The sequence below is a fragment of the Acinetobacter sp. FDAARGOS_559 genome (assembly GCF_003940475.1).
Lineage (GTDB): Bacteria > Pseudomonadota > Gammaproteobacteria > Pseudomonadales > Moraxellaceae > Acinetobacter > Acinetobacter baumannii.
The window spans coordinates 4,146,208-4,203,686 of record NZ_RKJG01000005.1; the positions used below are offsets into that span (position 1 = coordinate 4,146,208).

Here is a 57,479-nt window from a genome sequence, read left to right on the forward strand (position 1 = left end):
GAAGTAGGGCACGACCTTGGTTCACCGGATCATTTGGAATGACTACGCGTGCGTTTTGTGGCAATTCATCAAGACTTTTATATTTCTTTGAATACAGTCCCACATGTGAGGCTGCACCTACTGCAAATGCCTTTAACTTAAAGCCAGTTTCTTTAATTGCATTATCTAAGAAAGGTTGATGCTGGAAAAAGTTCGCATCAATATCCCCATGATTTAAGGTAATGTTTGGGGTATTCCAGTCAGAAAATTCAACAAGTTTTACATTTAAACCTTGTTTCTTTGCTTCATCGGCAGCAGCTTGTAAAGGTTTTGCAAATGGTGGACTAATGCCAATCACAAGTTCATTTGAGCCACTTTGACGATGTTTATTCCATAAGAACAAAGCAACAAAAAGGACTACAACGACTAAGCCTATGCCTAGCCATTTTTTAGAGGCTGTTTGAGCCATGTCTATCTCCAAATTTAAGCGGTTATTTCTTCAATTTTTGTTAAGTTTTTGCTGTTGTTATAGGGACTACATCGGAACGCTTGAACAGGGTGCTGTTCTGGTAAGTGATCACCCCGATTAAAAATTTTGTTCCGTAGTGAACCCGTTTTATATGCAGTTTTATAGCGACCACGTTGTTGTAGCTCTGGAATGACCAAGCGTATAAAGTCATGGTGAGACTCAGGGGCAACGGTACGTGTCAAATTAAAGCCATCAATATCAGTCTCATCTAAAAGATGAATTAAGTATTCAGCAACCTCTTCGCCACTACCCACAATAAGGGGATAACGACCACCTAAAACATGCTGAGCTTTTAAGTCATTTTTTGTGATTTGCTGTTCTTTAAACTTTTCGGTAATCGAAACAATGCTGTTACTTTTTTGGTAAGGAATTGCTTCATCATCGGCAAACTTACTTAAGTCAATGCCTGTTGAACTCGCATAATGCGCTAAGCCTGCTTCAGGGCTCGCATACTGACGATATTCATTAAGTTTTTGTACAGCCAGATCATGTGTTTCGGCCACAACAACAGTTATGCCGACAAACACTTTAATATCGTTAGCTGAGCGTCCTTGCTGTTCGGCAAGAGTACGAATCTTTTTCACTTGTTCGCGAATTTTTTCGGGTTTGTCACCGCCAATAAATACACATTCAGCATGACGTGTTGCAAACTGCATACCTTTAGGTGAAGCACCTGCTTGAAATAGGGTTGGAGTGCGTTGCACAGAAGGAGATACCTGAAACACACCTTCACTCTGGTAATACTTTCCATGGTGGTGAATGGTATGCACCTTAGAAGGATCTGTAAAAACACGCCGTGCTTTATCTTTTTTAACTGCGTCGTTTTCCCAAGAACCTTCCCAATATTTGTAGCAAAGTTCTAAAAACTCTTCGGCTTGTTCATAGCGGGCATCGTGGTCTTTTAAACCTTTTTGACCAATTAAGCGTTCGGCACTATCTAGATAACCTGTCACGATATTCCAGCCAATACGACCTTGAGTTAAATGGTCAAGACTCGCAAAGCGGCGAGCAAATTGATATGGATGCTCATAGCTTAAGTTCACAGTGACCCCAAAACTTAAGTTTTGAGTGACTGCCGCCATTGCTGAAATGAGTGTAGACGGGTCATGGCTCGGAAGCTGAATGGACTCTTTTAAAGTGAGATCTATACCGTTTTGATAGACGTCATACACACCGGTAATATCAGCTATAAACAAACCATCAAATAAACCATTTTCTAAAGTTTTGGCCTGTTCTGTCCAATAGCTCAGTTCATTAAAGCGGTGTGATTCATCACGTGGATGTGTCCATAAGCCATGATTGATATGCCCAACACAGTTCATGTCAAAGGCGTTTAATAAAATCTCTTTCGCTTTGAAATCTGCCATTACAATGTCCCCCGACGAGGTGGAAGCACACCGTTAAGAACGTAGTTCCCAATAAAGTAATATTTCCATCGTGCAGCATCATGTAAGGTATGTACACGCGCATTACGCCAGAAACGGTCTAGGCCATCTTGAGACTGACTACCACGGCTACCAGCAAGTTCAATCAGCTTAGACGATGCTTTGAGTGCGATATCGGTACTATGAGCACGTACTTTAGCCACATCAATGGATGCTTTAGCAATGCTTTCAGGTGTGGTTTCAATTTTTGCGGCATCAATTGATTGAGCTGCCTGTTTTAATAGGACTTCACTAGCTCGTACATCTACCGCAATACGTCCTAATTCATAAATCGTTAAAGGATCTTGGTTGGCTGTTTCTACATTTGAATCAATCCATGGGCGAGCTTGATGCACTCTTTGCAAGCTTTCTTCAAAGGCTGCACGTGCAATGCCTACCTCAATCGATGCATGCATGATTTGGGCAAAAGGTCCGACTAAGGTTGGTTGTAAAAATGCTGTATCAAAAGGAATAACATCATCTGCATCGACAAAAACCTGATCAAACTTAACTGTGCCGCTGCCTGTAGTTTTTTGTCCAAATCCAGACCAGTCATCAACAAGTTTTAATCCTTGTGAACCACTTTTTACAAAGGCTAAATACTCTCGACCTGCATCATCTAAAACTAAGGTTGGAATACGGTGAGCAAATAAACTTCCTGTGCAGTAAAACTTTTCACCCTGAATGAGATATCCATTTTCATGCGGACGAATGTTAGTTTGTTTATGGGTTGAAGTTTTAGTTTTAAACTCAGCAAGTGCATTACCAAAGCGGGTGCCATTTAACACTTCGCCGTATAAACGTTGTTTCTGAGTTTCTGTACCTGTATTGCGTAACACTTCTAATGCATAGAAGTGGTTTTGTGGAATTTGCCCGATTGAACCATCTGCACCGCTTAAAAGTGCAATCACTTTAGCAACAGTATGACTTGAAACTTCGGCACCGCCATATTGCTTTGGTACTGTAATTGCCCAAAGTCCAGACTGGCTCAAAGCATCAATTTCGGTATACGGTAAAATTCGCTTAGCGTCTCGCTCAACTGCGGTTTTTTTAAATTGCTCAGCAAACTGTTTGGCAATTTCTAATGCTTCAGCATCATTTTGAATAATGTGCGCTTGGCCAGATGCCGATGTTTGTTTAGTTTGAACCGATTGATATGAAGTCATGACAATTGCTCCTTAAATCCAGGCATGGCGGGCAGGGAAATGACCATTAAGGTAATAATTGCCAATGGCATGTAATTTCCAGCGAACAGGGTCGTGTAAGGTATGTACACGGGCATTTCGCCAATGTTGATCTAAATTATGTTGGCTTAAACTTGAACGGCTACCGCCTAGCTCTAGTAGTTTTTCTGAGATTTGTAGGGCAGCATCATTGGCATAGACTTTTGCTTCTGCGACCAAAATTGAAGCTTTTGCTACTTGTTCGTCAGTCACCGTTTGAAGTTGATCAAGTTCATCTAAATATTCAGCAGCTTCATCAAGCAGTAAAATTGCTGCGTCGAGTAAAATATTTAACTTACCCACCTCTTGTAGGGTGTAATGTTCAAAGCTGGCTTTTTCAACATTTGCATCAATAATGGGGCGCGCTTTGTGTATGGTCGATAAAGTATCTTCAAAAGCAGCTTCCGCAATACCGACATCAATTGCCACTTGTAATAACTGCGAATACGCACCGCGATAGGTTGGAACTTGTGTTAATAATCGCTCATCAAAAATAAGTTCAGGATTAATTTCAACTTGATTTAATTTAACCGTACCACTGGCTGTAGTACGCTGACCAAACCCATTCCAGTCATTAATAACTTCAATGCCTTGAGCATCTCGGTTAACAATCACTAAAACGACATGACCTTCAGGATGAACCGCTTTAATTGCAAGCCAATGCGCAAAACTTGTTCCCGTCGAATAAAACTTTTCGCCGTTTAAAAAATATTTGCCGTTTTCAATAGTAAGCGTGGTTTTTAAGGTTTTTGAGTCATGGGTATTTCGTTCGGGACCGCCGTTGGCAAGACGTTTACCGGCTAATATTTCTGAAAAGATAAATTGTTTTTGTTGTTCTGTACCCATGATTTCAATCAGGTTTAACAGACTAATCTGATTTTGTGGAATCTGACCAACATTTGCATCACCTTTACTTAAAATACGGAAAACTTGTGCCAGTGTTTTATTGGAAACGAAAGCACCGCCGTATTTTTTTGCAATACGAATTCCGCCTAAGCCTTTTTGGCTAAAGCTTTCGATTTGCTCATGCGGTAATAAGCGTTGTTGATCACGTGTATTACGACCCTCTAAAGCAAAATCAGCCACTTGATAAGCAGCATTAATTGCTTGTTGATCATTTTGAATGACTTGGACGTATGCCGTCGTTTTAGATAGAGAATTAGACATAATGACACCTTGTATTGCTGTCATTACCTTACAAAAGAAATATTTTTCCACTAAACGAGGACTTATGCTCAGCTTATGAATAAAAATGCAAAGCACTTTTTTTGATTTTTAATAGATAAATAGAGATATAGAAATATATTAAAAATCAATAAATTATAATTTTTATTTGTAAAATGAATAACAAAAGGACTTTAATATGAAAAACAACTATAAGTACGGTAAAAAAAGATATAAAAAATATAGACCTAACTGTCAGTGAAAAATGAGCACAATATCCATTGTTTTCATTAAAAATAGCTTCTAAAGTATCTACTTACCGAAGACGATTTTTGTACGAATAGTCAAATAAAAATAAACGTGGAGATTTTATGCGGGTTTTGTATCAGTTTCCTTTGTCTCATTATTGTGAAAAAGCTCGCTGGTTGTTAGACCATAAAGAACTTGATTACGTTGCACATAATTTGATTCCTGGATTTCACCGTGCTTTTGCACAACTTAAAACAGGTCAAAATTTGTTGCCGATTTTAAAAGATGACCATCGCTGGATTGCTGAGTCGACTAAAATTGCGCTTTATCTGGATGATACTTATCCGGAACATGCACTTTTACGCCGTGATGAACAACTTAGACAGCAAACTCTTAAAATTGATAGTTTGGCAGATGAACTTGGGGTGCATGTACGTCGTTGGGCACTTGCTCATACTTTAGCTCAAGGTGATCATGCTCTAGAGATTATGATGGGCGAACAAGGCTACTTACGACAGTTTGAGAAAATATCAAAACCGTTTCTCAAGACTCTAGTCAAGAAGAATTATAAGCTTGAAGAAGAGCTCGTAAGTCAGTCAAAAGGACGCATGGATGAACTCATTAATGAGTTAAACCATTATTTAATTGAAAACCAAGCACGTTATATGGTTGGTGACCGCTTAAGCCTCGCTGATATTTCAGTATGTTCTATGCTTGCACCTTTATTAGAAATAAAAGGTACACCATGGGAAAGGGAAGAAGATGGGGAAGTATCGCCTGATTGGAGTAATTATCAGAAATATTTACTTGATTTGCCGCTTGGACAGTACGTTTTAAGAATATATCAAACTGAACGTAATGCACGGGTTGACTGGCGAGGAATTTAAATTTTAGTTTTTAAAAAGCTCCGATAAAATCGGGGCTTTTTTATTTTTTAACTTTAAAGATACTTAAAAAATATTACTATCAATTTTATAAATGATTTTTAATAAAACATTTATGTATATTATTTTGATGCTTAATTTAATATTTATTACTGTTTATTCAACTTAAGTATAAGCTACTAATAAATTTGATCTTTTATTTTTGGGATAAAAGTTACTTTTGCTAAAAACAGTTTTTAGAAAAATTTAAGCCACTTTATTGTGCATGTGTTTACATTGTAATCAATAATTGCCACATTTAAGTGTAAATAGATGAGCTTAATAATAGACAGAAGATTAAAACATAGATTAAAGTAGAAACATGTGAGCAGTTTTAAAGGTATTAATTCTGCGAAACAGATAAATAATAAGTGAAGCAAATGGACGTGTCCTACTTGGAAAAGTTGGCTCGATAATTGCAATTTAATAATAAATCACTCTATTTCTCTATATGAATGATTCTGTAGACAAATAGAGGGAATGATCATCAAGGAGTTCTTATGAAACGTTCTGCAACCTCTCTCATTGTTTCAACAGTTATGCTTTGTACGGTTGGTGCTACTTCTCAAATTCAGGCAGCAGATACATTAGCTAAAATTAAAAGTACTGGGAAAATCGTTATTGGCCACCGAGAATCGTCTGACCCGATTTCATATGTTGTTGCAGGTAAACCAGTAGGTTATGCAGTCGACATTTGTAACCAGTTTGCAAATGATATTAAAAAAGAATTGAAAATGCCTGGTTTAAAAGTTGAATACAAGGCAGTAACCTCATCAACACGTATTCCTGAGCTTTTAGCGGGCAATATTGATATGGAATGTGGTACCACCACAAATTCTAAACAGCGTCAGCAACAAGTAGGTTTCTCAACTAACTACTATGCAACAGAAGTACGCATGGCTGTTAAAGCAAACTCTGGTATTAAAAGTTTGGCAGACTTAAATGGTAAAGCAGTTGTTACTACTCAAGGTACTACATCTGACAAGTACATTAAGATGAATGAAAAAGGCCAAGCAATTAATGTACAAAATATTTATGGTAAAGACCATGCTGACTCTTTTGCCATGATGGCATCTGGACGCGCTGCTGCATTTGTAATGGATGATAATATTTTAGCAGGCTTAATTGCTAAGTCTTCTACACCTAAAGCATTTGCAATTGTTGGTCCAGTACTTTCATCAGAACCTTATGGCATTATGATTGCAAAAGATGATCCAAAATTTAAAGCAATTGCTGACCGTACTGTAAATAACTTATGGAAAACTGGTCAAATGGATGCTTTATATAAAAAATGGTTCTTATCGCCAATTCCACCGAAAAATACTAATTTGAACATGCAACAAAGTTCATCTTATAAAAAACTCAAAGCTCACCCAACAGATGCAGGAATCTAACTGGATCTTTTTGTCCTAAATTTACTTGTGCAGGTGTAAAAATTCATTTGCACAAGTGGTCTATTTTCTAAAGATATTAATTTAAGGGGCAAACATGTCAGTCGGCTCACTAAACTGGACTATATTCTGTGCGGAGTCTAATGAATATGGTGTCGATAAAGCCGCATGGGCAGAATCAGTTTGTAAGGTTATTGGTAGTTCTAGCTACAATGCCTATGCTGAGGCGCCCACATGGTTACAAATGTTAGGTTCTGGTGTCTTTACTATGGTTTGGACTGCCATTGTAGCCTTTCTTATCGCATTTTTATTAGGTTCTCTCCTCGGGGTAATTCGTACTTTACCCAATAAACCACTTGCTTTTATCGGCAACTGCTATGTCGAAATATTCCGTAATATTCCATTAATTGTACAGTTATTCTTCTGGGCTTTTGTTTTTCCGGAGTTCTTACCGGACAGTTTAAGTGCAGGAAGTGGAGATGTTGTAGCAGGGGGATGGTGGAAAAACATTTTAAATCAACAACCCGCTGTTATCGGTGTTTTTGCTTTAGGCCTTTATACTGCGGCACGTGTTTCGGAGCATGTCAGAGCCGGAATTAACACGGTTTCTCGTGGTCAAAAGTTTGCGGCATCGGCTATGGGATTTACCACCGCTCAAAGTTATCGTTATGTGATTTTGCCAGTTGCGTACCGTACGGTATGGCCAACGATTACGTCAGAAGCAATGAACGTCTTTAAAAACTCGGCAGTTTTATATGCCTTAAGTGTTTTAAATTTCTTTGCTTATACCAAAACCATGCGTGAAGAGACTTCACAGGACATTATCATTCTTATTCTGTCTACACCTGTCTATTTAATCATTACATACACCATTAAATTTATAATGGCATGGATTGAAAAACGCATGGCTGTACCAGGTTTAGGCTCGGGAGGAAAATAATTATGGATTTTTCTCTATTGCATAATCCTGATGTTATTGCGGCATTAAAAGAAGGATTTATTTTTACACTTACCGTAACCGTGCTTGCAATGATGGGGGGCATCCTCATTGGAACTCCTTTGGCAATGATGCGTTTATCCAACAACGCCCTTGCAAGTAACTTTGCCAAGTTCTATGTCGATTTATTCCGTGGTATCCCATTAATTCAGGTTATTTTTATTTTTTATTTCTTGTTGCCAAAGATATTTGAGTTTCAATCAGATACGTATTGGGGGCCATTATTTTCCAGCGTTGTGACCTTTGCCATTTTTGAAGCTGCGTTTTTCTCGGAAATTGTACGTTCGGGTATTCAGTCTATTTCAAAAGGGCAAGTCAATGCAGGCTATGCTTTAGGTTTTACCTACGGACAATCCATGCGTTATGTGGTGTTACCGCAGGCCTTTCGCAATATGCTTCCGGTATTACTTACTCAAACCATCATTCTATTTCAGGATGTGTCATTAGTTTATGTCATTAGTGCACCAGACTTCTTGGGGCGTGCAGATACTTTGGCTAATACCTATGGTCCTGAAACGAAAGCAACATTCTATTTAATCGTCGCTGTGGTGTATTTCTGTAGCTCGTTTGTGCTATCGCAATTAGTCAAACGTTTGCAGAAAAAAATTGCCATCATTCGCTAATTGGAGATTTTAAATGCCAATGATAGACATCCAACATATCTCTAAATGGTATGGTGATTTTCAGGTTTTAACAGATTGCACGACGAGTATTGAAAAAGGTGATGTCGTTGTTGTTTGTGGGCCATCCGGTTCAGGCAAATCAACGCTCATCAAAACTGTAAATGCTTTAGAGCCGTTTCAGCAAGGCGACATTATTGTTGATGGGGTTTCATTAAAAGATCCGAAAACTGATCTTGCAAAATTCCGTTCTCGGGTAGGAATGGTGTTCCAGCATTTTGAACTTTTTCCTCACATGACTGTTTTGGAAAATTTAACTATTGCTCAAGTAAAAGTTTTAAAACGTTCAGTTGCTGAAGCGCGTGAAAAAGGTCTTAAATATTTAGAACGCGTAGGTCTGCTTGCCCATAAGGATAAATTTCCAGGGCAACTTTCTGGTGGTCAGCAACAGCGTGTTGCTATTGCCCGTGGCTTATCAATGGACCCAATCTGTATGTTGTTTGATGAACCTACTTCGGCACTCGACCCAGAAATGGTAGGCGAGGTTCTTGAAGTGATGGTGCAACTTGCTCATGAAGGTATGACCATGATGTGTGTAACACATGAAATGGGCTTTGCAAAACGCGTATCTAACCGTTTAATTTTTATGGATGAAGGTAAAATTCTTGAAGATTGCCCAACCCATGAATTCTTTGATAATTTAGAGGCACGTCATGAGCGCGCTAAAATTTTCTTGGAAAAAATTCAGGCAATGCACTAATTGTGACAATAAAAAAGAGCCATGAGTGGCTCTTTTTTTTTACATCTAAATTTTAGAAATTATATTTTGCCAATAAATTTATGCGTGAGTAATCACCTTTATCACCTGCAAAAGTTTCACGCTGACCGTAAGTATATTCTGCACCTAAATCAATATTTTTAACCGGATTCCAGATTAAGTTGACCAAAGCGTTATAAATTTCTTTGTTATAGCTAGTATTGGTTAAATTGCTATTTGCATAGACGCTATCATCTTTATATTGAATACCGCCTATTGCGAAAGTAGAGCGGAGAATAGGGCTCCATTTCCGTTGGTAGCCGATCACCGCACTATCAAATTCACCTAAGTTGATATCTTGAGTAGTTGTATCGTATGCATATGCAGAGTTGCTATAAGATAAATAGCGGCCATCACCTTTAACATGATAATAGTTGGCAACGACACTATCCTGAGGCGTGATATCGTACTTGCCACCGATGCCTACACCCCAGCCAAATTTTTCTTCAGATGAACTATCTTTAGGCGCTAATCGATTTTCATGGGCAAGACCATGAAGCTGTAATAAGCCTTTATTATCTGCGGTTTTGAAATCATAACGAGTTGTTAGAGCAGGGAAACGGCTTCCTCCAGCAGCATTACTCACTTTTTCAACATCACCACCTTCTAAGGCAACTAATATTTTTTGTTGAGCATTAATTGGTTGAGTATAGCGAACCTGTACAGTACGTGTGGTTCCTGTACCTACTGCACCAGTAAAGTCTAGTGTTTCTGGAGAAGTATCTGTATTGACGAAAGGTGAAGTGGTTTGACCAGCTAACCATTTACCTAAAGACATATAGGCATGGCGTACACGGAAAGTTCCACTGCCATTATCGCCATTGCCACCCATAAAATCGGCTTCAATTTTGCCTGTTAAATCGCCATATTGTGTAGGTCGAGTAAGATCTAACCCAATGCGTGTAGTCGCTGCAGATACATTTAAGGAGTCCTGTCTTGGGTCATCTTTATTTAAAGGGTAGTTAGCACCATTTGAAATGCTGCCATTTGACCCCTTAAAGTCATAGGTTGCATCTACACGTACATTCCCATAAAGCTTGACTTGCGTTTGACCATCAGGCATTTGCATCCAACCCGGTTTGCTCTGAGGAACGGGTGAGCTTGCTGTAATTGTAGTTGGTGGCACTGTTGGAGTATTTACTACAGTTACCGCTTTTTGCTGATTTGATAATTGCTGGACCAGTTGCTTTAACTCACTAACTTCTTTGCGTAAAGCATCTACTTCTGCATCAGTAGCAGCATGAGCTGGCATAACTACACCAGTTAAGCTGATAGTGCTCATTGCAAGAATTAATGTTTTGATATTTTTCACAGGCATTCCCCACATTGGATATAAAAGATTTCCAATATGTGCATAACAAAAAGAGTGCCAACTTTTTAAAATTATTTAAACTCATTGATTTTAATTAAGAAATTATAAAATTTTTAAAAATTAAATATGCTGTTATTCATATATTAATTAAATCATTGAAGAGTTATAGGCTATAAGTAATTGAAAATGCGCTATGAACGTTATACTACTGCACAGTTAACAAGCAAAAGTTAAGTTAAGAGGGGGGTAAAGCTTAATTCTCTCTTTTAATGATATTTGATTTCCAAAGTAGGCTTAGCTTTAGGATATACTGTAATTTATAAAGCGTGTTAATTGGAGCAAAGAATGGAGTTAGACCGTTTTGATAAACAAATTCTGGAAATTTTGTCTCATGAAGACCTGAATTTGAATGAGCTTTCAGAACGGATTAATCTTTCAGTTAGTTCTGTTCATCGCCGAATTAAACACTTGATTGAAGCTAATATCATGGGGCAACTCAAAAGAGAAATTAACTTTAGCAAATTGGGTTTTACCGTAAGCATCCGGCTAACACAGCCTTACCAAGCGGTCCTATAAGCCTTAATTTAGTTCCCACCTAAAAACAAGTGGGGACTTAATCCATGAACATGGATATATATTCAGCAACACCTCCTGTTGCTAAAAAACGCAGAACATACAGCAAAGAATTCAAACTCAGTATTGTCAATGCCTGTAAAAATCCTAATACCTCGATCGCTTCGGTCGCACTGCAACATAGTATTAATGCCAACCTTGTCAGTCGTTGGATCAGGATCTTCAGCCATCATGAGGGTGCCGTGCAGGATCCTACTCATGTGAATCCAGCATTTATTGCTTTGCCTTACACTGCTGCAATCAGCCAACCTATTGATGAGAGGATCACGTTGTGTATCACCGTGCCTCATACGAATAATGATATTCAGCTAAAATGGCAGACATCAGAAATACCTGCCTTGGCAGAATTACTCAAGGCACTGGCAACATGATCCGTATCAATGAAATTTGGCTCTCTACCCAGCCCATGGATATGCGAGCAGGAATGGATACTGTCATGGCTCAGGTGGTGAGAGCCTTTGGCTACATCAAACCGCATTGCGCCTACCTGTTCTGTAATAAACGTGGTCATCGTATGAAAGTGTTGGTACATGATGGACTGGGCATCTGGCTGTGTGCCCGGCGTTTGGAACAGGGTAAATTTCACTGGGCTCAAGTTCACCAAGGTGAAACCGTGGCCCTCAGCCCGGAACAGTTACAGGCATTAATCCAAGGTTTGCCCTGGCAGAGAATTGGATTGCAGCAAGTGGTGAATATGCTCTAAACCAAGCTCGACCATTCTGCCATCCTCCAAACGTTCTATTTCATTCTCTTCATGACCTCAGGCATACTGCGGTCATGAATACGCTGCCTGACTTAAGCCAACTGACCCATGAACAACTGCTGGAATTCACCAGACAGTTGGCGATGCAGCATCAGTCTCTAGCACAATCAAACCAACAATTGGATGCCAAAGTTCAACATCTTTCTATTCTCAATCAAAATACGAGCATGAACTGGCGCTGTTTAAAAAGCACAAATTCGCCCAAAAGAATGAACACTTAACGGCAAAACAAATCCACCTATGGGATGAAGCGGTTGAAGAAGATATTGCTGCTGTTGATCTGGAATTAGAACGATTAAATGCAGATAAAACCGATGCAGCGACACAGAAAGCCAAAACCAATAAACCTAAACGTCGACCACTGCCAGATCATCTACACACCATCCGTATTGAGCATGAACCTGCATCAACCCAATGCACTTGTGGATGCCAACTCCGTCGTATCGGCGAAGATGTCAGTGAGAAACTGCATTTCAGACCGGCACAGTTCTATAAGGAACAGCATGTGCGTGGTAAATGGGTCTGTGATCAGTGTGACACTCTGACTCAGCAAGCGATGCCCGCCTATGTGATTGATAAAGGCATTGCTTCACCTGAATTGCTCAGCCATGTGCTGGTATCGAAGTATGCCGATCATTTGCCGCTGTACCGTCAACGTCTGATCTATCAGCGGGCGGGAATCGAACTTTCTAGATCAACTTTATCTGACTGGATAGGTCGCTGCGGTGTAGAACTGGAACCTCTGGCCAATGCCTTAAAAGAGGTGGTGCTGCAACAGCGGGTGCTGCATGCAGATGAAACACCGGTCACCATCATGCGGATGGGTGAGAATGAGAAAAAACCGAAGAAAGGTTATGTCTGGGCCTATGCCACCACACAGTACAATCCAGTTCAGGCGGTGATCTATGACTTTCAGGATAGTCGTTCAGGCCAGCATGCTGCAGAGTTCTTGAAAGGCTGGCAGGGCAATCTAGTCTGTGATGATTACAGTGGTTATAAAGCACGCTTTAAATCAGGCCAGGTCATAGAGGTCGGCTGCATGGCCCATGCACGTCGTAAATTCCATGAACTGCATGTGACCGGGAAAAGTCAGGTCGCTGAACAGGCATTGGTGCTGATTCAGAAACTGTATGCGATAGAAGCAGAACTCAGGAAAAAGACCGATGGTACAGCGGAAGACCGCCGCGAATACCGACAACAGCATAGTCAACCAGTGATGCAACAACTATATGAATGGCTCAACCAACATCATCTGACAGTGCCATCGAGTTCTCCCACCGCCAAGGCCATCAATTACACTCTGAAGCGTTGGCCAGCCTTAAGCCGCTATCTGGATGATGGCAATCTACCGATATGCAACAATTGGGTAGAGAATCAGATGCGTCCCTGGGCGTTGGGGCGCAAGAACTGGCTGTTTGCAGGTTCGCTGCGCAGTGGTCAGCGAGCGGCAAACATCATGACTTTAATCCAGTCAGCAAAGCTGAATGGGCTGGATCCGTATGCCTATTTAAGTGATGTGCTGAAAAGGTTACCGACACATAAAGTGACCCAGATTGAAGAGTTACTGCCGCACTGCTGGAAACCTAAATCGAATTAAAAAATAGGTATGGGATTCAGCGGACGCTTACGTTTTACCTTGCATATTTTGCTACAGGTCTCTTTAAGCAAGCATGATAGTGAGACATTTGATAAATTTCTTTCTGAAATTGAAGCCATTCCTGAAGTAACAAATGCTTTTTTGGTGACTGGTCAAAGCGCAGATTTTATTCTTGAATTAGTTGCACGTAATATGGACGACTACAGCGAAATTTTATTAAGACGGATTGGTAAAATTGATAATGTCGTTGCTCTGCATTCGAGCTTTGTCATTAAAGAATACAATGTATTTAACTGTTATAACTTATTAAATAAAGTATAAAAAACGCACCATTTGGTGCGTTTTCTCGTCTTAGGCATCAAGTTGCGCTAAAACTTCATCACTAAACTCAACGTTTGTATAAACGTTTTGTACATCGTCTAGATCTTCAAGCATATCAATGAGTTTCATCACTTGTTTAGCTTGATCAATATCAGTGATTTCTGCTTTAGTAGAAGGGCTCATCACTACTTCAGCATTGTCTGATTTTAAACCAGCAGCTGCTAGAGCATCTTGAACCTCACCAAAAGTCTCTGGAGAAGTGATTACTAAAATTTCATCTTCTGAAACTTCAATATCTTCTGCACCAGCTTCTAAAGCAACGTCCATGATCTTATCTTCTAAAGAAACATCGTCAAAAGTAATCTCACCACGTTTGGTAAATAAGTAAGCAACAGAACCTGCGGTACCTAAGTTACCATTAGTTTTGCTGAAACAATGGCGAACGTCTGGAACTGTACGGTTCAGGTTGTCTGTCATTGTCTCAACAAGAACAGCAACACCACCTACACCGTAACCTTCGTAGGTTACTTCTTTTAAATCATCATTATCTTCACCACCCACACCGCGTTGAATTGCACGGTTAATGGTATCTCGTGTCATGTTGACAGAAAGCGCTTTTTCGACAACAGCACGAAGGCGAGGGTTACTGGCAGGATCTGCACCACCAAGTTTTGCAGCAGTGACAATTTCACGAATATATTTAGTAAAAACTTTACCGCGACTGGCATCTTGTTTCGCTTTACGATGCTTAATATTGGCCCATTTAGAATGACCCGCCATGGAAGTGAACTCCAAAAATTAAAAAATGCAAAAGTGACAGAATATTAGCATAGGCATGGTTTTCTTGAAAACTGTTGCCTTATGTTTTGTTAGCCAATTAAATAAGCTTAGAGAGCCTAAATTTACATAAAAATATAGGCTCAAACTTCACGAGAGAGTTAGCTAGTTAATTTTCACATCAATATCATATTGCGCATAAAGTTCTTTAATCGTTTCAAGATCTTTCTGTAAATCGGTAGGATAAATCTTACCTAAAATACCGCCTTTTTTGGTTCTTGCATTTGCATACATCAGCACAATCGGAACATTTGCTGCCTTAGCAATATGCCAAAAACCGGTTCGAATAGGTTTGCGTTCCGATCCATCTTTGGCACGCGTTGCTTCAGGTGCAATCACTAGGTTAAATGTATCACTACTTTGGAATTTTTCGACCATTTGAGAGACGATATCTTTGCTTGCTTTTCGGTCAACGGGAATGCCACCTAGCTTTTCAAGGATAGGCTTCATTGGACCTTTGAAAAGTTCTTTTTTTATTAGTGTATGAATTTTTAAATCTAATATTTGAAACAAAGCAATTGATAAGATCGCATCAAGGTTAGAAGTATGTTCAAAACCGATAATAACTTGTTTTTTCTCAAGAATTGTAGGATCTGCATCATAGGTCCAACCAACTGCTTTGAAGATAGAATTGCCTAAAAACTTTTTCATAGAGATGTGGGAGACAATAAGGTTGCAGAATTCTAATATGAGTTTGTCTAAAAAGGTAGAAAATTATCTTCCAAACAAATTTTATTTATTTTAATTTAAAAATATTTTTAAATATTATATTCTAATTTAATAATAGAAAAATATATAATTGAATTTTTAAAGTATTATTTTATACATAAAAAATATTAAGGATTTTCAGTTTTAATTAAATACTCAATATATTGCCATTTCTTAGAAGGATCAATCAGATCTTTATCAATTGTCCCATCAATAATAATACCATCAATAATTGAAATGATGATATGAGTAAGTGGAGTAGGGTCTTTAATATCTAGCTCTACTAATAAACTATTTAATAAATTTATAAGCCAGTTTGTATATTCTTGAAATGGTTCACGAATTGAGGTGTATTGTTTAGACACTTCAATAAAAGCCTTTTTGAATAGGCAACCATTAAAATTCTCACTATTAACCCAGTCAATATACCAATTAAAAATTAGATGTATTTTCTCAATTGGACTCACATCTGGATGTAAGCTTAATTTTTCATAAATTGAATTTTGTATATTAATATTTCGATGATGTAGGCACTCCATGATTAAACTTTCTTTCGATGGAAAATATTTGTAGAAAGTCATCTTGGCTACATTTGATTCAGCAATAATTTTGTCTACCCCTGTAGCATTGTAACCAATTTGGTTAAAAAGTTCTAAAGCAGTATTTATAATATCTTCTTTTTTTGACATTACATTTCCATATAATTGAAACTAATTATTACTTGATATAGATTATAAAATTTTAATCAAATTAATCATAATCAAAAACATAATTTTATTCAAGCGAATATTATAAAAGCTACTCAAGATTATTTTTAAATTTTTTAAATATTCTATTTGATTTAGTAGAATTTTAATTCTAATATGAATTTTCGACAAAAGGAGTCTTATTTTCATCTTAACTATTTGTTTTTAAAATAGAATATGGAAATTTAAAAAATTAATAAGTTTAATGAGAGTGGATTATGCCTAAAAAATTTGAGGACTTTAATAATCCTAGGAAAAAAGCACTTGCAGGAATGAAACAAAGCATTTCAGCTGAACTTTGGGACAAAAATCTTAATTTTTTAAATCAATTAAGAGCCAAGATCGCGAAACATCCAGTATCTCATCATCCTGCAATAGAAACTTTAAATAACGGTGAAATTAATAAAGAAAACTTAAAGCGTATTCATTTAGAGTATCGCCATGCAATCGTACAAACTTTTACAGATGCTTTATTAATGGCTCAATACCAGACAAAGCAGTTAGAACCTAGGTTGCATGCAGGTGCAAAGATGTTTCCGCGCTGTCTTTTGAGTCTTAACATATTTGATGAGTTTGGGTTTCGGCCTGGGACCGACAAAGACGGTTATTATCAAGGTAACCCAGAATATGCACATTATCCTTTATTTGAAGATGTGCTTGATGATTTTGGAGTAACGGAGAACGAGCGCCTGAGTTATCAACCAACAGAAATTGCACATCAGGTGAGAGAGTTTCTAGAAAATTCCTATAAAGACTATAAAGCCGTTTCTGCTTTATTAGCTGTAGCTGAAGAAGAAGTTATTTTGTACAGTCCACCTTTACGAAAAGCAACCAGTACTGTAGGTATAGCGGTGGAGGGTGGTGGCTATTACCATGTGCATGGAGTATCTGAAGATGAAACTGCTGAGGCAGCAGATGACGATCATGAAGAAGATCTATGGTTTATTTTAATGCAAGCTTGTACAGAAGAAGACTACACTTATTTAGAAAACCTATGCCTCGAATACTGTGATTTATGGGAAAAGTTTTGGGATATTCAAATAGAAAGCTCAAAATCAATCCTGAAACAAAATTTAGCTTAAGAACAGGTCAAATAATCAACTCAAACATTTATAACAGTCCTAAAGGTTGAAAAGGAATGTTCAATAATACGGAAATTGGAAAAGGCTTTTAATGTTTAATTGAACAATTTTTGAATAATGAAGTGATATTTGGCTATATTTTAAAAATATCTAAAGTTAAAAAACCCCAAAAACTTAAAGTTTTTGGGGTTTGTATTTGGTGGGCCCACACAGACTCGAACTGTGGACCAACGGATTATGAGTCCGCTGCTCTAACCGACTGAGCTATAGGCCCTATAATCAGAAAAGCTTTTAATCTCAAGGCTTTTCAGTGCCTGCAATACTAATCAATTTTTTTATTAAACACAAGTATTTTTCAAAAGTAGCAGCAGTAGACCTGAAAAATATTTTGCTATATTGTTAATTATCACAAGCGATAGGGATTCTAGCTTATGAGCACTTCACGAGTAAAGCTAACTAAGTCATTTATCGATCAACTTGAACTCACACCGGCTATTTATCGTGACAGTGAGATTATTGGCTTTGCTATTCGTGTAAATAACTCTTATAAAACTTACATTGTGGAGAAGAAAGTAAAAGGGAAATCAATTCGTTGTAAATTAGGGGATTATGAAAAAATTACTGTTGAAGACGCCCGTATACTTGCACAGCAGAAGTTAAAAGAGTTAACTGACTCAAACCCTTTAAGCATTAAAAATAATAAAATATTAAAAAATAGTTTAAATGAGAAAATTGATCAGCCTTATCTCAAAGAAGCTTTCCAAGTATATATAAATCACCACGAGTTAAAAGAAAGGACATTAGCTGACTATAGAGAAGTTATAGAAAAATATTTAATAGACTTAAGTGAACTTAAACTGATTAATATTACTGAACAGAGGATTGAAGAAAAGTATATTCAGCTATCTCAGTATAGTTATGCAAAAGCTAATTTATCTATGCGTGTACTTAGAGCGGTCTATCGTTTTTCAATTATGTATTATCAAAATAAAAATTGTGAAGTAATTATACCAAGGATAAACCCGGTTAATTTGTTAAAGAAGAAACAGCTCTGGGAAGAAATTCTACCTCGAAGAAACTATATCGATGTGGATAATCTAACCAAGTGGGTGCAAGCAATTATTGAATATAAAGGTAGGGGACAGGAAAATGAAACAAATAAGGATTTTTTATTAACACTTATATTAACAGGGCTTTTTAGGAATGAGTGTGAATCTTTACATTGGAAAAATATAGATTTAGAGGAAGGAACTCTTTCTTTTATAAATCCATATAATAATGTGTACTATAAAATTTATATGGGAAACTTTCTTTGGCATCTGATGAAAAAACGAAGAATACAAAATAAAGGAGAGTGGGTTTTTCCATCTGTAAAATCTGAATCTGGTCATATTATTAATATTTCGAAATTTAGAAAAAAAATTAATGAGCAATGTAATCTTTCTTTTACTTTTCAAGATCTACGTAGAACATTTTATTTTGTGTTAAATCATTTAACTAATAAACCATTAGCTAGCAAAAGAACAGATCAGTATGAAGAAAAGCTAGACGTTAAGAATATTGCTCATGCTCAGGATATGCGTAATAGAATGAACAAGGTTGAGCAAATTATTCTTGGTCCCTATCGAGATGAACTTATTAAATCTATCAATATTAATCTATAAAATTTTGTACTTTCAAAGCTAGAAATAGAAGCCGTACAGGGTCAAAAATAGTATAAATTTAAAGTAAGTTTTATGGATAAAACCTAGAATAAAGATTGTTTCTCATTTTCTACAACCTTTTGTAATTGATCAATTTTATACTTGACTAAAACACTTGGAATTTATACAGTAGTAGAGTATTTTTGATAATTATTATTATTGCTTAGTCCTGAAATACAGTAAGAAGCCTATTCATCATGAATAGGCTTTTTGCTTTCTTTAATTTAATCATAGAGTTCTCGTTTTTTATAAAAATTAATATAATAAAATCAATAAAATAAGTGTTTTTAATAAATTGAAAAAGATTGTCACGTAATTTTTCATTATGAACAAAACTGATTTAAATAGTACTCAAAGTGAAACATGGCTAAATGCTAAGTTTAACTTTCAATCAATAAGGCATAGGAGTGTCATCATGTTTAAAGCAATGTTTTTCTTCAGTGCAGGTGCGATGTTTGGCTATTGTTATAAGCATTATGATGAAAAAGTTATAGAGTCTAATAAATCTAAATAGCTCCTAAAAAAACCGTCTAAATGGCGGTTTTTTAATGACAATTTTGAGATAAGTTTGCTTGAACAATCTGGACAAGCTCTCTGGCTGCTTTCGATAACGGTTTATCTTGAAGCCAAATGAGATAAATAGATAAAGGCAAATGATTTTTCGTATTTTTAAAATCTAATTGAACTAAGTGGCCTTGTTCAATCTTTTCTTTTACCAAAGATAAGGGAAAATTTCCCCATCCTAAGCCAGCTTCGACCATATTAATTGCTGTTTGTAAGCTATTCGTTTTCCAGTACATTGCTCCAATGATTGAACGTGAATCTTCCATATCCAAATCACTACTTGCGACCACAATTTGCCGAATATTAATTAACTCTTCAATCGTGTTTAACTTGTTCTGTTCTTTTAAAAACGGATGATGAGCAGAGATCGTAGCAACAACTGTTTCTGTCATTACTAATTGTAAGCTTTCACGCATTTTTATATTGAGGTTTGAACCTGCAAGGCAAAGGCTAATATTTTCTGTATAAAGTAAATTTAGAATATCATCTTGAGGAGCTGTAATAATTTCTAGGTTAAGAAGAGGAAACTTCTCTGCTAGTTGCTTTATGGCTTTAAAAAGTAATTCAGTATTCGCATCTGAAACCACACCTATTTTTAATTTACTTTCAAGGCCGAGTGAAAGTTCATAAGCATGCGTAGCTAATAGCCTAAGCTGTTCAGCAATAATGCGGGCTTGAGGTTCCAATGCTAAAGCCGCCGCGGTAGGAATAACTTTGCGGTGTGTACGTTCAAATAAGTGATAACCAAGTTCTGCTTCAATATTGGCAATTGCCATACTTACTGCTGATGGCACTCGATTTAACTTTCGTGCCGCGGCCGAGAAAGATCCAGTATCTAATACAGTTAAGAAAAGTTCGATATTTTCACTATTAAAATTCATTTTGATATCAGTAGAACTGAAAGCTGTTAACTTTATATGTGATTTTAACTGAAACTAAAATAAAAAGAAGTGATAAAAGTTGAAAGATTATGCAAGGCTTAAAACGTCGTATTGTTTATGTTTCTTCATATGAAATTATTGGAATGATGATTTCAGCAGTAGGTTTGGCTCTTTTGGCCGGAGATAGTGTAGAGCACACTGGGCCACTTTCAGTGATGATTACTACTATTGCGGTAACGTGGAACTTTATCTACAACATTCTTTATGAAAAATGGGAGGCTCGCCAAGAAAGTAAGTCGCGTACGGTTAAACGAAGAATTGCGCATGCGATCGGATTTCAAATTACTTTAGTAATGTTCTTAATTCCGCTTATTGCGTGGTGGATGAATATTTCTCTTGTTGCCGCATTTTGGTTAGATGTTGCATTTATTATTATCATTCCAATTTATACATTCATATTTAATTGGACATTCGATAAGTTATTTGGATTGCCTGCCTCTGCACAACCAAACACTGCTCAACAGTAGAAAAATATTAATGAGATATCAAAGTGTTATTTTAGACTTTGATATCTCGTCTTAACATTATTTTACTCGTTCAAGTTCAAGAGCTTTTGAAATTTTTATTTGAGCTCTTTTGGCAAGTACATAATATAAAACTGCAGTGGATAACAATCCCACTAACCAGGATAAATCGACTCCACCCAACATTTCGGCAATTTGTCCTTTATAGAATTTACTATCAATAAAGGGCAACTGAAGTAAGATACCAATACAATAACAAGCGATTCCAATCGTGTTCCAGCGGCCATATTTACCATTTGGGTCATATAAGGCATTTACATCGCATTCTTCTTTAGAAATAAAATAGTAATCAACTAAATTAATTGCACTCCAAGGAATGAAAAATGTAAGAAGAAACAAAATAAAAGATTTGAATGCGCTTAAAAAAGTATGTTCACCTACAACTGCAATAAATGTTGAGATAATTACCATCGCAAGAACAATTGTAAGTCGCGTTAATTTTGAAATTTGAGCACTTGGCTTAAAACTGTTCCAAATGGTCGCAATACACATAAAACTGCCATAAGCATTAAGTGTAGATAAAGTGACCTTTCCGAATGCAATACTAAAATATAAAAAAGTAATCACAAGAGCGATTGGATTCATGCCTACAACGTACTGAACTTCATTGCCAACAAAACCACCATTCGAGACTTGAGCAATAAATACACCGAGCATCATTGAAATTTGGGAGCCTATTAAAGACCCAAGCCCAACTGCCCAAAATACGCGTGTTGAAGATGTTTTTGTAGGAAGATAACGAGAATAATCTGCTACATAAGGTCCAAATGAAATTTGCCAAGAAGCAGAAAGAGAAACTGCTAATAAAAATGATGACCAGCTAAAATGCCGTACAGCAAGCAATTCTGAAATATTAGAGAGAGCTAAAATTTGAGTTAAAATAATAACAAAAGCAATTAAACCAATAACACTTGCAACTTTGCCTACCCAATGAATTAAACGATAGCCAATTGTCGCAAATATAATAATAAAACAAGCATAGATTAAAATACCTGTTGTATTACTCATCTGTGCTAGATGAGCAATTGCTTTACCAGCGAGTACCTCACCAGTGGCCGTAAAGCCAATATACATAAGACAAACAAGAATGATGGGGATACAGGCACCATATACCCCAAATTGGACTCGACTCGAAATCATTTGTGGGAGGCCGAGTTTTGGACCTTGAGCTGCGTGTAAAGCCATGACGGCAGCACCAAAGCATTGTCCAATAAAGAGGCCAATGATTGACCAAAATACATCACCACCTAATACGACGGCTAATGCACCTGTAACAATAGCTGTAATCTGTAAATTGGCCCCAAACCAAAGCGTAAATTGGGCAAATATACTGCCATGCCTTTCATTTTCAGGAATAAAGTCAATACTTCGGTTTTCAACAAATCCGCTTTTCGATTTCCCAGCTGATGAGTCCATAACACTCTCCTTATCCTTTAAGAGCTTTTCTATTATTAGATCCATTTTTGTATAAACAAATACAAACATGTATATACAAGTTATTTGAAAAAGAAGCAAATGGTTTTTTGAGCCGATACCTTAAAATTTTTTTGTTTGTAAATTAAAACGAGTTGAGAAAACGAAACTGATGTTATGACTATTTTTATAAAGATGAGTCTGTTTGATGCGTAAATTCAGTTTATAAAAAAGCCCTCCATTGAGGGCAGATAATCAGACTTCTGCATCAAGGATTGCTTGAAAAAATACAGGTAACTCCGAAAATTGAACTAATTGTGTTTTATCAGCGTGTTTGTAATAGTATTGATAGTGGGGTGTTTCAAAACCACTATCAAGATATTGGGTTGCATCAGAAAATTGGGCTTTTGCAACGGGCTTATCCTTTTTAAATTTAACAATAATTGGATTAACGGAATTTAATTTAACAGGAACACCGTTCTCGAATTTGGCTGTTTCAATGAGTAGAGATATTTTAAAATCACCAAATACTACACAAAACTGTCCTCCATTTTCTGTTTTAATTTCTCGATCATGAAAAAGTTCTTTAAATAAATTTTTTAATGATTCTCTATGCTTGTCTAAAGCTAACTGAAAATCATGATCTTGCTGTTCTAGTTTCTCTTGCTCTTCTTTTAGCAATTTGGCCTGTTTTTCGATAGTTGTAAAATCCAAATTCATCTTAATTCTCCTTGTTGTGTTTTAAAACTATATATGGCAACCATTTGTTAAGTTTTAAAGAAACATACATTCTTTGTTACAACGCAATAATTAAGATGAATTTGTGTGATCATTACTTTGTGCAAGGCTTAGCTATAAGTGCAGGACGTTTAATCTGAATAAATCCTCCACTACTCATCACGCCAAGCATGACTAAAGCTGTGCCTATAAGTTGCCAGATATTAAGTGATTGACCAGCTAACAAGGCAACTAACATACTAAAAACCGGAACAAAGTTAAAAAAGATTGATGCTCGGCCTGCACCTAGTTTTTGAATACCATTAAACCAAAATAAATAAGCAATCATGGTAGAACAAATAATGACGTATCCCATAGCTAAGTGTGCAGTGATAGGCGCTATAGCAATTGCTTGAGAAGGGTGCTCAAAAATTACACTTAATATGATTAAAGTCAAAGCACCGAACATCATAGAAAATGTTGTGGTCTCTAAAGGTGTAGCATTTTTTACATAACGGCGTGATAGCACATTCGCTAAACAAAAACTGACACCACCTAGTAAGATGAATAAGTCACCGATTGCTATTTTTAAATGTAGTAGCGTTGAAATATGGCCATGACTAATAACAAAAAGTACACCACTTAAGCCAAATACAACACCAATAGACTTATTAAGTGTTAGTTTTTCTCCATCAAGTAAAATTGTTAACAATAAAGTAATTAAAGGTGTTGTGGCCATGATTAAAGCGCCATTGACTGCTGAGGTGGTTTGTAAACCATAGAAACAGCCTAGGTTAAAACCGGCAATACCTATAATTCCAATAATAAGATAGATAGCTAAATTTTGCCGTAATGCGGCCCAACGTAGCTTTCCTATAGCTGCAAAAAGAATAAATAGACCAAGGCTTGCAATTGTAAAACGTTCAGCTGCTGCTGAAAGAGGTGGCATATATTGAATCACATAAGACATCGCATTAAATGCCGAGCCCCAAAACAGCATTGTGATTACAACACCAGTATAGGCATACACCATTGATTTATTCATGATTGGGCTCCGAAAAAGAATGTCTTTATTCTGAGTAATCACATAAAGGTGTACAATTCCATATTAATTCATCTCTGATGTGAAAATTTGCACAATGATTGATTGGGAAAATTTACATTACTTTTCAGTTTTTTCTGAAGAGAAGACACTTTCAGCTGCTGCAAGAAAGTTAGGTGTTGACCATGCTACTGTTGCAAGAAGAATTGCCCAGTTAGAAGATAATTTAAAACTAAAATTAGTGGACCGTAGACCTCGTACTTATATTTTAACTTCAGAGGGGGAGCGTCTGGCCAAAATCGTGACACGTATGATGGAAGAAACATTTTCTATTGAACGTCTGGCTCAGGCAGGACAACAGGAAATTAGTGGAGTAGTTTCGGTAAGTCTACCGCCAGCTACGGCTGCACATTTGGTAATGCCTCATCTTGGTAAGTTTTATCGTCAATATCCTGAGCTACAATTGAGAATACTCGGTGATGTTCATTATGCCTCCTTACAGCATCGTGAAGCAGATATCGCAGTTCGCTTTGGACGCCCTAAAGATGATTATCTAATTGCGCGTAAAGCTGGTGAAGTTCCTTTTGGTATATATGCAGCCCAAGAATATTTGGATGCTATACAAGAAGAAAACTATGGATGGATTAGCGTTGAAGTTGGTGGAGTTCAAGGACAAAAACAGCAAAAGCTAAAACAACGGTTAAATTATAAAGAGCCTGTTATGGTTACGAATCATCCTGAGCTTCAATGGCGGGCTACTTGTGGAGCAGTTGGCTTAGCTGTACTACCTGATTTTTTAGGCCAGCAAGGTCATTTAGTAAAATTACCTGATGATGACCCAATGAGTGCTGAAATTTGGTTAGTAATTCATGAAGATCTGCGGAGTAGTCCTGCAGTAAGGGTAGTGATGGATTTTCTTTTAGATTGTTTTGAACCTTTTCGTGTTTAATATTGCTTAAGCCTTGACTTCAATTAGCTTAATTAATTTTTATTCATCAGGAAAACTTCCTGCATCTTCTCTTGCTTGCTTCAAGGCTAGAAAAAAACACAGCAGGAAAAGTAATCCAATAAAAAATAAGAAAAAATCTAAATAACTAATACCTAAACCAACTCCGAAAGCCCCTAAACTTAATAATAAAATACAAAATATTTTCCAAATAATGAGCATGTGGTTTTGTAATAAAAACTTGAAGTTAGGCTGTAATTGAAAAATATTTCCAGATATGTGTTTGTTTTTTTTCTTATAGGTTATGTAAAGCTTTATAATTTATCGAATTACATAATATTTACTTTTAACTAAACCCTCCTATTTGAGCACTTTTTAATTTTACTATACATTCGTATATATAAAATTTATGTTTTTTGAATTAATAGAATGATAATTCTTTAGAAAGCCTGTAAAATGAAAATCGTAAACTTTATTTTTAACTTATTTTCATTTAAAATTAATGAGTTAAATAAATTTATCAAACTTTTGTTAAAAAAAAGACTTGATATTTAAGCTAAATTTTGAAATTATAGTCATGCAAATTGTGATCTATTTCCCACAATTTGTATTTCGGGTTAAGTGGTTATCACTAATGCTCATTAGCTTTTTTCGCTTATGAGCATTTTTTTAATTTATTTATTAGTAAAATTTAAAAAATAATGTGTATGATCATTTGACTTTTTTAGTATTAATTAAAAATTATTCATTCTATAAAGCCTACTACTTACTACTAAGATCTAGTGTTTAGAAGAAATACTAATCATATTGGATCGTTACCGTTGCATTAGCTTTGACTTCACCAGCTGTTACATTCGAAGCAGTTTGATAATAACGCGCCGTTAAAGGAATATCGTACTGTACTGTCTGGTTAGAACTTACTGTACCAATATCTAGTTTGTTTCCTTTTCGAATAGGATTGTTCGCGCCATTCATATTCCATAACAATTCCACACCAACTCCGTTCGCTTTAGTTGAGTCAGCAGCACTGTTATTAATAACCTGACTATTTGAAGTATCAGAATTGTAGTCAAAGCTTAAACTCAGTGTATTACTCGTTGGTACACCCGAGTTATTTTCCCCACCATTACAAAGAATCGATAAATTAAAGTTTTTCTCACCTTGAGTTGATCCAATGGCTCTAAAACCTGACTTCATCACAGTGGGAAGCTGAACAACCGTATCTATACCGTTTTGAATTTCACAAGAAGATGATGCAATAAGAATAGGGGAGCTGCTCAATACTGTAGTTGTTAAGAAAGGACGATTTTGTTGTCCTGTTACATAATAGGTACTGTAACGACCAGCAACTAATGCACCTGAACCTGTAGTTGCAGCAGTTTTAATCACTTCCATAACAAAATATCCTGGTGAAAGCGTATATGTTGTATTAGGAGTCAAGCTGCGTTTATAAGGGTAATATCCAGAAAAATCTGTAGAGTCGAATGCCTCTCTATAAAGTCGAATACCTATACCCGGAATATTGGTTGCATACACATTATTTCCAATCGAGCTAACAGGATAGTTTAATGGAAGTGCCGCTGTAATTTGGTCACTGGCACGGTTGCAAGTTGCAGTCGAATTATTGGGTGAAATAGTAAAAGTATTCTTTTGGAGAACTGTTCCGATTGGATCGGTCGGGCGTACTACAATAGTTCCAATCGTCATTGGAATATCGACTGTGGTAAAGCCCTTGCTTAAAGTACAGTTGGCATAGGTTTGGTTATAAATAAAAAAACTAGTAATGAGTAAACCGCTCTTTATAAGCATTTTTTTCATTTGCAGACTGCCTCTGTCATAATAATTAATTGTTTTTCCTGTAAGATTTTTGATTGAATGTCATAATCAAGTTGACATTCTTCACTATTACTTTGTCCCCATTTCACATAAAGATGATCTTGAGTTAGGGGAGTACGTAAATAAATCCGGCTACCTTGGGCTACCATTCCGACTATTTCATTGTTTTGATTAAAAACTTGTGCTGCAAATGGCAAATGGCCGCCATTAGGTGTTTGGGTGCTAATAAAAACTGCATATCCCGTTTTTGTTGAAAAGTTAACTTTAGTGATTGATCCTGCATACGGGGCAATACGATGACTTGTTTCCGTAAGTTCAACAGTTGATGGCATCCCTTGAGGGTCAAGGCTAATGTCATTTAAGCGATAGGGGGTTACATAAGGAATGACAGCATAACCTTGTTTATTAATGCTTAGACCAGAGGTATTGCCGACTCGAGCACCAGTCGCTTGAGGCGCATATACCAATACCATGGTCTGTACTTGGTCTGGGCCAAATAAAATACCTTGTGAGTGAGCGACCAAGCTTCCATTTAAATTGATCATTTCTTGTTGGTATGTATCGGACTGACCAAAAGAAGCGCCTATAGTTGTATAGTTAGTACGGTAGGTGCCATTGATATTTAGGCTTGTCTGTCCTGCATCTTGATATGAAATTGATGAGCCATAATCAAAGCGGTTTCCGATATAACCATTCATTCCTAAAGTTCGGCTATCTTCTGAAATAGAACTATTAAAATTAACGGTATTTTTTTTAAATTGAAGTGGAAAAGATAAAGACAACAAATATTGCGTTTCATGACCAGAATTTTGATTTTCTTGGTCAAGCTTATGAGTAATTGCAGAAATACTGTAAGTCAGATCTTTAAATTGATTGCTATATCCAAATTGGAATTGTTGATTACGATTAGGCTGGTTCCAATAATTAATCCACGAGCCTACTAAATAAAAATTACCCCATTGATTTGGAAGGCCTTGGTTTAATGTGATCTGAAATTCACTTTTTTGTTTCCCCACGGAAAAGCTATCAATATCTTGTTGTTGCAAGTCTCGAATTAAAATTGAATCGCGTAATTTCAAATAATTTTCTGTGGAATATCTATACGTAGCTAAAGTTAAATTGGTGTTGGTTGGAGTAAATAGTCGGTTATAACTTAAGCGATAACTTCGTCCTTTAAGGGTGGGCTTTTGCTCGAACTCAGCTGACGACTGAGTTGCATCAAATGAAATTGCACCAATTGGGGTTGCAAATGCGCTACCTATTAAAAAAGACTGGTAGTTTTCAGTTGCCTGAAAGCCTGTATAGCTTGTTAAATAGTTATTAATACCTCTTTGATATTTACCTTGCACTAGCCATGGTTTTAGATTGATATTGGCATCTCTAAAATGTCCCAAAGTAAAAGAATATCGGCTCATTTTAGGTCTTAACATCTCAATGACAGAAGCATAAGGAATAGAAAACTTTTGAATTTCTCCATTTGTTTCATATATAGAGACTTGTAATTCGCCACCGAAGCCTGTGGGATAAAGATCATTAATTTCAAAACTTCCGGGTGTAACAGTCGTTTGATAAATTAAATTTCCTTGCTGACGTACCTCTACTTTTGCATTGGTTTTGGCATAACCTCGAATTTGGGGAGCATATCCGAGCATACTGTTAGGAAGCATGCGGTCATCACTTGATATGTTAATCCCACGATAAGGTAGGGCATCAAAAAAATTATTATTGGTAAAATAATCACCTAAAGTAACAACACTATTGAGCTTGGGAAAAGCCTTTTGGGCATATGTATTATTTGATGTGTAGGAAGAAACCTTTTCTTGTATTTCATTATGATCTTGCCATTTCCACTGCCCAGTATGGCGTAATTGCCAATCATAGAGATTTAGACCAACATTTGTACCCATAAACGCATGATTTGTTTCATGGTTATTATTTACAATACGATAGGCAGAAGCATTGTATGCAAAAAAAGCTGCATTTATACCGCGGTCCCATAAACGTGGGTCGACATACCCTTGAGCATTCTTTTGTAAAGCAACTTGTGGTATTGAAATATCAAGTCTCAGACGAGAAGTATCAAATTGATAAAAAGCATCGTTAACCCACTTGTCCAAGTCATTACAGGTAAAGGTACTACTTACTTCATGATGAAGAATTTCTGGTTTAACTCCATATTCTAAAAGCATATCTGGGGTAAAACAGGTCTTTGCATTCTCATTCGAATGAGTGCTTTTAAAAACAAACTTTCGTTTTCCTAACCACTGCCCATTAATATAGATGTCAAGACTATATTCACCCGGTAAAATAGGATTGCCGTACTTAAATCGACCAATATCAATTTTCTGTGCATTTCCCACTAAAAAATTAGTATCAAAGTCAGCTTTTAAAATATTTTCCCTATTCATATTGTCTGATGCATATACAGTTAAGGGGATATTAATTGCGAGACTCAATACTAAATAATATGTAGTGCGCTTTTTAAAGCATATACTGGATATGAACCATTCTGACATCGTCTTTATGCCTGTTCATGAGTAGGTGTTTAAATTAAAAAGTAGGTAAGCTTAGAACCTTATTACTTGTTCAATTCTTCCACCATAATCATTTATATAAACAAAGCTCATATTTGTTATATTGCTATTTTTAAGTTTTATTTGATCTTCTGAAAAAGGAGAAAGCATTAAACCCTGTTTTAATAAATCTGTTTTTTGATGATTTATTTCTTGAAAAATTGAGCTTATTGTAATGTAAAAGGGAGTAGGGTTTTTAATAAGCAAGTTTTCACCATTTTTTACCCACTGAATTTTTTCACTTAATGTATTAATATTTTCTTTTAGACTTACTGGTCGATAAAAGAACTTAATTCGTGAACGTATCGCTAATTGAAGAAAATTATTGGTTAATACTTCATTATTTTCTTGTTTGTTACCTTCCGGCCTTGGTGGTATATCTAATACATTAAGCCAAAATACACTTTCTTTATTTTGGTTTAATTGAGAAGCATTAGGTAGTGCAGTAATTCGTAAAGTTTGCCCTTTAGAGGGTTCTACTCTTGAAATAGGTGGTGTAATGATAAAAGGGACATTCGCTTCATCGGGAGTTGATTTAGCGTTTCCATCATCAATCCAAGCTTGAACCAAGGAAGGCGCTGTACCGTTATTGCTGAGTTGTAAGTTTACTTCTCGAGCATCTGATGGATAGATTACACGTGTACCATGAAGTACTATTTCGGCATGCCCTGTAGTAGCAATTAATGCTTGAAGACAAGCCATTCCCCAAAAAAATTTACGACCACGAAAAAGCATGAGTCATATTCTCAATAATAAATAATAGATGAGATATAGCTTCTATTTAAAAATAGAAGCTGGTTTTAATTTATTGATAAATAATTGTGTATTTCACTTGTGACGTTACAGTACCCGCTGTAGATGCTCCAGTTGCATAATATTCAGCATAATAATTAAGATCGGCATTCCCCCCAGCAGAAACATTTACCCATTGTGAGTTATCTTGTGCACCAGAAGCGCCTTTCGCAATTACAGGAATTACTGCATTGTTGCTACCCAATAATTGGATGTTGACATTGGCAGCTGCACCAGAGGTAGCTTGGTTCAATAGTCGACCAGTATTAAAATCAACTGTTGCGCCTGGTTCAAAATAAGTCGCGACTTTACCAACTGAAGCACAATTCGTTAAATTGATTTGAAAAGGTGTACGACCAGCAACATCGCCCGCATTTTTCAAAGATTGAGATGATACTGTTGGTAAATTTACAGTGAGATTTTTATCACCAGTATCAATCGTACACGTATTATCAGTTACTAAACCATTAATAGTGATCGTACCATCAGCTGCTTGTGCTGCTGCAATATTAAAAAGAGAACTAGCCGCAATAAAAATAAATTTTTTCATAAAATCCCCAGAATATTCAATAAATATCACTTTATTACTCTTCAGTGCTTTTATTCTGATCAAGTAATGCGGTGGAAATATAGCACCTTTCAAGTAAAAAACAAGAATAACATTATATTTTTATGTATTTTGATTGGTTATTTTTTTATTGATAAATGCGGTTTTTATTTTAATTTATACCATATGGTAAAACATCATGAAATTATTTTATTTAAATTAATTTGATAATAATTTTCATTTAAGTTTTTTAATTTTTAAGAATTGATTTTTTTATTGTAATTTTATATAAATTATATATTTTTGAATAAATTAACTGGTTGATTTTTATTATTAAAATTAATTTTTATATATCGTGTAAATATATTTATTTTTTTAAGAAAATTTTAAGGTTTAATTCCTAGTGTTTTAGTTGTAATTCAATAAAAGATCATCTGGAGTTTGGTTCCATGAACAACATGAAATACACGTATAAACCGAATTATTTTTTCTTTGCTCATAAATTAGTCTTGTTTTTAAAAGACTATTTACTCAAACATCCTACTGAACAGAATACGACGTTTAATTTACAAATAATTTATGATGTCTTTAGCCACGATCTAGCCTCTAGCACAACAAATCTAGAAGGTATTCTAAACATTGCGGATGAGTATGTTCTAGAAACAGAAGAGGGGCTTTTACCATTGATTAGTAGCCACTCAATCAATTTAAAGAATCATGTACTTTCTTTAGAGTTTTCACCTAAAGCGTTAACAAGCTTATTGTCGGGGCGTTCATTAGTGAATCCGAAGGCTGCTTAGATTTTCTTTTAAGGTAGAATGAACTCATATAGAATTCATAAAATTTATTTTTAAGAGTTATTTATGAGTAAAGACTTTAAAGCCTTAACTTATATTGCAGATGATAATATAGCAGATACAGTGATTTGGCTCTTACACCATCAAGATGTTTTTGAATCTTTTCACTTTGATGTATTGAGCCAAGAATTATCGGTTACACATGCGGCAGGTAGGGATATTATTCGAGTTGGAACCTTTCTGAATGCTACTTATGGAATATTAGTCACTTCTGTATAAATGAAAAAAGCCCTGAATGATCAGGGCTTTTCAGTTTTTGCTGAGGTTAAGCACTCATCGCATCGACTGATAAATCAGAAACAGTTGGTTTTGGCTTTTCAGCTGTTAACCCTAATTTATTAAATAACGCTTGGTCTTTACCTTCACCTGCATTTGGCGTCGTAAGTAATTTATCACCAGAGAACAGAGAATTTGCACCCGCCATAAATGCTAAAGCTTGATCTGAGTCACTTAAAGATTCACGACCAGCAGATAAACGAATATAACTATGCGGCATAATAATACGTGCTACCGCAATAGTACGAATCCATTCAATAACATCTAGTTTTTCAACATCAGCTAATGGTGTACCTTCAATTGGAACAAGCATGTTGATTGGCACAGATTCTGGATGAATAGGTAAGGTTGCTAATTCATGTAACAAACCAATGCGATCTTCACGGCTCTCACCTAAACCAACAATACCGCCACTACATACTTTCATGCCAGCTTGACGTACATAATCTAAAGTATTCAAACGATCATCAAAAGTACGTGTGCTGATGATGTGGGAATAATACTCGCGAGATGTATCAAGGTTATGGTTGTAATAGTCTAAACCAGCATCTTTTAGGCGTTCTGCTTGTGATTGATTAAGCATACCTAAAGTCATACAGGTTTCCATACCTAGTGCTTTAACTTCACGTACCATTTCTAAAACATAAGGCATATCGCGCTCATGAGGGTTACGCCAAGCAGCACCCATACAAAAACGAGATGAACCTGAATCTTTTGCAGCTTTTGCTTCGCTAATTACTTTTTCAACAGCAATACGTTTTTCTGCTTCTAATTTTGAATCGTAATGTGCAGATTGAGAGCAATATTTGCAATCTTCAGGACATTTACCCGTTTTAATAGATAAAAGGGTGCTGACCTGAATTGTATTGGCAGTGAAGTGCTCACGGTGTACTTGTTGAGCCTTAAAAACTAAATCCAAAAAAGGTTGTTCATATAGAGCTTGGATTTCTTCACGAGTCCAATCATTACGTAGAGTCATTGTCATATCCATGATGATGGCATTAATTCACTGTACATAATCATACAGAATTCGTATTAAAGCTATAGGGCAAAAAACATCATTTTTTTAATTTGATAGCTAAAGTTGATTAAGTTGCTGTTCAATTGCCCAATCAATATGCACATTGACGATTTCGTCATGTAAACTTTTGCCTTTGTTTAGCTGATCTACAATTTCTTTTGAGTACGGTGCGTTGCCTAAACCGATAGCAATATTACGTTTGAAGGATTGATAACCTGTACGTCGTATTGGGCTGCCTTCTGTATTGGCTAAAAAAGTAGCTTCGTCCCACTGCCAAATATCAAGCAGACTAATATTATCTAAACCATGTCTAGGATTGAAATCGGGAATAGACGCTGTTTTAGCAAAACTATTCCACGGGCAAATTAATTGGCAGTCATCACAACCAAATATCCGGTTACCAATGCCTGCACGTAATTCTTCTGCAATGATTCCTTTATATTCGATGGTGAGATAAGCGATACAGCGTCTAGCATCTAACATATAAGGTTCGACAATCGCTTGTGTCGGGCAAATATCAATACACGCACTACAAGAACCGCAGTGAGAAGTAGCAGGTTCATCAAAAGGTAAGTCAAGTGATGTAAATAGTTCACCTAAGACAAAGAATGAACCTGACTTTTTATGAATGAGTAAAGTATGTTTACCTGTCCAGCCCATCCCAGCACTTTCAGCTAATGATTTCTCAAAAATAGGTGCCGAGTCTGCAAAAGGGCGAGATTCAAAATCTCCCACTTTTTCACGGATACGTGTGGCTAACGTTTTTAATCTGCCACGCATCACCTTATGGTAATCACGACCACGAGCATAACGGGCAATAATCGCAGAGTTTGGTTCGAAAGGTACATATCGTGGTTTTGGCGATTCCACCAAATAATTCATACGTACGCAAATAATACTTTTTGTTCCTGGCACCAATAAAGTTGGATCTGCTCGCTTTTCCAGATTTTCTTCTAAATAGGTCATATCTGCATGATAACCACGTTCAAGGTATTCTAAAAAACATGGCATTTGCTCTTGAGCATCTGGTTTGGCAATGACACAATCAGCAAAACCCAAGTCTAATGCTTGAGCTTTGATCCATGCTTTTAATTCATGTGGATCAATTTGTTGCACTGCAATGCGTGATGTGTTGGAAGATGTCATAAACCGAAAAATGCAAGAGGATAAGAATATGCAGGCGGTAGTTTACCATAGCCAAGATATCCAGGCATGGGAGCAACGTTGGTTTGCTGCGCAAAACTCCTCATTAGGCTTAATGCAACAAGCAGCTTGGTCAATCACTCAACAACTTATTGTACTTTTTCAAAAACAAAATTTTAAGAATATTGCTGTTTGGTGCGGACAGGGCAATAACGCTGGTGATGGCTATTTTATAGCAAGCTATCTCAAAAAAGCTGGGTTTCAGGTTGAAATATTTGCGGCTGATTTGGGTGAATCAACTGATTTACACCATGCTGTCGATTTTGCGAAAAAAAATGATGTTCAGGTTCACCAAGGTTTTGAGGTGAGTAAAACCTTTGATTGCCATATTGATGCGTTGTTTGGGATTGGTTTAAACCGTGAATTAAACGGTTATTGGCAACACGCTATTCAACAATTTAATGGGCAAGCTGGGCTAAAAATTTCGATTGATATACCAAGTGGTTTACATGCAAATACTGGCTCTACCTTATCTTGTGCAATACGGGCTGATCATACATTTACTGTTTTAGGGCTTAAAGCAGGATTATTTACAGGCCAAGGCAAAGAATATGCAGGACAAATTCATTTAATTAATTTAATACCAATAGACCAAGAGCTGAAACCTCTTGCTTACTTGACGCCAACACATATCAAACTTCCTAAACGTTTGGCTTTTGGACATAAAGGAAGTTATGGGCATGTTTTGGTGATAGGTGGACATGAGCAAATGGGTGGGGCTGTTATTATGGCTGCTGAAGCTGCTTTTCATGCGGGTGCAGGCAAAGTGACAGTGGTTTGTCATAGCAACCACCATCAGGCTATTTTGTCGCGAGCTCCTAATATTATGCTTCGTGATATTAATGATTTCGATGAAAACGGTATTAAAGAAATTTTATCTCAGGTTGATGCAGTATGTTTCGGAATGGGATTAGGCCGTGATGAGTGGGCACACCAAATCTATCAACAGTGGTTTAATTATTTAAATCAGACTTCACATTTAGAAGTTGTATTAGATGCAGATGCCCTATGGTTTCTCGCAAAGCAGCCTGAAAAATTGAGTTTACATATTTATGCAACACCTCATCCGGGGGAGGCCGCTACATTACTTGGTTGTTCTACTTGGCAAATTGAAAATGACAGAATTGCTGCGATTTATGCGTTGCAGCAAAAATATGCAGGCCAGTGGGTGCTTAAAGGAGCAGGCAGCTTAATTTTAGAAGATAACTTGTATATTTGTACGCAAGGTAATGCAGGTATGGGAACTGGTGGAATGGGAGATGTGTTGGCGGGCATGATTGCAAGCTTAAAAGCCCAGTTCCACAAAGCAGTTACCCTACATGAGATCGTAACTCTCCATGCTCAGGCAGGTGACCAACTTGCCAAACAAGGCATGCGCGGTTTACAAGCTTATGAGATGAATCAAGCAATTACTCAAGTAGTAAATCAATAAACAATAAAACTTTAGCGTCTACGGCTACTAGAGCGACTTCGTCCACGAGCCATACCACCTAAGGCATTCAAGACGGTTAGTTTGCTCATACTTCCTGAAGCGTGGGCATGACAAATTGCAGCAGCAAGAGCATCGGCTGCATCGGCTTGAGGTTTAATGGTCAGGTTAAGTAAACGCATCACCATCATTTGTACTTGTTCTTTATCGGCAGCACCATATCCCACTACAGACTGTTTAATCTGGCGTGCAGTATATTCTGCAACTTGTAAATCTAAATTCACTAAAGCGGCTATAGCAGCTCCACGGGCTTGACCAAGTTTTAAGGCAGAGTCGGGGTTCTGTGCCATAAAGACTTGCTCGACCGCAGCTTCAGTAGGACCATGAAATTTCACAATTCGTTCAACACCAGCAAAAATACGCTTCAAGCGCTCTGGCATCTCTTGAGTTTCCGTTCGGATTGTACCGGCATCAACAAAACGTAGTTTACTACCATCTTTTTCAATGATTCCGTAACCTGTTAAGCGTGAACCTGGATCAATTCCAATAATCAATGGCATGTGAAGACTTACTTAAATAGTTTAGAGGGTATTGTTACATAGCCAAATCGGTTCTGCATGAGTAATTTAAAGAATGCTGCTATGAATGGTTATTTTTCGGTTTTTAATCCTAAAGATTTATATTGTCCACCCAATTTTCCATATATTCATAATGAAGAGTTTGAAATCATTTGATGTAATTCTATTTTAATGGAATACTTATCTATAATGATGGAATTGAGCTTCTTTAATGGATGATATCAATATAAGGATTGCACATCGAATACGAGAGCTGCGTTTAGCACGTGGATATACTTTAGATGTATTAGCTGCCCGTTGCCAAGTTAGCCGTTCAGCTATTTCTTTAATTGAAAGAGGAGAAACGAGTCCTACGGCAGTTGTTCTTGAAAAACTAGCAAATGGTCTTGAAGTACCTTTAACTCAAATTTTTACGAATGAAGCAGGGAATTCATCATCTCAACCGCTTATTCGTCGGAATGAACAAGCTGAGTGGCGAGATCCGGAAACTGGCTATATACGCCGTACAGTTTCACCTCCGAACTTAAAATTACCCTTCCAGATTGTTGAAATTGAATTTCCGCCTCATTCTCGAATTACTTATGAAACTAATGAAAGCTCTAGAGTGGTACAGCAGCAGCTTTGGGTCGTTGAAGGGAAAATTGAAATTCAATTAGGTGAAACTTCTTATGCATTAGGTCAAGGGGATTGCTTGGCAATGCAATTAGATCAACCTGTCATATACAGTAATCATTCAGCTCAAGTTGCTCGTTATATTTTAGTCGTTTCTAATCAACTGGTGCCCGCTCTTAAGGAATCTTTATGAACTATTCCCTCGATTCTAATTTCCGTTTAATTGATTGTAATGAAGCAGAGCATGCGGTAGCAATATTAGAAATTCTAAATGATGCGATTGTTAACTCTACCGCATTGTATGACTATGTTCCCCGTTCACTTGATTCAATGAAAACATGGTTTTCGGTAAAAAGAGAAAATGGTTTCCCTGTCATTGGGGTAGTAGATGAGTTAGGTAAGTTATTAGGATTTGCTAGTTGGGGAACATTTAGAGCGTTTCCAGCTTATAAATATACGGTTGAGCATAGTATCTATATTCATCATGAACATCGTGGCTGTGGTCTAAGTAAAGTTTTAATGCAAGCGTTAATTCAACGTGCTCAACAGGCTCAACTTCATGTGCTCATTGGTTGTATTGATGCGACAAATCAAGCCAGTATAGGCCTTCATGAGAAAATGGGCTTTACCCACGCTGGTACTTTTAAACAAGTGGGCTTTAAATTTGGGCAATGGCTTGACGCTGCTTTTTACCAATTAATTTTGAATACTCCATTTGAACCAGTGGATGGATAGATTAGCAGTTTTAAAATAGCAATGGCCCAGATCAAAATGGTAAAAGTGAACCGGGCTATAAACTAACTCTATAAAATACCTAATTGTTCTAAACTTTTATAAGTAATCTCTTTTCGAACAGAGCTAGGTATTCCTTTTTTCATTTCTAAGTTAAGGGAGAACGCTACAATATTCCCTTGAGGCTGAACAACCCATCCAGTTAACCAGCCTACTTGTGGGTCTACATCCCATCCCCAACCACTTTTTGCGTATATTTTATTTCCATTCTTTTCTTCTATGAATAACATGGATTGCACTTCATCTTGGACTTTTGGGCTAAATGGAAGCGTTTTATTAGCTAGCTTGTAAGCAAACTGTGCCTCTTGCTGAGGAGTAATTTTTAAAGGACCCACCAGCCAAAAATTATCGACTTGGGTACCGATATCTGCATTGCCATAACCAACACGCTTCACTTCCTTAGACATGAGTTCAAGTCCAATACGACGAGCTAAATCTTGATAAACCGGAATAGCGGAAGCTTTCATAGCATCGCCTAGGGTCATGTCCTTTTCCCATTCTGGGAATAGCCTTTTTTGCCCGTCCCACTTAAATACTTCTGTGGTGGTTGCCTTATGGTGCTCAAGGCCGATCAAAGCATTAAGCATTTTGAAGGTCGAAGCAGGTACATACTCGGTCGAAGCACGAGCAAGATCATTACCATAGCTTTGTTGAGTTTGGCCTTGTTGGATAACTAAAACACCCGTAGTGTGTGCTTCGTTAAATAAATTTTTAATTTTCTCTCCTTTTTCATCAGATTTTGAAGCGCTGTGATTTGGATTAGCAGTCACTATATAAGGTGAGCAGGCTGAAATAAAAATAGCGCTTGTTATAAGTAAGAGTGCTTTAATGTTCATAAGACTTATAAGATTGAATGTAAGCGTCCGCTGAATCCCATACCTATTTTTTAATTCGATTTAGGTTTCCAGCAGTGCGGCAGTAACTCTTCAATCTGGGTCACTTTATGTGTCGGTAACCTTTTCAGCACATCACTTAAATAGGCATACGGATCCAGCCCATTCAGCTTTGCTGACTGGATTAAAGTCATGATGTTTGCCGCTCGCTGACCACTGCGCAGCGAACCTGCAAACAGCCAGTTCTTGCGCCCCAACGCCCAGGGACGCATCTGATTCTCTACCCAATTGTTGCATATCGGTAGATTGCCATCATCCAGATAGCGGCTTAAGGCTGGCCAACGCTTCAGAGTGTAATTGATGGCCTTGGCGGTGGGAGAACTCGATGGCACTGTCAGATGATGTTGGTTGAGCCATTCATATAGTTGTTGCATCACTGGTTGACTATGCTGTTGTCGGTATTCGCGGCGGTCTTCCGCTGTACCATCGGTCTTTTTCCTGAGTTCTGCTTCTATCGCATACAGTTTCTGAATCAGCACCAATGCCTGTTCAGCGACCTGACTTTTCCCGGTCACATGCAGTTCATGGAATTTACGACGTGCATGGGCCATGCAGCCGACCTCTATGACCTGGCCTGATTTAAAGCGTGCTTTATAACCACTGTAATCATCACAGACTAGATTGCCCTGCCAGCCTTTCAAGAACTCTGCAGCATGCTGGCCTGAACGACTATCCTGAAAGTCATAGATCACCGCCTGAACTGGATTGTACTGTGTGGTGGCATAGGCCCAGACATAACCTTTCTTCGGTTTTTTCTCATTCTCACCCATCCGCATGATGGTGACCGGTGTTTCATCTGCATGCAGCACCCGCTGTTGCAGCACCACCTCTTTTAAGGCATTGGCCAGAGGTTCCAGTTCTACACCGCAGCGACCTATCCAGTCAGATAAAGTTGATCTAGAAAGTTCGATTCCCGCCCGCTGATAGATCAGACGTTGACGGTACAGCGGCAAATGATCGGCATACTTCGATACCAGCACATGGCTGAGCAATTCAGGTGAAGCAATGCCTTTATCAATCACATAGGCGGGCATCGCTTGCTGAGTCAGAGTGTCACACTGATCACAGACCCATTTACCACGCACATGCTGTTCCTTATAGAACTGTGCCGGTCTGAAATGCAGTTTCTCACTGACATCTTCGCCGATACGACGGAGTTGGCATCCACAAGTGCATTGGGTTGATGCAGGTTCATGCTCAATACGGATGGTGTGTAGATGATCTGGCAGTGGTCGACGTTTAGGTTTATTGGTTTTGGCTTTCTGTGTCGCTGCATCGGTTTTATCTGCATTTAATCGTTCTAATTCCAGATCAACAGCAGCAATATCTTCTTCAACCGCTTCATCCCATAGGTGGATTTGTTTTGCCGTTAAGTGTTCATTCTTTTGGGCGAATTTGTGCTTTTTAAACAGCGCCAGTTCATGCTCGTATTTTTGATTGAGAATAGAAAGATGTTGAACTTTGGCATCCAATTGTTGGTTTGATTGTGCTAGAGACTGATGCTGCATCGCCAACTGTCTGGTGAATTCCAGCAGTTGTTCATGGGTCAGTTGGCTTAAGTCAGGCAGCGTATTCATGACCGCAGTATGCCTGAGGTCATGAAGAGAATGAAATAGAACGTTTGGAGGATGGCAGAATGGTCGAGCTTGGTTTAGAGCATATTCACCACTTGCTGCAATCCAATTCTCTGCCAGGGCAAACCTTGGATTAATGCCTGTAACTGTTCCGGGCTGAGGGCCACGGTTTCACCTTGGTGAACTTGAGCCCAGTGAAATTTACCCTGTTCCAAACGCCGGGCACACAGCCAGATGCCCAGTCCATCATGTACCAACACTTTCATACGATGACCACGTTTATTACAGAACAGGTAGGCGCAATGCGGTTTGATGTAGCCAAAGGCTCTCACCACCTGAGCCATGACAGTATCCATTCCTGCTCGCATATCCATGGGCTGGGTAGAGAGCCAAATTTCATTGATACGGATCATGTTGCCAGTGCCTTGAGTAATTCTGCCAAGGCAGGTATTTCTGATGTCTGCCATTTTAGCTGAATATCATTATTCGTATGAGGCACGGTGATACACAACGTGATCCTCTCATCAATAGGTTGGCTGATTGCAGCAGTGTAAGGCAAAGCAATAAATGCTGGATTCACATGAGTAGGATCCTGCACGGCACCCTCATGATGGCTGAAGATCCTGATCCAACGACTGACAAGGTTGGCATTAATACTATGTTGCAGTGCGACCGAAGCGATCGAGGTATTAGGATTTTTACGATTGAATTTGAAGTTTAGCTAATTAATGTAACTTGAGTAGATCAATTATTAGATATCAAAAATGTAAGTTAAATTTTATAAAAAAGCTGCTAATAGATAAAAGCATCGGCCAATTCATGAAAAAATTGCAATCTTGTAGAAAAAACACTTGATAAAGTTGATATAGCACTCATTAATAATAGAGTATGACTGTTTTATTAAGTTAGAATCAGTCTTATTTATAGTATTGCAGAACCTTAGTTTAGCTATGATTTTAGGTTACAACAAAAACATTGTCTAAGCTTCGCAACTAAATTTAATCCATGATTTCAAATGAAAAATGGATGAGTTTAGTTAAGTAGTAACAACTGCAATGAATTTTCTTTTTGAGATAGATAAAGTTTTACATGAATTTACTTCTTATTGTGGTTCTGGGCGCGATTGTTGAAATTGCCGTATGGATTGGCGTAGCACAGTTCATCAGTGGATGGTATGTGTTTTTCTGGTTCATTATTGCTTTCTTTATTGGTCTAACGCTTATTCGTAATAGTACGGCTGGTATTATGCCGCAATTACAACAAATGCAGATGACTGGACAATTGGGTAATGATCCGACTGTGACTAAAAAATTAGCTTATGCTTTTGCTGGTTTTTTATTAATGTTGCCAGGTTTGGTATCGGATGTATTAGCGCTCTTAATTCTTATTCCGGGCGTACAAACTGCGTTTCGTAATATTGCAATGAGAACACTGGCAAAACGTCAGCAAGCCATGATGAATAAAATGATGGGCGGCATGGGTGGTGCAGGTGCTGGTCAAAACCCATTTGCAGATTTAATGCGTCAAATGCAGGATATGCAGAATCAACAAGGTGGTGGTAGCCAATATCATGATTCAAGTGTTATTGATGGCGAAGCGAGAGAAGTTACTCCAGACCACAAGAAAATTGAGCATAAAAATAAAGATTAATTAATCCATTATAAAAAAAAGGGCTTAAATCTAAAAGATTTAGGCCCTTTTTAATTTATAACAGTTAATCATCTGAAGTTTCAGCAGTACTTGCTTTTGCTTGAATCATCTCATTTTGATTATCTTGGAGCTTAGTTTGAGGTTGATACTGGTTTGAAGGCAGAGCTACTTGCTTGTTTTCAGATTGTTGATATTTTCGGCTTCTATTGGCTCTTTCACGAAAGCCACCTTTATTAATGAGCTGTGTCATAAATTCGCTTAGAAAATAAAATATATTTCTATTTTAACAAATTCAACAAAATATCAAAATAAGAAAAATAGTGCTAAAAAAATAATATTTAGTCTATCTCTTTGTATAAATTAAATATTTGAAATTTGAACGGATTGTTCATTCAGATTGAATTATCTTTTCATTTCACATAGGATAAATATAAAGGATGTATAAATTTAAAAATGTAGCAAACCTATTAAAACAACAACGGTTGAAGTGAGGGAAGGAGGGTTACCTATGCTATATCAATATCATTGTGCTTGTTGCGACAAAGTTGTGGCATCAACTGATAAATCATGTCCATATTGCGGTTCACACCATATTCGTAGTCCATATGGCCTATGGATGTTTTGTGTGATGGCTTGTCTAGCAGTTGTTGTCGTATTCAAAGTTGTTCATCTTTATATCCAGAATCATCAAGACACACCTGTGCAATCGACTCTGTTAGATGTATTAAATGAAGGTGATAAGAGCACAAAACAATAATATTGCTTAATACTCACTACATGCCTTTAAATAATGTATGTTGAAGGGGCTGTTGTTTAATTTTAATCAAATACAAAAATAATAAAAAAGCCCGCTAAAGAGCGGGCTTTTAATATAATCAGCTTAAAGGCCTGCGGCATCTTTAAGTGCTTCAACTTTATCAGTTTTTTCCCATGTAAATGCAGTATCTGAACCTTCACGACCAAAGTGGCCGTAAGCAGCTGTTTGTTTATACATAGGTTGAATTAAGTTAAGCATGCGAGTAATACCAAACGGACGTAAATCGAAATGTTCACGTACTAACTGGATAATTAACTCATCAGAAACTTTTGCAGTACCAAAAGTATTGATTGAAATAGACGTTGGCTCTGCAACACCAATTGCATAACTCACCTGAATTTCACATTTGTCCGCAAGACCAGCAGCAACAATATTTTTAGCTACATAACGACCAGCATACGCAGCTGAACGGTCTACTTTAGATGGATCTTTACCAGAGAATGCACCACCGCCGTGACGAGCCATACCGCCATAAGTATCAACGATGATTTTACGGCCAGTTAAACCACAGTCACCCACAGGCCCACCGATAACAAACATACCAGTCGGGTTAATGTGGAATTTAGTTGCTGCATGGAACATTTCAGCAGGAATGATCGGTTTAATAATTTCTTCAATTACAGCTTCTTTAAGCTGAGTTTGAGTAATTTCAGGATCATGCTGTGTAGAAAGTACTACTGCGTCTAAACGTACAGGTTTGCCATTTTCATAAGCAAAAGTTACCTGACTTTTTGCATCTGGACGTAACCATGGTAATGCGCCTGAACGACGAAGTTCAGCTTGGCGTTCCATTAAACGGTGAGCATAAGAAATAGGGGCTGGCATAAGCACGTCGGTTTCACGGCTTGCATAACCAAACATTAAACCTTGGTCTCCAGCACCTTGGTCTTCAGGTTTTTGGCGGTCTACACCTTGTGCAATCTCTGGTGATTGTTTACCAATCATGTTGATTACAGCACAAGTTGAACCATCAAAGCCTAAATCTGAATGGTGATAGCCGATACCGTTAACAGTTTGGCGAACAACAGCTTCTACATCAATATTCGCAGTTGTTGTGATTTCACCTGCAAGTACAACAGCGCCTGTTTTTACCAGTGTTTCACAAGCAACACGTGCGTATGGGTCTTCTTTTAAGATTGCATCCAAAATAGCGTCGCTAATTTGGTCGGCCATTTTATCGGGATGACCTTCGCTTACAGATTCCGAGGTAAAAACAGCGTACTCGCGCATGAAAGTCCTATCTTGGTTATTTCAAAAAGACATAATATGTTACATCGACTTGAGCTTGAGGACCAGTTCATACTGACTAAAAAGCATGAATTTCTTTCATTTCTACGATGTTTTAATTGATATGTGTATCAGGGAAATTGATATAGATAGATAAAAATTAATCATTTTTATATTAGAGTTTTAATAAAATGTTTAAATTTTAAACATTTGATTTTGTTAAATATTAATCAAGAAGATTTAGACTATGAAGTGAAAGCTATAAATAAAGAAAATAAATACAACTCTATATGTTGATTAAGAGGAAGAAGCTTACAATCGTTGAGTATGGAAATAAGTATAAATACTATTGTTTTACACAGCTTAAGAATCTAAATGTTTTTTGAGTAACCAAGAAATAGTTAAAAATAAAGAAATATACAGTGTTGGGGTTTACCCCTAGGCATTTTTTTAAGACAATATAGCGGCATTGAATGGTTATTCATCTTCTTCTTTTCATCAATCTATTAAAATTGGATTCTGATCTATGACGACCCCTTTAAACGAACGTCGTATTGCAAACGCAATTCGTGTATTGGCAATGGATGCTGTGCAACAGGCAAACTCAGGGCATCCGGGTGCTCCAATGGGGATGGCAGATATTGCTGATGTCGTCTGGCGCGAGTTTTTAAATCACAACCCAAATAATCCACAATGGGCAAACCGTGACCGTTTTGTTTTATCAAATGGCCATGGTTCAATGTTGCAATATGCTTTGCTTCATTTAACAGGTTATGATCTTTCAATTGAAGATTTAAAACAATTCCGTCAATTGCACTCAAAAACTCCTGGTCACCCTGAATATGGTTACGCTCCAGGGATTGAAACAACGACAGGTCCTTTGGGTCAAGGTATTGCGAACGCTGTTGGTTTTGCATTAGCAGAAAAAACTTTAGCTGCTCAGTTTAATAAAGATGACTTAAAAGTAGTTGATCACTTTACCTATTGTTTCTTAGGTGATGGCTGTTTAATGGAAGGTATTTCTCATGAAGTATGTTCTTTAGCAGGTACTTTACAGCTTGGTAAATTGATTGCTTATTATGATGACAACGGCATTTCGATTGATGGTGAAGTAGAAGGCTGGTTCAGTGATGACACTGAAGAGCGTTTCAAGTCTTATGGTTGGCAAGTTCTTCGTGTAGATGGCCACGATGCTGATGCGATTCGTCAAGCAACAGTTGAAGCTAAAGCAGAAACTCAAAAACCAACGATTATTATTTGTAAAACAATTATTGGCTTAGGTTCTCCAAACAAGCAAGGTAAAGAAGACTGTCACGGTGCACCGCTGGGTAAAGATGAAATTACCTTAACTCGTGAAGCTTTAGGTTGGACTGAAGAAGCATTTGTTATTCCTGCTGATGTATATGCTGCATGGGATGCTAAAGCAAAAGGTAATGAAGCTGAAGCAGCTTGGAATGAAGTATTTGCTCAATACCAAGCAAAATATCCAACGGAAGCAGCTGAGTTACTTCGTCGTATTAGCGGTGACTTACCAGCAGAATTTTCAGCTCAAGCAGATGCATTTATTCGTGAAACAAATGCTAAAGCTGAAACTGTAGCAACTCGTAAAGCGAGCCAAAACACATTACAAGCATTTGGTCCTTTATTACCTGAATTATTAGGTGGTTCTGCGGACTTGGCAGGTTCTAACTTAACACTTTGGAAAGGTTGCCAAGGCGTTCAAGAAAACCCGGCTGGTAACTACGTATATTATGGTGTACGTGAGTTCGGTATGACTGCAATCGCTAACGGTGTTGCATTGCATGGCGGCTTCATTCCTTACGTTGCAACGTTCTTAATGTTTATGGAATATGCACGTAATGCGGTACGTATGTCTGCATTAATGAAACAGCGCGTGATTCATGTGTATACACATGACTCAATCGGTTTAGGTGAAGATGGTCCAACACACCAACCAATTGAACAAATTGCTTCTTTACGTGGCACACCAAACTTAAATACTTGGCGTCCTGCTGATACTGTAGAAACAGCAATTGCGTGGAAATCTGCTTTAGAGCGTAAAGATGGCCCTACAGCACTTATTTTCTCTCGTCAAAACTTACCATTCCAAACGCGTACTGAAGAGCAAATCCAAAATGCGGCAAAAGGTGGTTATGTTCTTGCTCAAGAGAAAGGTGAGTTGAAAGCAATTATTATTGCTACTGGTTCAGAAGTTTCTTTAGCAATGGAAGCTTATGCTCAACTTGAAGGTGTTCGCGTTGTTTCTATGCCATGTGCAGAAGAGTTCATGAAACAAGATGCTGCATATCGTGAAGCAGTATTACCAGCTCATATTCGTGCACGTGTTGCTGTAGAAGCTGCTCACGTTGACTACTGGTGGAAGTTTGTTGGTCTGGATGGCAAAGTAATCGGTATGACAACTTATGGTGAGTCAGCACCAGCAAAAGACTTGTTCCAATTCTTCGGTATTACAACTGAGGCTGTAGTTGCTGCGGTAAAAGAGTTAACTGCTTAATCTTTTGAGCAGAATAAAAAGCGTCCCGATTGGGGCGCTTTTTTTATAGAGTATTTAAATGTTAAGCTCAGTTTGGATCGTAATATTAGACGTTAAAAGCTTATGAATAGGGCAGTTTTCAGCAACTTTTAATAATCTTTTATGCTGATCCTCAGTAAATTCACCTTTTAGAGTAATTTTACGCTCAATATTATTTTGACCTGCTTCTGGATCACCATTTGGATTTAATGCTAAATCAACTTGTACATGCTCAATTTTGATGCCTTTGTGATTTGCATACATCTCTAGTGTAATTGTAGTGCAAGCTCCTAAAGCCGATAATAAAAGCTGAACCGGATTTGGAGCTGTATCTTGTCCACCTTTATCGGTGGGTTCATCTGCAAACCATTGATGACCCGAAGGATCGGTAAGTGTTACTCGATAAGGAGTTGAAGTACTTTGTGCTTGGGCAGTGTTAACCATGTTTTACCTTGTTATTTATCAATAAAATCGTAGTAAAAATTAATAAATCTGAAAGCTTCGAATAGAAGAATACCTATACTTTATAATATGGTTTTTGAATAACAACTGTAACGCTTTTATTGTTGCATGGATGAAACATATCGTTTTATAAAGAATAGTGAATTAAATTACTTGATGTATACACTAACGACTATATCAATAAAGGATACGAAAAATGCATCTTAAAACATTAAGCTTCGGTTTAGCAGTAGCATTGGCAAGTACAGTTACATTAGCTGCACCAGTGGACTATAAAATTGATCCAACACACACAGCTACTGTTTTCTCGTGGAATCACTTCGGCTTTTCAACTCCAAGTGCTAACTTCTCGGACATCCAAGGTGTAATTAAAGTTGACAATGCTAAACCAGCAAACTCATCTGTAAATGTGACCATTCCTTTAAGCAGTGTGAATACCAATGTACCTGCTTTAGATAAAGAGTTCCAAGAAGAAGCTTGGTTTAATGCGGCTAAATACCCAAACATTACTTTCAAAAGTACGAAAGTAGAAACGAAAGACAAAAAGCATTTCAAAATTACTGGTGATTTGACTGTTAAAGGTATCACTAAGCCAGTTGTACTTGATGCTGTCTTAAATAAGCAAGGCGAGCACCCAATGGCAAAAGTTCCAGCGATTGGTTTTAACGCGACAACTTCGTTCAATCGCTCTGACTTTGGTTTAGGTAACTATGTGCCGAATGTAGGTGATAAGATCACTGTAAACATTACAACTGAAGCAACTGCGGCTAGTGCAGCTAAAAAATAAGTTGTAAGTTTTCTAAAAAAGTCCTCAACTTGAGGACTTTTTTAATTAGATAGTTTCTTTTTTATCTGGTTCTATAAAGACTAAAGGTGAGGTTGGGTCTATATTTCTTTTTTCGGCTTTTTCTCTTAGAAATTGATAAGTCGGAATATTCATTTTTGCCTGATCACGTAATTTCTTTTTAATATAAAGAACAAGAGCAAAGCAGGTGGTTGCTACGGTTAGCATCATGCCATTCATATAGCTCATGATTGAACTCACGTAACCAATGGTGGTTAAACGATGCATCATACGCTCAACTTGAGTACTACTTTCGATACCAGTAATCGCCCAACTGCATAAATGCTCACAATTATTAATAATCAAATGATAATGGTTTTCATGCATACGTGAACGCATACGTCGTACAACAACTTTTCCTCTGTAGCGTGGTGCATCATAAGAACGTACATGAATTTTTTTGCCATGAGAAAAGGCATCTAGGGAAGTGATTTCAATGGGCCGTTTTTTGATGAAATGTGCGAGGCCTGAATAATGAATAACTCGACCTCTCCCAGCATAGATACCATGATGGCTATAGCCGAGATGTTTTACAATAAGATGAGCCCCTAAAGGGTAGCGTTTATTTGTTTGTTGCATATTCACGCTGATCCAATAAAGTTTAATCACTTTTATACAAAGCTGTGACTATTATAACGAATATAGTTGTGTTCTAGTGTATTGATTAGGTGGAATAAGCGACTTTCGGGTATATATCACTTCAAACATTTTTATTTAATAAAGTGTCTTTATGAAAATAAAATGACATCTAAGGTTTGGCATTAATGAAAATACTAGTACTGTGTATCGTGAACTTCATAATCTTTACACAATCCGCTTTAGCACTAGAGTATCGACAGATTAGAAATACTACTGATGATCAGTTTGAAGTAATTGAAATTTCTAATTTAGAACAATTACGCTTATTTCTGAAAAATCCGCAAACTGATCAATATTATAAAAGTTTCGACAATATTCAATATCAACTTAAAGCATGTGAACAGCTTACTTTTGCGATGAATGGAGGCATGTTCCATTCCGGTTTTTCTCCAGTAGGACTATATATTGAAAACGGACGAGAGAACCAGCCTTTAAATGAAGATAAAGGCTGGGGAAACTTCTTTTTGCAGCCTAATGGAGTTTTAGCATGGAATGACAAACAAGCCGTTATATTGACAACTGAACAATATAAAGCAAAAGTTTTTCAACCCGATTATGCTACGCAGTCCGGCCCTATATTAGTGATTAATGGCAAAATAAATCCCTTATTCCTAGCAAATAGCGATTCAAAGAAAATACGTAATGGGGTAGGTATAAAAAATAATAAGTTGTATTTTGTGATATCTAAAAATAGAGTGAATTTCTATAGTTTTGCTCAGTTCTTCCAAAAAAATCTTGAAGTCGAGCAAGCTCTATACCTTGACGGTTCTATCTCTAGTTTATATTTGCACAAGAATAATCGAAATGATAAAAGATTTAATATGGGACCTATTATTGGATGGGTGGATCAGGCAGATTGTAGACCCAAGTAAAATATAAAAAAGCCAGTACAAGACTGGCTTTTTAATTAATGAATAGATGGTTTTTGAGTGAGTTCATTTAACTCTTTTCGGCTATAACCACGGGAAATAAGAACTTTCTTGATTCCCTTAATGACATCTTCATCAGTCGCTTGCGCAAGCGCACTTAGAAGTTGTTCATTAGTTTTACATGAGCAGTCATTTTCAACACAAGCAGTTTGGTTTTTATGCTCGTTATGCTGTTGATCTGCCAAGAACAGCTTTTGCCAAAAACTCATAGAGCCTTCATATACAACCTAACATAGCTCGAAATATAGCCAATATAAATTAAAATACAAGACTCTATATGTGATAAATCCACCAGTTGAACTAGAGAATTTTCGATAGTAATGGTCGAGTTAAACGAAATTATGACGAATAGATGACTTGATATTTTTTTTAAATTTAAATACTTAATTAAAACACCTTGAAAAATAAGGAGATATTTAATCTCCTTATAAAATAGGGTTACATTGAAAAATTTTGTTTAAATCTTCTCAAGTAAGACACCAGACTCTACATGATGCGTATAAGGGAACTGATCAAATAAAGCAAACTTAGTAACGCGATGAGTTTGAGTGAGCGTTTTTAAATTTTCATATAAAGTGTCGGGGTTGCATGAAATGTAGATAATACGTTCAAAGCCCTGCAATAGTTTTAAAGTTTCATTGTCAATTCCTGCGCGTGGAGGATCAACGAATACCGTATCGAAGTCGTAGCTTTGAATATCAATATCTGCTTCTTGTAGACGGCGGAATTCACGTTCACCTTGATAGGCTTGAGTGAACTCTTCAGCCGAGAGACGTGCTACTTGAATATTATCAATCTGGTTCTGTTCGATATTCCACTGCGCCGCATAAACTGATGATTTTGCAAGTTCAGTTGCAAGCACTCTTTCAAATTTTAAAGAGAGTGGAAGTGTGAAATTACCATTACCACAATAAAGTTCTAACAGGTGTTTTTTTGATCCTTCAGCTGCATCACATGCCCATTGCAGCATTTTTTTGCAAACTTGTGCATTAGGCTGTGTAAAGCTACTTTCGATTTGTTTGTATTTAAATGAACGGTTTAAAAGTTCAAATTCTTCTACAACAAAGTCATCGCCAATAACAATTTTCTGGCCGCGGCTACGGCCCATAATTTTAATATTTAATTTTTCAGCAAGTGCTTTAGCTGCTTGTTCCCATTCCTGATTAAGCTTACGGTGATAAATCAAGGTAACTAACATTTCTCCGCTTAAAGTTGCGAGAAAGTCAACTTCAAATAAACGCTGAGAAAGTAAAGAGTTGGCCTTAAGTTCTGCTAAAAGAAGTGGCATTAAGTCATTAATGCTTTTATCTGCAATAGGAAACTCATCTATGTGTACAACGGTTTTTTGCTTGCCATCGTCATTACGTTCAAACATGGCATAAAACATATCATTTTCTGTATGCCAGATACGAAATTCAGCACGCATACGGAAATGTTGTTCAGGCGATTCAAACACTTCTAATGTAGGCGGTGTAAATTCAGAAAATTGAGTAGTAATGCGATCAATTTTAGCTTGAAGTTGTTGACGATAAGAAGAAGTCATAGACAAAGAAAATTTAGACAGAATCAAATGGTGAATGGTACCAAAAAATTGAGCTTAAAGGAGCCAATTTTAGTTAGTTATTCATAAAGAAAAAATACTTACACTAGGAGTGACTTAAAACGCGTTCAATAAAATTAGATTTTACTGCTCTATATTGGTCATGATCTAAGTAGGTGGACTGTAACTTTAATTGATTATATTCATTAACTAATGTTGGAGAAGCTATAAGCTTATCTCTAAAGGTTAAGAAAAATGTGAATATTGAACCGGTTACTACAACTTGAAAGGCAACATCATCGTTGTTGAGTGACTCGAGCATGCAAAGCTCGGCGAATTCAAACATGAGGTGCGACAGTTTCAAAAGCCATATGATAATCAACAAGCTGAGCAAATTTCTCTAATGGTGTAAGCCAATCTAACGCCTTTCTAGGACGAGTATTCAGTGACATGGCAACTTGATTTAAATAATGCTGATCTGCCTGATTTAAATCAATCCCTTTAGGTAAATATTGCCTAATTAAACCATTCATATTTTCGCATGTGCCTTTTTGCCAGGGTGAATGTGGGTCACAGAAATATACATCTATGCCTAAATCTTCTTCGAGTATTTTATGTTCTGACATCTCACGTCCACGGTCATAGGTCAACGTTTTACGCAGTTCTGCAGGTAAATATTTCAGAGCTTCAGTTAAAGCCTTGCGCACTGATTCTGCCTTTGCATCAGGTAATGTTGCCAAGATACAGAGCCGTGTATTTCGTTCAATAAGTGTTGCTATCGAACTTTTATTGTCTTTACCTTTAATTAAATCAGCTTCCCAATGACCCGGTATTTTTCTTTCTTGAACTTCGGCTGGGCGCTCATGAATAGTTTTAATATCCTGTAATATAGAATCTTTTTTAGGTTCACCGTTAGCTTTTCGCTTTTTATTTTCATGACGTAGACAGGATAATAAGTCTTTTTTCAACTCACCCTTGGGTAATGCTCGTATCGTTGAATAAATCGTTGTATGGCTTACATTCATTGTTTGATCCAAATCAGGAAATGTCTTTAAACGCTTTGCTATTTGCTGAGGAGACCATAAACAACGGATCGCTTCAACAATAAATTTCCAGAGGATTGAATCGATTTTGAGTTTTCTGTGACCACGTCTACGTCTAGCAAAAGTGTTATCAGAAGCATATTGAGCTTGATAAACGTCATTGATGCTATTTCTTTTAAGCTCACGATAGATCGTACTAGGATGTCTTTTAATAAGTTCAGCAAATTTTCTGGCTGAAAAGCCTTCTTTTCTTGACTCAAGCATTAATGCAGTACGATCTTCAAAGTTAAGATGATGGTATGACAATTTTATATACTCCATAAACCCTTTAAATTAATTAGGTGGTTTATGTCGCACTTCAAGTTTTACTCTGCCCTCATTTGTTCTTAATGTATTTTGCTTTTCTATAAAATTAAGCGTTTTTAACTGTTCTATTGCAAACTCAAATTGATCGGGTAGAACCTCAATATAAATGTCTAAATCACCTTTTGAGAATGCATTAGGTATTGCAGATGAACCTATATGCTCAATTTGGGCAGATGGTAGCAGAGCGGAAATTTGTTTTCGGTATAAGTTAAAAAGCTGAGTGCATCTTTTTTGGTATTGTTCTGGTTCAAAAAAAATCATTATTAAAAACTCAAATTGATAAAATTTATATATTTAAGAATAGATTATTTTATTAAACAAAAAAGCCCAAATATCGTAATTTGGGCTTTTTAGAAAATTACTTAATTATTCAGACATTGTCATTAAGCTTGCATTACCGCCAGCCGCAGCTGTATTTACGCTAATTGCACGTTCAATTACCAAACGTTCAAGTGGAATCGACTCATTTGGTTCAACATGAGTAATACCAACAATTGCGCCAGAACGGCTAGCAATTTCTTGCTGTAATGAGAAGATCTCTTCACGGTTGCCGTGATGTAAAACTGCATCAAAATCATCTGTAGTGATGTTTTTAATGGTAGTAATCGCATCAAGTACATCTTTTGGCAACGTTTGTTTATGTTTTGCCAATAATGGACTATTTGGCATTACAGCAGCTTGGCTGCCAACTGCAAAGATTGCAAGTAACTGATGCAATTGATCTTGTTCTGTATCAGCAATTGAAAGAACACGATGACGCGGCAAAATAATATATTGGTTACTTTCCCCAGTAGGGCCTTGTAACTCATAAAACTTACCAACACCAAAAGGTTCAATTTCACGGTTTGCTTGTGGTAAATGTTGTTTCGCCCAGTTTTGTAAGCTTTGATAAACCTCACGGTTAAAGCCGTCAAAAATGGTTTGCTCATTTTTTACCGCAAATGGAGTTGCTAATACTTTGTTAGAACAATGCTGCATTAAGCGATACATATAAAGAGGGCCACCCGCTTTAGGGCCTGTACCAGATAAACCTTCACCACCGAATGGTTGTACGCCAACAACAGCACCAACAATATTACGGTTGATATAAAGGTTACCCACTTCAGCATGTTGAATTACGGTTTGGATGGTTTCATCAATACGGGTATGCAGACCCATGGTTAAACCGTAACCTTTCGCATTAATTCTTGAGATGAGTTGCTCAAGTTCACCATACTTATAGGTAATGATGTGTAAAACCGGACCAAAAACTTCACGTTGTAAGTCATCAAGATTAGGAAGTTCAATTGCTGTTGGTACAACAAAAGTTCCTTTATCTAATTCTGTTTGGCTTGTTGCACCAAACATCAATTGATGTACCGGATAACCCTTCGATTTCATTTTCTGGATGTGCTGGTCAATCGTCTGTTTTGCTTCGTCATCAATAACAGGACCAATGTCAGTTTTTAAAATTGCAGGGTTACCTACGATCAACTGTTGCATTGCACCTTTAAGCATTTTAATAACGGTTGCAGCACTGTCTTCTTGTACACATAAAATACGTAAAGCAGAGCAGCGTTGACCTGCGCTATCAAAAGCAGAACTTACAACATCTAATACAACTTGTTCAGTTAAAGCAGATGAGTCAACAATCATTGCATTTTGACCGCCAGTCTCTGCAATGAGCGGAATAGATTGACCATTTTCAGATAAACGTTTTGCAACGGTCTTCTGTAAAATTTTTGCAACTTCAGTCGAGCCAGTAAACATAATGCCATCGATACGGCTATCTTGGCTGAGCTGAGCACCTACTGTTTCACCGCGGCCAGGAAGTAGCTGTACAGCACCATGTGGAATACCAGCTTCCCATAAAATCTGAACTGCTTGGGCTGCGATCAATGGAGTTTGTTCAGCTGGTTTAGCAATAACACAGTTACCACTGACTAATGCCGCAGCAATTTGACCTGAGAAAATTGCAAGAGGGAAGTTCCATGGGCTAATACAAAGTACAGTACCTAAAGGCTGAATAACTGTATTTGCAGGAAGATTTTCAACTTGGGTTGCATAGTAACGTAGGAAATCTACAGCCTCACGAACTTCTGCAATCGCATTGGCATAAGTTTTACCACTTTCACGGCAAAGTAATACCATCAACTCTTGAATACGGCTTTCCATGAGGTCAGCTGCGCGTTTTAAATATTGAGCGCGTTGATCCTTAGGCGTATTTGACCATTCTGACTGGGTTTGTTCAGCTGCAGTAAGAGCGATTTCGACATGCTTAAGATCAGCTTCTTGTACATAACCAACAATTTCATCATTTTGTGCTGGGTTTGTAATTGCAACAGAATGACCTTGTTCTAAAGAATCAGTATTAGCCAACAACGGATGGCTTTGCCAAATACGATTACGTAATTCTTGAGCTGTGCTATCTAAAGCTGCAAGTGGGGTGTCATTTGCTAAGTCATAACCTTTAGAGTTTTTACGAAGCGTTCCGTACATATCTAAAGGTAGTGGAATTGATGGATGTTTTAAACCAACTGAACCTTCAAGCTTAGCTGCATTACGAATATCATAAATTGGAGACTGGATAAGATCTTCAACTTTAAGTGTTTTATCGGCAATACGGTTAACAAATGAAGTATTCGCGCCATTTTCAAGTAAACGACGGACTAAATAAGCTAACAATGTTTCGTGGTTACCAACCGGAGCATAAATACGGCATGGCACGCCTAATTTATTTTGCTCACGTGGACCAACAACTTGTTCATAAAGCGGCTCGCCCATACCATGTAAGCATTGGAACTCATATTGACCAGCGTAATATTTGCTTGGATCTGCTAAATGATAGATCGTTGCTAAAGTTTGAGCATTATGCGTCGCAAATTGCGGATAAATAAATTCTGGTGCTGCAAGTAATTTTTTAGCACAAGCGATATAAGACAAATCAGTATGAACTTTACGCGTGAAGACAGGGTAGTCATCCATACCTTCGATTTGTGCTTTCTTAATTTCGCTATCCCAATATGCGCCTTTTACAAGACGGATCATCAGACGCTTTTGGCTACGCTTAGCAAGGTCAATAATATAATCAACCACAAAGAAGCAGCGTTTTTGGTAAGCTTGAATTACGAAACCAATGCCTTTCCAGTTCGCAAGTTCTGGCTCAAAACAGAGACGCTCAAGTAACTCAAGAGAAATTTCTAAACGCTCTGATTCTTCTGCATCGATATTTAAACCAATATTGTACTGTTTAGCTAAACGAGCGAGCTCAAATACTTTGCCGTAGAGTTCTTTGTGAACACGTTCAATTTGCGCACGTTGGTAACGTGGATGCAAAGCAGAAAGCTTAATTGAGATACCTGGACCATCATATACGCCTTTACCATTAGACGCTTTACCAATTGCATGAATGGCTTGTGTGTAATCATTAAAGTAGCGTTCAGCGTCATGGTCGGTTAAGGCAGCTTCACCTAACATGTCATAAGAATAGCGGAAACCTTTATCCTCAAGTACTTTTGCGTGGTCGACAGCTTCTTCGATGGTTTCACCAGTCACAAACTGTTCACCCATCATACGCATTGCAACGTCAACTGCTTTACGGATAATGCCACGGCCACTACGTGCTAAAAGGCCAGTAAGTACACTTGAAAGACTGGTTTGCTTTGGTGTTTCCATAAGCTTACCAGTTAACATGAGACCCCATGCAGCAGCATTCACAAACATTAAGCTGCTTTGGCCAACATGTTCTTTCCAGTTACCTTGATTGATTTTATCGCGAATGAGCAAATCACGTGTTGCTGTGTCTGGAATACGAAGCAAAGCTTCAGCAAGACACATCAAAGCCACGCCTTCTTGTGAAGAAAGAGAGAATTCTTGTAATAACCCTTGAACAATACCTGCTTTACCTGAAGAGGTCTTACGTTCACGTAAATTATGGGCAAGGTTAAATGCAAGGTCATAAATTTTATGATCTAAATCATCAGATACCGCAGCAGCTTGTAATAGCTCTTCTACAGCTTCAGGTTCGGCACGTCGCCAAGCTGTATTAATGCGTTGTTCAAACTCACTTTTATCGTTGAATTCGGTGATATAGCCTTGGTGAGATTTATCCATTTGATGAAAAGTATCCATTGTGTTCATATCTATTTCCGCCAACCAGCTCTCGTAAACTCATCTTGAGTAGAGAGGTTTAGATAATTTATCATTACAGAAGAAACACCGAATAACTCACTATATTTTGACCATTTTTTAGAGGAAAATTCAGATGAATGGCCCATTATTAAGCCTTGATCGCACCGATTTAAAAATTTTGGATATTCTTCAAACAGATGGGCGTATTTCCAACAGCAAATTAGCTGAACTCGTCAATTTGTCTCCAACAGCAGTTATGGCACGAGTGCAGAAGCTCACCAAAGATGAATTCATCTTAGGTTATGAAGCTAAATTAAATCCGGTTAAGTTAAATGCAAATTTTTTGGTTTTTGTTGAAGTCTTACTCGATAAAACCACACCTAATGTTTTAGATGAGTTTATTGACGCAGTCGTGCACTATCCAGAAATCGTTGAATGCCATATGGTCAGTGGGGGATTTGATTTTTTAATTAAATTACGCAGTGGAAGTATGGAGGAGTTTCGACGTATCGCAGGGCAAGTGCTATGGCAATTACCCGGTGTAAAAGAGACTCGTAGTTATCCCGTGATGCAAGTTGTGAAAGATAGTTCAAAAATTAAAATCAAAACTAAAAATAAATAAAGGGGCCGAAGCCCCTTTATTTATTTCAATGAGTTATGTACTTTCTTTATAGAGTTTATCTGCTTGCTCAAAGCGACCAGTCACATCAGAGTTTGGCGTTTTGCTGATCAAGCTTACTACGATGATGCTGATAAATGCACAGATAAAGCCTGGAATAATTTCGTAAACCCCAGTGCTTGCGAAAAGGTTTTTCCAACCGATTACAACAACAGCACCTACGATCATACCTGCTAAAGCACCTTCTAAAGTCATACGTTTCCAGAACAATGACAAGATGATGAGTGGTCCAAATGCAGCACCAAAACCAGCCCAAGCGTAAGCAACAAGACCAAGAACTTTACTGTCAGGATTCCCCGCAAGCACAATTGCTAGAACGGCAATTGCAAGAACCATGATACGCCCAACCCATACAAGCTCTTTTTGAGATGCATTTTTACGAATGAAGCCTTTGTACAGATCTTCAGTTAGTGCACTTGAACATACCAAAAGCTGACAGCTTAATGTACTCATAACCGCAGCTAAAATAGCAGCTAGAATGATACCGACAAT

55 protein-coding genes, 1 tRNA gene and 5 pseudogenes (2 of these 61 only partly in view) are annotated in these 57,479 nt (G+C 37.3%); 25 read left to right on the top strand and 36 right to left on the bottom strand.

From position 1 onward, the window contains the following. The 4 genes in view from EGS71_RS21530 to EGS71_RS21545 are tightly spaced (at most 14 nt apart) and all read right to left on the bottom strand, a layout consistent with a single transcriptional unit that may run on beyond the window. Nucleotides 1-448, bottom strand: the 5' portion of a protein-coding gene (locus EGS71_RS21530; RefSeq protein ID WP_000079416.1) for a MetQ/NlpA family ABC transporter substrate-binding protein. 383 nt of this gene lie to the left of the window's left edge; the window shows 448 of its 831 coding nt (coding positions 1-448); the start codon lies at nt 446-448; the stop codon falls past the left edge of the window. 14 nt (nt 449-462) lie between these two features. Next, the gene (locus EGS71_RS21535) at nt 463-1,875 is read right to left on the bottom strand and encodes an LLM class flavin-dependent oxidoreductase (protein ID WP_000753083.1); all 1,413 of its coding nucleotides are present in this window, start codon (nt 1,873-1,875) and stop codon (nt 463-465) included. Then, complete coding sequence (locus tag EGS71_RS21540; RefSeq protein ID WP_000205200.1) at nt 1,875-3,098, bottom strand: SfnB family sulfur acquisition oxidoreductase; 1,224 nt, start codon at nt 3,096-3,098, stop codon at nt 1,875-1,877. Before EGS71_RS21540 ends, EGS71_RS21535 begins: the two co-directional genes overlap by 1 nt. A 12-nt stretch (nt 3,099-3,110) precedes the next feature. Beyond that, nucleotides 3,111-4,346: an SfnB family sulfur acquisition oxidoreductase gene (locus tag EGS71_RS21545; protein WP_000125338.1), complete on the bottom strand. Its 1,236-nt coding sequence runs from the start codon at nt 4,344-4,346 to the stop codon at nt 3,111-3,113. Between the two features lie 344 nt (nt 4,347-4,690). On the opposite strand from EGS71_RS21545, the gene EGS71_RS21550 reads away from it, so the two are divergent. The 5 genes from EGS71_RS21550 (at nt 4,691) to EGS71_RS21570 (ending at nt 9,259) form a co-directional block, all read left to right on the top strand. After that, nucleotides 4,691-5,455: a glutathione S-transferase family protein gene (locus EGS71_RS21550; protein WP_001265503.1), complete on the top strand. Its 765-nt coding sequence runs from the start codon at nt 4,691-4,693 to the stop codon at nt 5,453-5,455. Nucleotides 5,456-5,991: 536 nt separating this feature from the next. Then, the gene (locus EGS71_RS21555; RefSeq protein ID WP_000830363.1) at nt 5,992-6,885 is read left to right on the top strand and encodes an amino acid ABC transporter substrate-binding protein; all 894 of its coding nucleotides are present in this window, start codon (nt 5,992-5,994) and stop codon (nt 6,883-6,885) included. Between the two features lie 94 nt (nt 6,886-6,979). Continuing rightward, on the top strand, nt 6,980-7,822 hold the full coding sequence (locus EGS71_RS21560) for an amino acid ABC transporter permease (protein ID WP_000110649.1): 843 nt from the start codon (nt 6,980-6,982) through the stop codon (nt 7,820-7,822). A 2-nt stretch (nt 7,823-7,824) separates the two neighbouring features. Next, entirely contained in the window at nt 7,825-8,502 is a 678-nt protein-coding gene (locus EGS71_RS21565; protein ID WP_000347804.1) for an amino acid ABC transporter permease, read from the top strand. Nucleotides 8,503-8,515: 13 nt separating this feature from the next. Next, nucleotides 8,516-9,259, top strand: coding sequence for an amino acid ABC transporter ATP-binding protein (locus tag EGS71_RS21570; RefSeq protein WP_001132006.1), 744 nt, complete (start codon nt 8,516-8,518; stop codon nt 9,257-9,259). 52 nt (nt 9,260-9,311) lie between these two features. On the opposite strand, the gene EGS71_RS21575 is transcribed toward EGS71_RS21570, so the two are convergent. Further along, the gene (locus EGS71_RS21575) at nt 9,312-10,628 is read right to left on the bottom strand and encodes a DcaP family trimeric outer membrane transporter (protein ID WP_188141399.1); all 1,317 of its coding nucleotides are present in this window, start codon (nt 10,626-10,628) and stop codon (nt 9,312-9,314) included. A 345-nt stretch (nt 10,629-10,973) separates the two neighbouring features. Here EGS71_RS21575 and EGS71_RS21580 point away from each other — a divergent pair. From EGS71_RS21580 to EGS71_RS21600, 5 genes and pseudogenes are all read left to right on the top strand, one after another. Beyond that, a pseudogene (locus EGS71_RS21580) lies at nt 10,974-11,177 on the top strand (Lrp/AsnC family transcriptional regulator); the annotation flags it as partial. A 71-nt stretch (nt 11,178-11,248) separates the two neighbouring features. Then, nucleotides 11,249-11,632: a transposase gene (locus tag EGS71_RS21585; RefSeq protein ID WP_001055589.1), complete on the top strand. Its 384-nt coding sequence runs from the start codon at nt 11,249-11,251 to the stop codon at nt 11,630-11,632. Continuing rightward, a complete protein-coding gene (tnpB, locus tag EGS71_RS21590) occupies nt 11,629-11,964 on the top strand; it encodes an IS66 family insertion sequence element accessory protein TnpB (protein WP_000619347.1) in 336 nt (111 codons plus the stop codon). The genes EGS71_RS21585 and tnpB (EGS71_RS21590) overlap by 4 nt, the downstream gene beginning before the upstream one ends. A 74-nt stretch (nt 11,965-12,038) precedes the next feature. After that, nucleotides 12,039-13,621, top strand: a pseudogene (locus tag EGS71_RS21595) (IS66-like element ISAba25 family transposase). A 24-nt stretch (nt 13,622-13,645) separates the two neighbouring features. Next, nucleotides 13,646-13,942: pseudogene (locus EGS71_RS21600) on the top strand (Lrp/AsnC family transcriptional regulator); the annotation flags it as partial. Between the two features lie 30 nt (nt 13,943-13,972). Here EGS71_RS21600 and EGS71_RS21605 read toward each other — a convergent pair. From EGS71_RS21605 to EGS71_RS21615, 3 genes are all read right to left on the bottom strand, one after another. Then, nucleotides 13,973-14,722 (bottom strand): YebC/PmpR family DNA-binding transcriptional regulator, encoded by a 750-nt coding sequence (locus EGS71_RS21605; protein ID WP_000907230.1) that lies wholly within the window; start codon nt 14,720-14,722, stop codon nt 13,973-13,975. A 162-nt stretch (nt 14,723-14,884) separates the two neighbouring features. Further along, on the bottom strand, nt 14,885-15,430 hold the full coding sequence (locus EGS71_RS21610; RefSeq protein WP_000713973.1) for a 1-acyl-sn-glycerol-3-phosphate acyltransferase: 546 nt from the start codon (nt 15,428-15,430) through the stop codon (nt 14,885-14,887). A 185-nt stretch (nt 15,431-15,615) separates the two neighbouring features. After that, nucleotides 15,616-16,176, bottom strand: a complete 561-nt coding sequence (locus EGS71_RS21615; protein ID WP_000037170.1) for a TetR/AcrR family transcriptional regulator — start codon at nt 16,174-16,176, stop codon at nt 15,616-15,618. 275 nt (nt 16,177-16,451) lie between these two features. Between EGS71_RS21615 and EGS71_RS21620 the strand changes: the two genes are divergently transcribed. Next, entirely contained in the window at nt 16,452-17,315 is an 864-nt protein-coding gene (locus EGS71_RS21620) for a hypothetical protein (RefSeq protein WP_001124724.1), read from the top strand. Between the two features lie 197 nt (nt 17,316-17,512). Here the strand turns inward: EGS71_RS21620 and EGS71_RS21625 are convergent. Then, a tRNA-Ile gene (locus tag EGS71_RS21625) sits at nt 17,513-17,589 on the bottom strand. Between the two features lie 157 nt (nt 17,590-17,746). On the opposite strand from EGS71_RS21625, the gene EGS71_RS21630 reads away from it, so the two are divergent. After that, a complete protein-coding gene (locus EGS71_RS21630) occupies nt 17,747-18,979 on the top strand; it encodes an integrase family protein (RefSeq protein ID WP_000108035.1) in 1,233 nt (410 codons plus the stop codon). 584 nt (nt 18,980-19,563) lie between these two features. Here the strand turns inward: EGS71_RS21630 and EGS71_RS21635 are convergent. Then, a complete protein-coding gene (locus EGS71_RS21635) occupies nt 19,564-20,463 on the bottom strand; it encodes a LysR family transcriptional regulator (RefSeq protein ID WP_001010556.1) in 900 nt (299 codons plus the stop codon). Nucleotides 20,464-20,552: 89 nt separating this feature from the next. Here EGS71_RS21635 and EGS71_RS21640 point away from each other — a divergent pair, with 89 nt between their 5' ends. After that, nucleotides 20,553-20,990 (top strand): PACE efflux transporter, encoded by a 438-nt coding sequence (locus EGS71_RS21640; protein WP_001161753.1) that lies wholly within the window; start codon nt 20,553-20,555, stop codon nt 20,988-20,990. A 57-nt stretch (nt 20,991-21,047) separates the two neighbouring features. Here EGS71_RS21640 and EGS71_RS21645 read toward each other — a convergent pair whose 3' ends face one another. The 3 genes from EGS71_RS21645 to EGS71_RS21655 form a co-directional block, all read right to left on the bottom strand. Beyond that, nucleotides 21,048-22,463, bottom strand: coding sequence for a purine-cytosine permease family protein (locus EGS71_RS21645; protein ID WP_000378379.1), 1,416 nt, complete (start codon nt 22,461-22,463; stop codon nt 21,048-21,050). A gap of 252 nt (nt 22,464-22,715) precedes the next feature. Continuing rightward, nucleotides 22,716-23,180: a hypothetical protein gene (locus EGS71_RS21650; RefSeq protein WP_001046931.1), complete on the bottom strand. Its 465-nt coding sequence runs from the start codon at nt 23,178-23,180 to the stop codon at nt 22,716-22,718. Nucleotides 23,181-23,292: 112 nt separating this feature from the next. Beyond that, the gene (locus EGS71_RS21655) at nt 23,293-24,222 is read right to left on the bottom strand and encodes a DMT family transporter (protein WP_001043465.1); all 930 of its coding nucleotides are present in this window, start codon (nt 24,220-24,222) and stop codon (nt 23,293-23,295) included. A gap of 94 nt (nt 24,223-24,316) precedes the next feature. Here EGS71_RS21655 and EGS71_RS21660 point away from each other — a divergent pair, with 94 nt between their 5' ends. After that, nucleotides 24,317-25,168 (top strand): LysR family transcriptional regulator, encoded by an 852-nt coding sequence (locus tag EGS71_RS21660; RefSeq protein ID WP_000568098.1) that lies wholly within the window; start codon nt 24,317-24,319, stop codon nt 25,166-25,168. Nucleotides 25,169-25,207: 39 nt separating this feature from the next. On the opposite strand, the gene EGS71_RS21665 is transcribed toward EGS71_RS21660, so the two are convergent. From EGS71_RS21665 to EGS71_RS21690, 5 genes are all read right to left on the bottom strand, one after another. Continuing rightward, nucleotides 25,208-25,387, bottom strand: a complete 180-nt coding sequence (locus EGS71_RS21665; RefSeq protein ID WP_000905609.1) for a hypothetical protein — start codon at nt 25,385-25,387, stop codon at nt 25,208-25,210. 576 nt (nt 25,388-25,963) lie between these two features. Continuing rightward, the gene (locus EGS71_RS21675) at nt 25,964-26,983 is read right to left on the bottom strand and encodes a fimbrial protein (protein WP_000738472.1); all 1,020 of its coding nucleotides are present in this window, start codon (nt 26,981-26,983) and stop codon (nt 25,964-25,966) included. Then, on the bottom strand, nt 26,980-29,517 hold the full coding sequence (locus tag EGS71_RS21680; RefSeq protein WP_002015441.1) for a fimbria/pilus outer membrane usher protein: 2,538 nt from the start codon (nt 29,515-29,517) through the stop codon (nt 26,980-26,982). The genes EGS71_RS21675 and EGS71_RS21680 overlap by 4 nt, the downstream gene beginning before the upstream one ends. Before the next feature lie 51 nt (nt 29,518-29,568). Next, nucleotides 29,569-30,309: a molecular chaperone gene (locus EGS71_RS21685; protein ID WP_000898897.1), complete on the bottom strand. Its 741-nt coding sequence runs from the start codon at nt 30,307-30,309 to the stop codon at nt 29,569-29,571. 70 nt (nt 30,310-30,379) lie between these two features. Further along, entirely contained in the window at nt 30,380-30,916 is a 537-nt protein-coding gene (locus EGS71_RS21690; protein WP_000713424.1) for a fimbrial protein, read from the bottom strand. Nucleotides 30,917-31,362: 446 nt separating this feature from the next. On the opposite strand from EGS71_RS21690, the gene EGS71_RS21695 reads away from it, so the two are divergent. Both EGS71_RS21695 and EGS71_RS21700 read left to right on the top strand, forming a co-directional pair. After that, nucleotides 31,363-31,713 (top strand): hypothetical protein, encoded by a 351-nt coding sequence (locus EGS71_RS21695; RefSeq protein ID WP_001061889.1) that lies wholly within the window; start codon nt 31,363-31,365, stop codon nt 31,711-31,713. Nucleotides 31,714-31,776: 63 nt separating this feature from the next. After that, nucleotides 31,777-31,989 carry a hypothetical protein gene (locus EGS71_RS21700; protein ID WP_000030989.1) on the top strand — a complete coding sequence of 71 codons (213 nt, stop codon included), beginning with the start codon at nt 31,777-31,779 and terminating at the stop codon, nt 31,987-31,989. A gap of 46 nt (nt 31,990-32,035) precedes the next feature. Here EGS71_RS21700 and bioB read toward each other — a convergent pair whose 3' ends face one another. Next, entirely contained in the window at nt 32,036-33,025 is a 990-nt protein-coding gene (gene bioB / locus EGS71_RS21705) for a biotin synthase BioB (RefSeq protein WP_000175360.1), read from the bottom strand. A gap of 99 nt (nt 33,026-33,124) precedes the next feature. After that, complete coding sequence (queG, locus tag EGS71_RS21710; RefSeq protein ID WP_000204455.1) at nt 33,125-34,213, bottom strand: tRNA epoxyqueuosine(34) reductase QueG; 1,089 nt, start codon at nt 34,211-34,213, stop codon at nt 33,125-33,127. Between the two features lie 28 nt (nt 34,214-34,241). Here queG and EGS71_RS21715 point away from each other — a divergent pair, with 28 nt between their 5' ends. Next, nucleotides 34,242-35,702, top strand: a complete 1,461-nt coding sequence (locus tag EGS71_RS21715; protein ID WP_001149470.1) for a bifunctional ADP-dependent NAD(P)H-hydrate dehydratase/NAD(P)H-hydrate epimerase — start codon at nt 34,242-34,244, stop codon at nt 35,700-35,702. An 11-nt stretch (nt 35,703-35,713) separates the two neighbouring features. On the opposite strand, the gene ruvC is transcribed toward EGS71_RS21715, so the two are convergent. Further along, nucleotides 35,714-36,259 (bottom strand): crossover junction endodeoxyribonuclease RuvC, encoded by a 546-nt coding sequence (gene ruvC, locus EGS71_RS21720; RefSeq protein ID WP_001128330.1) that lies wholly within the window; start codon nt 36,257-36,259, stop codon nt 35,714-35,716. A gap of 229 nt (nt 36,260-36,488) precedes the next feature. Between ruvC and EGS71_RS21725 the strand changes: the two genes are divergently transcribed. Then, nucleotides 36,489-37,082, top strand: coding sequence for a helix-turn-helix domain-containing protein (locus tag EGS71_RS21725; protein ID WP_000340963.1), 594 nt, complete (start codon nt 36,489-36,491; stop codon nt 37,080-37,082). Next, entirely contained in the window at nt 37,079-37,624 is a 546-nt protein-coding gene (locus tag EGS71_RS21730) for a GNAT family N-acetyltransferase (protein ID WP_001109743.1), read from the top strand. Before EGS71_RS21725 ends, EGS71_RS21730 begins: the two co-directional genes overlap by 4 nt. Before the next feature lie 68 nt (nt 37,625-37,692). Here the strand turns inward: EGS71_RS21730 and EGS71_RS21735 are convergent, their stop codons facing one another. The 4 genes from EGS71_RS21735 to EGS71_RS22855 all read right to left on the bottom strand — a co-directional run bounded on the left by EGS71_RS21735 (nt 37,693) and on the right by EGS71_RS22855 (nt 40,830). Beyond that, the gene (locus tag EGS71_RS21735) at nt 37,693-38,517 is read right to left on the bottom strand and encodes an OXA-51 family carbapenem-hydrolyzing class D beta-lactamase OXA-64 (protein WP_001021788.1); all 825 of its coding nucleotides are present in this window, start codon (nt 38,515-38,517) and stop codon (nt 37,693-37,695) included. A gap of 50 nt (nt 38,518-38,567) precedes the next feature. After that, a complete protein-coding gene (locus EGS71_RS21740; RefSeq protein WP_001094424.1) occupies nt 38,568-40,151 on the bottom strand; it encodes an IS66-like element ISAba25 family transposase in 1,584 nt (527 codons plus the stop codon). A 74-nt stretch (nt 40,152-40,225) separates the two neighbouring features. Next, nucleotides 40,226-40,561: an IS66 family insertion sequence element accessory protein TnpB gene (tnpB, locus tag EGS71_RS21745; RefSeq protein WP_000619347.1), complete on the bottom strand. Its 336-nt coding sequence runs from the start codon at nt 40,559-40,561 to the stop codon at nt 40,226-40,228. Beyond that, nucleotides 40,558-40,830 (bottom strand): IS66 family insertion sequence element accessory protein TnpB, encoded by a 273-nt coding sequence (locus EGS71_RS22855; protein WP_227548262.1) that lies wholly within the window; start codon nt 40,828-40,830, stop codon nt 40,558-40,560. The genes tnpB (EGS71_RS21745) and EGS71_RS22855 overlap by 4 nt, the downstream gene beginning before the upstream one ends. Nucleotides 40,831-41,237: 407 nt before the next feature. Here EGS71_RS22855 and EGS71_RS21755 point away from each other — a divergent pair, with 407 nt between their 5' ends. Further along, complete coding sequence (locus tag EGS71_RS21755; RefSeq protein ID WP_001050730.1) at nt 41,238-41,798, top strand: FxsA family protein; 561 nt, start codon at nt 41,238-41,240, stop codon at nt 41,796-41,798. A 64-nt stretch (nt 41,799-41,862) separates the two neighbouring features. Here EGS71_RS21755 and EGS71_RS21760 read toward each other — a convergent pair whose 3' ends face one another. Then, nucleotides 41,863-42,048, bottom strand: coding sequence for a hypothetical protein (locus EGS71_RS21760; protein ID WP_000192623.1), 186 nt, complete (start codon nt 42,046-42,048; stop codon nt 41,863-41,865). 258 nt (nt 42,049-42,306) lie between these two features. Here EGS71_RS21760 and EGS71_RS22590 point away from each other — a divergent pair, with 258 nt between their 5' ends. Beyond that, nucleotides 42,307-42,555 carry a hypothetical protein gene (locus EGS71_RS22590; protein ID WP_000966850.1) on the top strand — a complete coding sequence of 83 codons (249 nt, stop codon included), beginning with the start codon at nt 42,307-42,309 and terminating at the stop codon, nt 42,553-42,555. A 123-nt stretch (nt 42,556-42,678) separates the two neighbouring features. Here EGS71_RS22590 and metK read toward each other — a convergent pair whose 3' ends face one another. Next, the gene (metK, locus tag EGS71_RS21770) at nt 42,679-43,845 is read right to left on the bottom strand and encodes a methionine adenosyltransferase (protein WP_001209544.1); all 1,167 of its coding nucleotides are present in this window, start codon (nt 43,843-43,845) and stop codon (nt 42,679-42,681) included. A gap of 523 nt (nt 43,846-44,368) precedes the next feature. Between metK and tkt the strand changes: the two genes are divergently transcribed. Beyond that, nucleotides 44,369-46,357 (top strand): transketolase, encoded by a 1,989-nt coding sequence (gene tkt / locus EGS71_RS21775; protein ID WP_000211068.1) that lies wholly within the window; start codon nt 44,369-44,371, stop codon nt 46,355-46,357. Nucleotides 46,358-46,411: 54 nt separating this feature from the next. On the opposite strand, the gene EGS71_RS21780 is transcribed toward tkt, so the two are convergent. Continuing rightward, nucleotides 46,412-46,819, bottom strand: coding sequence for an OsmC family protein (locus EGS71_RS21780; RefSeq protein ID WP_000248284.1), 408 nt, complete (start codon nt 46,817-46,819; stop codon nt 46,412-46,414). 214 nt (nt 46,820-47,033) lie between these two features. Between EGS71_RS21780 and EGS71_RS21785 the strand changes: the two genes are divergently transcribed. Continuing rightward, nucleotides 47,034-47,624 carry a YceI family protein gene (locus EGS71_RS21785; RefSeq protein ID WP_000550331.1) on the top strand — a complete coding sequence of 197 codons (591 nt, stop codon included), beginning with the start codon at nt 47,034-47,036 and terminating at the stop codon, nt 47,622-47,624. 45 nt (nt 47,625-47,669) lie between these two features. On the opposite strand, the gene EGS71_RS21790 is transcribed toward EGS71_RS21785, so the two are convergent. Next, on the bottom strand, nt 47,670-48,260 hold the full coding sequence (locus tag EGS71_RS21790; protein ID WP_001187976.1) for a lecithin retinol acyltransferase family protein: 591 nt from the start codon (nt 48,258-48,260) through the stop codon (nt 47,670-47,672). A gap of 185 nt (nt 48,261-48,445) precedes the next feature. On the opposite strand from EGS71_RS21790, the gene EGS71_RS21795 reads away from it, so the two are divergent. After that, nucleotides 48,446-49,192 (top strand): phosphodiester glycosidase family protein, encoded by a 747-nt coding sequence (locus EGS71_RS21795; protein ID WP_000699306.1) that lies wholly within the window; start codon nt 48,446-48,448, stop codon nt 49,190-49,192. A 35-nt stretch (nt 49,193-49,227) separates the two neighbouring features. On the opposite strand, the gene EGS71_RS21800 is transcribed toward EGS71_RS21795, so the two are convergent. The 6 genes and pseudogenes from EGS71_RS21800 to putA all read right to left on the bottom strand — a co-directional run bounded on the left by EGS71_RS21800 (nt 49,228) and on the right by putA (nt 56,317). Further along, entirely contained in the window at nt 49,228-49,458 is a 231-nt protein-coding gene (locus tag EGS71_RS21800) for a hypothetical protein (protein WP_000011679.1), read from the bottom strand. Between the two features lie 248 nt (nt 49,459-49,706). Continuing rightward, nucleotides 49,707-50,792: a tRNA (uridine(54)-C5)-methyltransferase TrmA gene (gene trmA / locus EGS71_RS21805; RefSeq protein ID WP_000204669.1), complete on the bottom strand. Its 1,086-nt coding sequence runs from the start codon at nt 50,790-50,792 to the stop codon at nt 49,707-49,709. Between the two features lie 103 nt (nt 50,793-50,895). Then, nucleotides 50,896-51,120 (bottom strand): annotated as a pseudogene (locus EGS71_RS21810) (GrpB family protein); the annotation flags it as partial. 7 nt (nt 51,121-51,127) lie between these two features. Next, entirely contained in the window at nt 51,128-52,096 is a 969-nt protein-coding gene (locus EGS71_RS21815) for an IS30 family transposase (RefSeq protein WP_012308653.1), read from the bottom strand. Nucleotides 52,097-52,207: 111 nt separating this feature from the next. Then, nucleotides 52,208-52,459: pseudogene (locus EGS71_RS21820) on the bottom strand (GrpB family protein); the annotation flags it as partial. Between the two features lie 105 nt (nt 52,460-52,564). Then, complete coding sequence (gene putA / locus EGS71_RS21825; RefSeq protein WP_001094962.1) at nt 52,565-56,317, bottom strand: trifunctional transcriptional regulator/proline dehydrogenase/L-glutamate gamma-semialdehyde dehydrogenase; 3,753 nt, start codon at nt 56,315-56,317, stop codon at nt 52,565-52,567. 124 nt (nt 56,318-56,441) lie between these two features. On the opposite strand from putA, the gene EGS71_RS21830 reads away from it, so the two are divergent. Beyond that, entirely contained in the window at nt 56,442-56,930 is a 489-nt protein-coding gene (locus tag EGS71_RS21830; RefSeq protein ID WP_001014233.1) for an Lrp/AsnC ligand binding domain-containing protein, read from the top strand. A gap of 33 nt (nt 56,931-56,963) precedes the next feature. Here the strand turns inward: EGS71_RS21830 and putP are convergent, their stop codons facing one another. Further along, nucleotides 56,964-57,479, bottom strand: the 3' portion of a protein-coding gene (gene putP, locus EGS71_RS21835) for a sodium/proline symporter PutP (RefSeq protein ID WP_000119796.1). The gene runs 975 nt beyond the window's last position; only the last 516 of its 1,491 coding nucleotides appear in the window; the start codon falls outside the window, past its right edge; the stop codon is at nt 56,964-56,966.

Bases quoted from the DNA above. Each gene is read 5' to 3' on its own strand.
- EGS71_RS21535 (WP_000753083.1), bottom strand. From the start codon at position 1,875: ATGGCAGATTTCAAAGCGAAAGAGATTTTATTAAACGCCTTTGACATG.
- EGS71_RS21540 (WP_000205200.1), bottom strand. From the start codon at position 3,098: ATGACTTCATATCAATCGGTTCAAACTAAACAAACATCGGCATCTGGC.
- EGS71_RS21545 (WP_000125338.1), bottom strand. From the start codon at position 4,346: ATGACAGCAATACAAGGTGTCATTATGTCTAATTCTCTATCTAAAACG.
- EGS71_RS21550 (WP_001265503.1), top strand. From the start codon at position 4,691: ATGCGGGTTTTGTATCAGTTTCCTTTGTCTCATTATTGTGAAAAAGCT.
- EGS71_RS21555 (WP_000830363.1), top strand. From the start codon at position 5,992: ATGAAACGTTCTGCAACCTCTCTCATTGTTTCAACAGTTATGCTTTGT.
- EGS71_RS21560 (WP_000110649.1), top strand. From the start codon at position 6,980: ATGTCAGTCGGCTCACTAAACTGGACTATATTCTGTGCGGAGTCTAAT.
- EGS71_RS21565 (WP_000347804.1), top strand. From the start codon at position 7,825: ATGGATTTTTCTCTATTGCATAATCCTGATGTTATTGCGGCATTAAAA.
- EGS71_RS21570 (WP_001132006.1), top strand. From the start codon at position 8,516: ATGCCAATGATAGACATCCAACATATCTCTAAATGGTATGGTGATTTT.
- EGS71_RS21585 (WP_001055589.1), top strand. From the start codon at position 11,249: ATGAACATGGATATATATTCAGCAACACCTCCTGTTGCTAAAAAACGC.
- tnpB (WP_000619347.1), top strand. From the start codon at position 11,629: ATGATCCGTATCAATGAAATTTGGCTCTCTACCCAGCCCATGGATATG.
- EGS71_RS21605 (WP_000907230.1), bottom strand. From the start codon at position 14,722: ATGGCGGGTCATTCTAAATGGGCCAATATTAAGCATCGTAAAGCGAAA.
- EGS71_RS21610 (WP_000713973.1), bottom strand. From the start codon at position 15,430: ATGAAAAAGTTTTTAGGCAATTCTATCTTCAAAGCAGTTGGTTGGACC.
- EGS71_RS21615 (WP_000037170.1), bottom strand. From the start codon at position 16,176: ATGTCAAAAAAAGAAGATATTATAAATACTGCTTTAGAACTTTTTAAC.
- EGS71_RS21620 (WP_001124724.1), top strand. From the start codon at position 16,452: ATGCCTAAAAAATTTGAGGACTTTAATAATCCTAGGAAAAAAGCACTT.
- EGS71_RS21630 (WP_000108035.1), top strand. From the start codon at position 17,747: ATGAGCACTTCACGAGTAAAGCTAACTAAGTCATTTATCGATCAACTT.
- EGS71_RS21635 (WP_001010556.1), bottom strand. From the start codon at position 20,463: ATGAATTTTAATAGTGAAAATATCGAACTTTTCTTAACTGTATTAGAT.
- EGS71_RS21640 (WP_001161753.1), top strand. From the start codon at position 20,553: ATGCAAGGCTTAAAACGTCGTATTGTTTATGTTTCTTCATATGAAATT.
- EGS71_RS21645 (WP_000378379.1), bottom strand. From the start codon at position 22,463: ATGGACTCATCAGCTGGGAAATCGAAAAGCGGATTTGTTGAAAACCGA.
- EGS71_RS21650 (WP_001046931.1), bottom strand. From the start codon at position 23,180: ATGAATTTGGATTTTACAACTATCGAAAAACAGGCCAAATTGCTAAAA.
- EGS71_RS21655 (WP_001043465.1), bottom strand. From the start codon at position 24,222: ATGAATAAATCAATGGTGTATGCCTATACTGGTGTTGTAATCACAATG.
- EGS71_RS21660 (WP_000568098.1), top strand. From the start codon at position 24,317: ATGATTGATTGGGAAAATTTACATTACTTTTCAGTTTTTTCTGAAGAG.
- EGS71_RS21665 (WP_000905609.1), bottom strand. From the start codon at position 25,387: ATGCTCATTATTTGGAAAATATTTTGTATTTTATTATTAAGTTTAGGG.
- EGS71_RS21675 (WP_000738472.1), bottom strand. From the start codon at position 26,983: ATGAAAAAAATGCTTATAAAGAGCGGTTTACTCATTACTAGTTTTTTT.
- EGS71_RS21680 (WP_002015441.1), bottom strand. From the start codon at position 29,517: ATGTCAGAATGGTTCATATCCAGTATATGCTTTAAAAAGCGCACTACA.
- EGS71_RS21685 (WP_000898897.1), bottom strand. From the start codon at position 30,309: ATGCTTTTTCGTGGTCGTAAATTTTTTTGGGGAATGGCTTGTCTTCAA.
- EGS71_RS21690 (WP_000713424.1), bottom strand. From the start codon at position 30,916: ATGAAAAAATTTATTTTTATTGCGGCTAGTTCTCTTTTTAATATTGCA.
- EGS71_RS21695 (WP_001061889.1), top strand. From the start codon at position 31,363: ATGAACAACATGAAATACACGTATAAACCGAATTATTTTTTCTTTGCT.
- EGS71_RS21700 (WP_000030989.1), top strand. From the start codon at position 31,777: ATGAGTAAAGACTTTAAAGCCTTAACTTATATTGCAGATGATAATATA.
- bioB (WP_000175360.1), bottom strand. From the start codon at position 33,025: ATGACTCTACGTAATGATTGGACTCGTGAAGAAATCCAAGCTCTATAT.
- queG (WP_000204455.1), bottom strand. From the start codon at position 34,213: ATGACATCTTCCAACACATCACGCATTGCAGTGCAACAAATTGATCCA.
- EGS71_RS21715 (WP_001149470.1), top strand. From the start codon at position 34,242: ATGCAGGCGGTAGTTTACCATAGCCAAGATATCCAGGCATGGGAGCAA.
- ruvC (WP_001128330.1), bottom strand. From the start codon at position 36,259: ATGCCATTGATTATTGGAATTGATCCAGGTTCACGCTTAACAGGTTAC.
- EGS71_RS21725 (WP_000340963.1), top strand. From the start codon at position 36,489: ATGGATGATATCAATATAAGGATTGCACATCGAATACGAGAGCTGCGT.
- EGS71_RS21730 (WP_001109743.1), top strand. From the start codon at position 37,079: ATGAACTATTCCCTCGATTCTAATTTCCGTTTAATTGATTGTAATGAA.
- EGS71_RS21735 (WP_001021788.1), bottom strand. From the start codon at position 38,517: ATGAACATTAAAGCACTCTTACTTATAACAAGCGCTATTTTTATTTCA.
- EGS71_RS21740 (WP_001094424.1), bottom strand. From the start codon at position 40,151: ATGAATACGCTGCCTGACTTAAGCCAACTGACCCATGAACAACTGCTG.
- tnpB (WP_000619347.1), bottom strand. From the start codon at position 40,561: ATGATCCGTATCAATGAAATTTGGCTCTCTACCCAGCCCATGGATATG.
- EGS71_RS21755 (WP_001050730.1), top strand. From the start codon at position 41,238: ATGAATTTACTTCTTATTGTGGTTCTGGGCGCGATTGTTGAAATTGCC.
- EGS71_RS21760 (WP_000192623.1), bottom strand. From the start codon at position 42,048: ATGACACAGCTCATTAATAAAGGTGGCTTTCGTGAAAGAGCCAATAGA.
- EGS71_RS22590 (WP_000966850.1), top strand. From the start codon at position 42,307: ATGCTATATCAATATCATTGTGCTTGTTGCGACAAAGTTGTGGCATCA.
- metK (WP_001209544.1), bottom strand. From the start codon at position 43,845: ATGCGCGAGTACGCTGTTTTTACCTCGGAATCTGTAAGCGAAGGTCAT.
- tkt (WP_000211068.1), top strand. From the start codon at position 44,369: ATGACGACCCCTTTAAACGAACGTCGTATTGCAAACGCAATTCGTGTA.
- EGS71_RS21780 (WP_000248284.1), bottom strand. From the start codon at position 46,819: ATGGTTAACACTGCCCAAGCACAAAGTACTTCAACTCCTTATCGAGTA.
- EGS71_RS21785 (WP_000550331.1), top strand. From the start codon at position 47,034: ATGCATCTTAAAACATTAAGCTTCGGTTTAGCAGTAGCATTGGCAAGT.
- EGS71_RS21790 (WP_001187976.1), bottom strand. From the start codon at position 48,260: ATGCAACAAACAAATAAACGCTACCCTTTAGGGGCTCATCTTATTGTA.
- EGS71_RS21795 (WP_000699306.1), top strand. From the start codon at position 48,446: ATGAAAATACTAGTACTGTGTATCGTGAACTTCATAATCTTTACACAA.
- EGS71_RS21800 (WP_000011679.1), bottom strand. From the start codon at position 49,458: ATGAGTTTTTGGCAAAAGCTGTTCTTGGCAGATCAACAGCATAACGAG.
- trmA (WP_000204669.1), bottom strand. From the start codon at position 50,792: ATGACTTCTTCTTATCGTCAACAACTTCAAGCTAAAATTGATCGCATT.
- EGS71_RS21815 (WP_012308653.1), bottom strand. From the start codon at position 52,096: ATGCTTGAGTCAAGAAAAGAAGGCTTTTCAGCCAGAAAATTTGCTGAA.
- putA (WP_001094962.1), bottom strand. From the start codon at position 56,317: ATGAACACAATGGATACTTTTCATCAAATGGATAAATCTCACCAAGGC.
- EGS71_RS21830 (WP_001014233.1), top strand. From the start codon at position 56,442: ATGAATGGCCCATTATTAAGCCTTGATCGCACCGATTTAAAAATTTTG.